Here is a 46549-nt window from a genome sequence, read left to right as displayed (position 1 = left end):
GCATGCCCTCACTCCGGCATTGCTCCGTGGGCCGCCGCGAAGGGCCATCCATGGCCCAGCGCGGCTATCCCGGCATCCATGCCGGGATGCCCACTGCGCAATGCCTGCGTTCGGCCAGCGTGGTTTAACGGGGCGTCCAGATCAAGATCAAAAGCAAAGCAAGAGCGGTGCATGTCCAGTATCCATGTGGTTGCACCACCGCTATCGCGAGCAAGCTCGCTCCCACATTGGATCTTCAGCAGACAGAAAACCCATACACACCGCAAAACCTGTGGGAGCGAGCTTGCTCGCGATGACGCCGGCACATCCAACATCACCGCAAACTGACACACCACCTTCGCGAGCAAGCCCGCTCCCACAGGAGAAACGCGATCACCCTGAACCAGGTCGGCTATAAGGCCGCCTCGCGGTGGACGTTGATCTCGGGCGCCCCGTTAACCACGATGGCTGAACGAAGGTATTGCGCAGTGGGCACCTCGGCATGGATGCCGAGGTAGCCGCGCTGGGCCATGGATGGCCCTTCGCGGCGGCCCACGGAGCAATGCCTTCGTTCAGGCATGCCGAGCCTAAGCGAGGCACCGAGTGGTGGGGTAGAAGCGTTTTGGTTACTTTTGCGCTTCTTGTACGGTCCGTACACGCTTCTCAAAAGTGACCCGCTGTAAGAGCGGAACCATAAGCCGCCGTGACCGCAGCAAAGGATATGCCCCCAATCCAGCCCAAAAGAAAACGGCGCTTTCCCTCCTCGGAAAAGCGCCGTTTCTTTAAGTGAAGAGCATCACCGCATCAGCGGGGCTCTTCATTGGCAATGGGCTTACTTCTTCAAACCCAGCTTCCTGAGCTCTTCATCCCGCAACTCGCGCCGCAGGATCTTGCCCACGTTGGTGGTCGGCAAGGCATCACGGAACTCCACGGCCCTGGGCACCTTGTAGCCGGTGACGTTGGCACGCATGTGTTCCATCACCTGTTCCTTGGTCAACGTGACACCCGGTCGTGCGACGATGAAGATCTTGATCGCCTCGCCAGACTTCTCGTCCGGAATACCGATGGCCGCGCATTGCAGCACGCCCGGCAGGGTTGCCAGCACGTCTTCCAGTTCGTTGGGGTACACGTTGAAACCGGAAATCAGGATCATGTCTTTCTTGCGATCGACGATGCGCATGTAGCCGTCCGGCTGGATCAGCGCAATGTCACCGGTCTTGAGCCAACCTTCGCTGTCGAGGATCTCGTCGGTGGCGTCCTGGCGCTGCCAGTAGCCCTTCATGACCTGCGGACCTTTCACACACAATTCGCCAATTTCGCCCAATGGCTGTTCGACACCCGCGTCATTGATCACCTTGCACAGCGTCGACGGCACCGGAATACCGATGGTACCGACCTGGATGTTCTGGATCGGGTTGACGGTAGCCACCGGGCTGGTTTCGGTCATGCCGTAGCCTTCGCAGATCGGGCAGCCGGTCACCGCTTTCCAGCGCTCGGCTGCTGCCAGTTGCAGGGCCATGCCGCCAGACAGGGTGACTTTCAGGGCCGAGAAATCCAGCTTGCGGAAGGCTTCGTTGTTGCACAGGGCCACGAACAACGTATTAAGGCCAACGAAACCGCTGAACTTCCACTTCGAGAGCTCCTTGACCATCGCCGGCAGGTCACGCGGGTTGCTGATCAGGATGTTGTGGTTGCCGATCAGCATCATCGCCATGCAATGAAAGGTGAAGGCATAGATGTGGTACAGCGGCAGCGGCGTGATCAGAATCTCGCAACCTTCATTGAGGTTGGAGCCCATCAGCGCCTTGCACTGCAACATGTTTGCCACCAGGTTGCGGTGGGTGAGCATCGCGCCCTTGGCAACGCCGGTGGTACCGCCGGTGTATTGCAGCACGGCGACATCGTCGCTGGCGGGGTTGGCTTCGCTCACGGGTTGGCCGTGGCCTTTGTTCAGCACGTCGTTGAACTTGACGGCCTTGGGCATGTGATAGGCCGGGACCATCTTCTTGACGTACTTGATCACGCTGTTGATCAACAGGCGCTTGAGCGGCGGCAGCAGGTCGGCGACTTCGGTGACGATGACGTGCTTGACGCTCGTCTTGGGTACCACGGTCTCGGCCAGGTGCGCCATGTTCGCCAGGCACACCAACGCCTTGGCCCCGGAGTCGTTGAACTGGTGTTCCATTTCCCGCGCGGTGTACAGCGGGTTGGTGTTGACCACGATCAGCCCGGCGCGGATCGCACCGAACACGGCCACCGGGTACTGGAGAACGTTGGGCAACTGCACAGCGATTCGATCGCCGGGCTGTAAATCGGTATGCTGTTGCAGGTACGCGGCAAAGGCACCGGACAACTCGTAGAGTTCACCGTAGGTGATCGTCTTGCCGAGGTTGCTGAATGCCGGCTTGTTGGCAAAGCGTTGGCAGGACTGCTTCAACACCGCCTGAATATTCGGATACTCGTCTGGATTGATGTCGGCAGCAATCCCAGCTGGGTACTTATCCTTCCAAAAGTCTTCAATCATGGAAGCCCACTCCTCAGCAACGCGAATTCTCACCGCATTTGATGCGATTATTATTGGTGTTTATTGGTGAATCTGGCTTGAATCAAGGCCGAGAAGTCACAAAAGCGCGCCGAGAGTAGCAGCTTTGCCAGGGGCCGACTAGAGCCAAAAATAGCCCCCACAGTCACAAACATGACTCATGAGCATTTTATGGTCATTTTTAGAGTAAAAAACCTACGCCCTATTAAATCTCTCTGAATCAAACAACTGTGGGAGCACAGCTTGCTCGCGATGGAGGTATGTCAGCCAATACAAATGAGGCTGTTCCACCGCTATCGCGAGCAAGCTGTGCTCCCACAGGTTTTCGTCAGGACAGATACCCCGGCGGACCTCAGGCGATATCCCGCAGCTCCCGCCGCAGGATCTTGCCCACCGGGGTCATTGGCAACGACTCCCGCAGCACGATGTGCTTGGGAATCTTGTAGCCGGTGAAGTTCTCCTTGCAGTAGGCCTTGAGTTCTTCAAGGCTGACGCCGGTTTCGCGCGCCACCACGAACAGCTTCACAGCCTCCCCCGAACGTTCGTCCGGCACGCCGATCACCGCGCAGTTGGCCACCTTGGGATGGGCCATCACCACGTCTTCGATCTCGTTGGGGTACACATTGAAGCCCGAGACGATGATCATGTCCTTCTTGCGGTCGACGATGCGCACGAAACCGTCCGGGTCGATCACCGCGATATCGCCGGACTTGAACCAGCCCTCGTGGTCCAGCACTTCGGCCGTGGCCTCAGGCTTGTTCCAGTAGCCTTTCATGATCTGCGGGCCCTTGATGCACAGCTCGCCACGCTCGCCCAGGGGCTGCTCGACGCCATCGTCGTTGATCACTTTCATCAGCGTGCCCGGCACCGGCATCCCCACCGTACCCAACCGAGACTTGCCGCCGTAAGGATTGGCACTGGCCACTGGCGAGGTTTCGGTCAGGCCATAACCTTCGGTGATACCGCACCCGGTGATCTGCTCCCAACGTTCGGCAGTAGCCTTGATCAGCGCCGTGCCACCCGAGTTGGTGACCTTGAGGTTGGAAAAATCCAGGGTCTTGAAATCCGGATGGTCCATCAGTGCCACAAACAACGTGTTGAGCCCCAGCAGCAGCGAGAAACGCCAGTTCTTCAGTTCCTTGATGAAACCACCGATGTCCCGCGGATTGGTGATCAGCACGTTGTGGTTGCCGGTCACCATCATGCACATGCAGTTCGCCGTGAATGCATAGATATGGTAAAGCGGCAGCGGTGCGATCATGACCTCCTGGCCCTCGCGCAACAGTGGATGGCCGTCATCGCCGAGCTGCCCCAGGCAGGCCCGGGCCTGTTGCATGTTGGCCACCAGGTTGCCGTGGGTCAGCATCGCGCCCTTCGCCAACCCGGTGGTGCCGCCGGTGTATTGCAATACCGCAATATCGTCGAGGCTGACTTTCAGCGGCTTGATGCCCTGGCCGCGTCCCAGGCGCAAGGCGCTCTTGAAGGAAATGGCCTGGGGCAGCGAATAGGCCGGGACCATTTTCTTGACCTTGCTCACCATCGTGTTGACCAGCCAGCCCTTGGCGGTGGGCATCAGGTCGCCCATCTTCGCTTCGATCAGGTACTGCAGGTCCGTATCGGGCAACACCTCCTGGACTTTCTGTCCGAACATATTCAGGTACACCAGCGCCCGGGCACCGGAGTCCTTGAACTGATGACGCATTTCCCGCGCGGTGTACAACGGGTTGGTGTTGACCACGACCAGCCCGGCGCGCAAGGCACCGAACACGGCGATCGGATACTGCAGGATGTTAGGCATCTGCACCGCGATTCGATCACCCGGCGCCAGGTCGGTATGGGCTTGCAGATAGCCGGCGAACGCCGCGCTGTAGCGCTCCAGCTCGGCATAGGTGAGGGTCACCCCCATGTTGCTGAACGCCGGACGGTCGGCAAATTTCTTACAGGAACGTTCGAACACCTCGATCACCGACTTGTAGGCCCCAAGGTCAACATCCAGGGGCACGCCGGCCGGGCGTTTGTCATTCCAGAAATCAGGCTGCATTGTTTTTGTCCTCTTTACCTGAGCATGTCCGGGCCGCCTCTGTATCGCTCGCAGAGGCGGAGCTCCTGGGACACTAGCAGCTATGGCCAATCAGGCAAATATGGCAACCTGCGTCATAGATTGTGTGAATCTTCCTGCCTAGGTGTGGCCTGATCAGGCGAGACGCAAAGGATGCGCTATACAATGCAGCGACGCTGCACAAAAGGAATCGCCATGATCCACCAAACGTTCTGGCTGACCGCGACTGACCATAGCCGCCTGTTCGTCAACCAGTGGCTGCCCGAAACCGCCCCTTTGGCGATGATCATGCTGGCTCACGGCATGGCTGAACACAGCGGCCGCTACGCCCGCCTGGCCCAGGTATTGTGCGACGAAGGCTACGGTGTCTGCGCCGTGGACCTGCGCGGCCATGGCAAGACCGGCGAGGAAGCGATTCTCGGCCATTTTGCCGACGAGGACGGCTGGGCCAAGGTCGTGGGTGACCTGGCCAGCCTCAACCACCACATCGTCCAGCAATATCCCGAGACCCCCATCCTGCTGCTGGGCCACAGCATGGGCAGCTACATCGCCCAGGGTTACCTGTTGCATCACAGCGCCAGCCTGCACGGGGCGATTCTCAGCGGCTCGAACTTCCAGCCGGTGACGCTCTACCGCAGCGCTCGCCTGATCGCCCGCTTCGAACGCTGGCGCCAGGGTGCCACGGGGCGCAGCGCGTTGATCGAGTGGCTGTCGTTCGGCAGTTTCAACAAGACATTCAAACCCACGCGTACCCCCTTCGACTGGCTCAGCCGCGACCCGGCCGAAGTCGACAAGTACGTCCACGACCCGCTGTGCGGCTTTCGCTGCACCAATCAACTGTGGGTCGATCTGCTCGGTGGCTTGCAGCAAATCAGCAAAGCGTCCAATCTCGCCCAGATCGATCCGGGCCTGCCCCTGCTGGTGATCGGTGGCGAATGTGATCCGGTGAGCGAAGGCAAGCGTCTGAAGGATCTGGCCGACGCCTTGCGTGACGCCGGCATCCGACACCTGCAATTGACGATTTACCCGCAGGCCCGGCACGAACTGTTCAATGAAGCCAACCGCGATGAAGTGACCGCCGACGTGCTGGCCTGGATTGCCCAGGCCCTGAGCCACAAGCGGCCACCACGCAGCGAGTAGGCTTGCAGCGTTTTTCCTTTACTCCTTCACAGGATTTGAAACAGATGACCCAGGTTACCAACACCCCTTACGAAGCCCTCGAAATCGGCCAGACCGCCAGCTACAGCAAGACCGTCGAAGAGCGTGACATCCAGCTGTTCGCCGCGATGTCGGGCGATCACAACCCGGTGCACCTGGACGCCGAGTTCGCCGCCGCGAGCATGTTCAAGGAGCGCATCGCCCATGGCATGTTCAGCGGTGCGCTGATCAGCGCGGCGGTAGCCTGCGAGTTGCCTGGGCCGGGCACTATCTACATCGGCCAGCAGATGAGCTTCCAGAAACCGGTGAAAATCGGCGACACCCTGACCGTGCGCCTGGAGATCCTGGAAAAACTGCCGAAATTCCGTGTGCGCATCGCCACGCGTGTGTTCAACCAGCGCGACGAGCTGGTGGTGGACGGCGAGGCCGAAATCCTCGCACCGCGCAAGCAGCAGACTGTGACCTTGCCGACGTTGCCGGCGATTACTGTCGGTTGATTCACAGGCGCCTACGGTGAGTGACTTGTGGCGAGCCATAAATGTGGGAGCAAAGCTTGCTCGCGATGCAGGCGCCTCGGTTCCCTGAGAGACCGAGTTATCTTCATCGCGGGCAAGCCTTGCTCCCACATTTATGGCTGGTCTTCGCGCACCTGCACGCTCGCCGTCATCCCGGCGCTCAGGTTCACCCCCTCCGGCACCTTGTCCAACTTGATCCGCACCGGTATCCGCTGGGCCAGGCGCACCCAGTTGAAGGTCGGCTCGACCTCCGCCAGCAACTGTGCATCGGGGTTGGTGTTGCGGTCGGTAATGCCACGGCTGATGCTCTCGACATGGCCCTCCAGCGCATGGCCGGCGCTCATCAGCCAGATCTTGACCGGATCGCCTACGCGAATCCTCGGCAACTTGGTTTCTTCGAAATAGGCCTGCACATAAAACGTCGAGTCGTCGATCAGCGCCATCACCGGCTGCCCGGCATTCACGTAGTTGCCTTCGGCCAGGCGCAGGTTGGTGATATGGCCATTGCGTGGGGCCAGGACCTGGCTGCGCGCCAGGTTCAGTTCGGCGACCTTGGCCTCGGCCTGGGCTTCGCGCAGTTCACCTCGGGCGATACCGGCGTTGATCTGGGCGTTTTCCCGCAGTTCGGCGCTGATGGCCTGGGGCCCGAGGGCGGCGCGGCGGCTGGCTTCGTGTTCGCGCAGGCTCAGTTGCTGCTGGCGCGTCTGCACCACCGCCCGAGCCTTCTCCACCGCCGCCTCGAAACGCTCACGGTCGATACTCAGCAACACATCGCCGGCCTTGACCTGCTGGTTATCCACCGCCTTGAGCTCGCGTACCCACCCTGACACGTCGGGTGCAATCACCACCACGTCGGCGCGGATCCGCGCATCGCGGGTCCAAGGTGTGAGCATGTAGTACTGCCACAAGTGAAACCCGGCGAAGATCGCCACGGCCACCATGCACAGCGTGACGGCGACACGTACGGATGTACGCATGTTCAACTCCTATAGCGGCCCGAGGACCACGGTAATAACGGTCAGGACACAGACATACAGGGCGCAGTCGAACAAGGCTTCATGCCAGATCCAGCGCCCGGCCGGCACCAGGCTGAGCAACAGGCGCAACGCGCCGGTCACCAGCAACGCCAGCACCACATAAATCAGGAACGGGCTGAGCAACACCCCGCCAATCGACCACTCACGCAAGCCCATGGCTGTGCTCCCGTCGTTCAGGTTCGTGCTGGTGGCACCAGGCGCGCCAGCTGTTTTGCAATTGCACCACCGCGCCCTGGGCCAGCTTCAATGCGTCACCGGGCGGCTGGCTCGACAACACCTTCAGGAACTCGGCGCTTGCCGGGGCCAGCGCATCGGCCTGGTCACCGCTCGGGCCGTGTTCGAGCACCTGCTCCAGCGCTTCGAAATAACGGCGCTGCGCCCGGGTCTCAGGCACTTGGGCGACGGCCAGGCTCAGGCGCAAATGCAGCAGTTCATCGCCAATGTCCAGGCCAAGCAAACCATCATCCCAGCGGCTGCGCGCCTGCACCGGCAATTCAGGGTAATGCCGCGCCAGTTGCAACAGCCGGTCGGCCATGCGCCCGCCGAACCAGCTCTCGGCGCCACGCAGGCTGCGATGGGTCAGGCGCACCAGATCGTGGAGGGTCGCGGCCAGCAGGCGGCGGCTGTGCCAGGCCGGGTTGCGCAAAATCAGCAGATTGAAGGCCAGCACCGCCGCGCCCACGCCCATCATCATGGCCTGGGCGTTGTTGAAGAATGCCGCGACGTCGTACTTCATGGCATTGAGCGGTGAAATCAACACCACGAAATGCAGGCAGAACGACGTCGCCGTGGCGAAGATCTGCGGCTTGGCCATGCCCAGCGCGCCGAAAAACAAGGGCACGCCCATGGCCATGCAGAGCATCGCAAAACTGCTCCATTGCGGGAGTAAGAGCTCGCCGATCACGAACGCCGTCGGCACGGCCAAAAAAATGCCCCGTAGAAAACTCATGCCGATCTGCGCGCCGTTTTCGCGACTGGCAAACAGGCTGCACACCACGCACGTCAGCACCAGCGCGCCCGAAGCGGCGGGCCAGGCTGTCGCCAGCCAGAAACAGGCCACCGCCAGGAACGCCAGGGCACTGCGAGCACCAAAGACCATGGCCAGGGACAGATCACGATGAGGCGCCAGGGTTCGCGGTGGATCCGCCGCCTCCCTGCCCTCTTGCACCGCCGTCAAGGCAGCGCAGGCGGCCAGGGCGGTATCGAGCAACAAGGCAAATCGCGCCAGGCAGTAACTTTGCGCCGAGCTGATCTGCGGGTCGTGAGACGCATCCCACACCCGGGGGCGTAAGGCCTGCAAGGTCGCACTGTCGGCATCGAGGGCCTGCCGTACCTCGTTCATCCACGGTTGGAGGGCCTCGGCCTCCTCGGGGTCGAGCTGTTTCCACTGCCGCCGCACCGAGCGCGAAAGGCGCAGCAACATCAGCAATTTCTGGCTCAAGCCGCTGATGGCTCGGGCTCGCTGTCGGCCACGGCTGCCTTCGAACCAGGCATGTTCGCGCTGGGCATCCACCGCGACGATCCGGCCCAGGATTTCCAGCAGCCCTTTTCGCGCCTGGACATCGCCAGCCAGGGTCGCACGGGCGGCCTGCATGCCGCTCTGCCAGGCAGCGAGGGCCTGATCGGCCAGTTGCCGCTCGACCCGCAACGGCCAGAGCAAGGCACTGGCCGCCGTGGCGCAGACAATGCCCAGGCTGATCTCGGTGCAGCGCGCCACCGCCTGGTCGAACACATCCAGCGGATGGGAAATGGCCGGCAAGGCAATGATCGCCACCGTGTAACCGGCCAGCACGAACGAATACGACCAGGCACTGCGCAGCAGCGTCGAACAGGCTGTGCACAACCCCAGCCAGAGCGCCAAGGCCAGCAGGAACAACCAGGGTGCCTGGGCAAACAGGCCCATGAACACCACCGACATGACGGTGCCCACCAGCGTGCCGACCAATCGCGCCAACCCCTTCTGCACCACCATCCCGGACAGTGGCTGGGCGACGATGATCGCGGTCATCAGCGCCCATGACGGCTGCTCCAGCCCCCAGCGCAGCGCCAGCCACAACGCCAACCCGGCACCAAGCACCGTCTTGATGGCGAACTGCAAAGCGAGGCGGTCGGGGGCAAACAAGGCCTGGAAGGTAATGGGCACGCGAAAAACTCTTTGGGGGGATGCCAGTAACAATAGATGCAATGCAAGGGGTCGGCGGTGCAATTATTAGCTAGCTATCTATTCGAGTCCAGAGCTGATTATGGATGAATTCAACAACACACTTTTTCTGTTTGATGCTGAGTGAGTTGAAATGGCATCAACCTGCATCACCACAACAGTGTTCATCTTGAATCTGAGTCGTCGCCACAAAAAAACGCCAGGCAAGCTGGCGTTTTCTTGGATCAGGACGCGTTGTTAACTGGCGCGCGCCTGGTTACGCAGAGCCTTGACCTGGTCATGGTTGCGTTGCACACCGTGGTACTGACGCTCAACCAGGTCACGAATACCGACCAGGTTGTGCTTGGTGATTTTCTCGAGCGCTTCCTTGTAGGCCTTGAGCGCATGGTCTTCGCCACGCTCGGCTTCGTTGAGCACCGCTTCTTCATCCTTGCCGGTGAACATGGATTTCACGTCCACCCAACGACGGTGCAGGTCACCAGCGACGCTGGTGGAGGTTTCCGGATCGCCGCCCAGGGAGCGAACCGCCGCTTGCAGTTCGGCCGCAGCGGTCGCGCAATCCGCAGCACGTTGAACGAACAGCGCCTTGAGTTGTGGGTGCTTGATGTCTTCAGCGCAGGTCTTGAAGCCTTCCTGGCCATCTTTGCTGGTCTCGATCAGGTCGTTCAAGACGGAGATGGATTCTTTGTTGATGTCAGTCATTTTTCAGTTCCTTTGCTTGGTGAATAAAAAACCTGCAAGGGATGTTGCATCGGCCATGCCAGTCAAATAACTCGGTTAATTTTCTTTAAAATCAATTAGTTAATAAAAAACAAGAAAACTATATCCGCGTTATTTGCATGATCTGTCATTTGGCCTGCATGCAGAATGCCTGTATTTTCGAAGCAGATTTGAATCAGACGATTGCCATGAACCCGGAAAAGCTCGAATTGCTCATCACACGTCAAATGCCGTTCGGCAAATACAAGGGTCGAATCCTGGCTGACCTGCCAGGTCAATACCTGAACTGGTTCGCCCGCGAGGGTTTTCCTCACGGTGAACTGGGTGGTTTGCTGGCACTGATGCAGGAAATCGATCACAACGGGCTGTCGGACCTGCTCGACCCATTGCGCGCCAAACACGGCAAACCCAAGCCTCGCCCCTGACCAGTTGAGCCCCTGTCATGCCAGAAAACACGCTACGCGCCCATGATGAAGCTTTCTGGCAGACGTTTGTCGGCCGCTACGAAGTCGATCCCGCCGGGCCCCTCAACCTGGAAAACGGTTACTTCGCACGTATGTCCCGCACCGTGGTGGAGGAGTACCAGCGCAACATCGAGTTCATCAACCGCGGCAACTCGGTGTATGTGCGCCAGCATTTCGACCGTGAACACGGCGAAGCCATTCGTCGACGGGTGGCCCGGCTGATCCACGCATCCCCCCAGAGCGTGGCATTGGCCAGTAGCGCGGTGGATGCCTTGCAGACGCTGATTCGCAACTACAACGGCCTCAAGCCCGGCGATCAAGTGCTGATCTGTGATCTGGAATATGCCTCGGTCAAGAGTGCAATGCGCTGGCTGGCTCGTCAGCGTGGCGTGGAGGTGATCGAAATCGTCCACCAGCACCCTGCCAGTTTCGAAAGCCTGGTGGGCACTTATCGCGAAGCGTTCATTCGCTACCCTCGCCTCAAGTTGATGGCGCTGACCTACGTCAACCACCTCACCGGACTGGTGATGCCGGTCCAGGCCATTGCCGAGAGTGCCCGCGAGTTCGCCGTCGATATCATCCTCGACGGTGCCCATGCCCTGGGCCAGATCGATTTCGACCTGAAGAAGCTCGGGATCGAATTCGCCGGGTTCAACCTGCAGAAGTGGATCGGCGGGCCCCTCTCCCAGGGCTTCCTGTACATCGCCCCGCAGCGCTTGGCCGACATCGACCCGGACATGGACGAAGACAGCTACCCCGCCACCGACGTCCGCTCGCGCACGCCCCACAGCACGCCCAACATCCCTGCCTTGCTCACCCTGCCGCTGGTCTTCGAAGAACACCAGGCCCTGGGTGGCGCTTCGGCCAAAGGCGCGCGCCTCTGTTATCTGCGTGACCTGTGGGTGAGCGCCGTGCGCGATGTGCCGGGCATCGAAGTCATGACCCCGGATGACCGGCGTCTCTATTGCGGGATCACCGCGATGCGCTTCACCGCCCAGGCCGATCAACAGGCGATGGCCCATCGATTGCTCCATGAGCATGGGATCTTCACGGTGGTGCGCCACACCAGCGTCGGGCCGTGCATTCGCATTACCCCGGGGCTGATTACCTTGGCGAGTGATATCGAGCGGTTGACCAAAGCACTGCTTGAACTGAGCCGTACCTAGATCCCTTGCTCCCGCTGGGCTCTGTAGGAGCTGGCGAAGCCTGCGATCTTTTGATCTTGCTCTTTCGCTCTCGACTCAATTGTCAGTGGAAAGATCGCAGCCTCGTTGCACTCGTCAGCTCCTACACCGCTCCTACACGCAGCCCAACGGGAGCAAGCTCCCTCGCCACAGGAATTTTGTACTGCCACAAAATCCGGGCAAAAAAAAACGGCGCGCCGACCAAGCGCACCGTAAAACCGTAGAACACCCAACGAGGTTCGGTAAAACAATCAGTCCAGCAGCGCCAAGGCCTCGGCGGTGCATTCCTGAATGCGGGCCCAGTCGCCGTTCTTGATCCACTCAGGATCAAGCATCCAGCTTCCGCCCACGCACATCACGTTTTTCAACGCCATGTAGCTCTTGATGTTGGCCGGGCTCACGCCGCCGGTCGGGCAGAATTTCACTTCGCCGAACGGGCCACCCAAGGCCTTGATAGCCGCGACGCCGCCGCTGACTTCGGCCGGGAACAGTTTGAAGCGGCGATAGCCCAGGCTGTAGCCTTCCATGATGCCCGAGGCGTTGCTGATGCCAGGCAGTAATGGAATAGAGCTGTAGACGCTGGCCTCGAGCAGATCACGGGTGATGCCCGGAGTGACGATGAACTGCGAACCGGCAGCCTCGGCGGCGTCCAGCATGTGGCGGTCGAGCACCGTGCCGGCGCCGGTCACCAGTTCCGGACGCTGCTCACGCAGCACCTGGATGGCCTTGAGGCCGTATTGGGAACGCAGCGTCACTTCCAGCGCCGTCAGGCCACCGGCAGCCAGGGCATCGGCCAGCGGCAGGATGTCCTGTTCACGGGCGATGGTGATCACCGGCAGGATCCGCGCCTTGGCGCAGAGGCTGTCGATCAGGGCAACTTTGTCCGCCATGGAAACGGTCGGGGATGGGTTTGTCATAGCGGCTGATCCTTGGTTCATGGGCACCAGTAAATCTCTAACGTAGGTTGCAAAAACGCGCGGATCGGCATTTCGGCGACATCGTCGCCCGCCACCGCAGCGTTCAAGGTGGTCAATTTCGACTGACCGGAAATCGACAGCACTTTGTGTTGCGCCGAAGCCAGCAAGGCGCGGCTCATGGTCAAGCGCTGGTGCGGCACGGTCGGCGCCAGCATCGGCCAGCAGCGACGTGTGCCATTGGCGTCCAGGGCCTGGGCCAGGTTCGGACTGCCAGGGAACAGCGAGGCGGTGTGCCCGTCATCGCCCATGCCCAACACCAGCACATCGATCGGCGGCAGCTCGGCCAACAGACGATCGGCCTGTTCGGCAGCCGCTTCCAGGTTGGTGCTGGCGCTGTAGAGGCTCAGGAACTGGGCCTTGGCCGCCGCGCCTTGCAGCAAGTAACGCTTGAGCAGGCCGGCATTGCTGTCGGCGTGTTCAACCGGTACCCAGCGTTCATCGGCCAGGCTGACCACCACGTTGGACCAGTCCAGCGCCTGCTTGGCCAGGTGCTGGAAAAACGCCACCGGGCTGCGGCCACCGGAGACCACCAGGGTCGCCGCACCGCGTGCCTCGATTGCTTTGCGCAACTGCTCGGCCACGTTCAGCGCCAGGCCTTCGGCCAGCACCACCGGGTTCTTGAACTCATGGGCGCTAACGCCCTGCGGCAGTTTCAATTCAGATATCGCCATACCATGACCTCCCATCCCGCGTGATCAGTGCAATGGAGCTCATCGGCCCCCAGGACCCAGCCGCATACGGCTTGGGCGCATCGCCGGATTTCTTCCAGCCGGCAATCAACTGGTCACACCACGTCCACGCGGCTTCAATTTCATCTTTACGGACAAACAGGTTCTGATTGCCGTTCATGACTTCCAGCAACAACCGCTCGTAGGCATCGGGAATACGTGCGCTGCGATAGGTGTCGGAGAAGTTGAGTTGCAACGGACCGCTGCGCAATTGCATGCCCTTGTCCAGGCCCTGCTCCTTGGTCATCACTCGCAAGGAAATCCCTTCGTCCGGTTGCAGGCGGATGATCAGCTTGTTGCTGATCTGCAAGCGCTGCTCGGGCGCGAAGATGTAGTGGGACGGTTCCTTGAAGTGGATGACGATCTGCGACAGCTTTTGCGGCATGCGCTTGCCGGTACGCAGGTAAAACGGCACCCCGGCCCAACGCCAGTTGCGGATGTCGGCGCGCAGGGCGACGAACGTCTCGGTGTCGCTCTGGGTATTGGAGTTGGGTTCTTCGAGGTAGCCAGGCACTGCCTTGCCCTCGCTGTGGCCGGCGATGTATTGGCCGCGCACTACCTGGGTGGTCAGGCCTTCCGGGCTGATCGGCGCCAGGGCCTTGAGCACCTTGACCTTCTCGTCACGGATGCTGTCGGCGGACAAGTCGGCCGGCGGGTCCATGGCGATCAGGCACAGCAGCTGCAACAGGTGGTTCTGGATCATGTCCCGCAGTTGCCCAGCCTTGTCGAAATAGCCCCAGCGGCCTTCGATACCGACCTTCTCGGCCACGGTGATTTCCACGTGGGAAATGTAGTTCTGGTTCCACTGGGTTTCGAACAGGCTGTTGGCGAAGCGCAGCGCGATCAGGTTCTGGACCGTCTCTTTGCCCAGGTAATGGTCGATGCGATAGGTACGGTTTTCCGGGAAGAACTGCGCCACGGCATCGTTGACCTTGCGCGACGATTCCAGGTCCGAGCCGATGGGTTTCTCCAGCACGACACGGGTGTTTTCGCTCAAGCCAACCTTCGCCAGGTTTTCGCAGATCGCCCCATACACCGCCGCTGGGGTGGCGAAATAGGCAATGACCTGCTGGGTCGAACCGGCTGCTTCGGCCAAGGCGACGTAATCGTCGGCCTTGAGGAAATCCACGTGCAGGTAGGTCAATCGTGCCAGGAAGCGCTCGAGTACGCCTTCGTCCAGATCTTTTTCATCGACGTAGCGCCGCAGTTCGGCGGCGATGAATGCCAGGTGCTGCTGCTCGCCGCCGGGTTCACGGGCCAGCGCAATGATTCGCGTGTCCTCGTGCAACAACTGGGCGCCATCGAGCTGATACAGGGCAGGAAAGAGCTTGCGCAAGGCCAGATCGCCCAACGCGCCAAACAAGGCAAAGGTGCACGGTTCAACCGTAATCGAAGGCATGATGTTTGTTCTTTTATCAAGTTAAACTACAAATACCTTTTTTCAAGGTATCACTCAAGGAAAAATGTAGTAATAACCACAACATTTTTCGAAAATACCGATTCCGAGTGGTGGTCCGTCGGAGCCATCAGTAGGATAGGCCACCGCAAAGGGTCGTATCAAAGACCCGTCTTCCTAGGAATCTTGTATGGACCGCGTGCGAAATTTACTGGAACAGATCCAGAGTCGCCTTGAAGACCTGAACAAGGCCGAACGCAAGGTGGCCGAGATCATCCTGCTCAACCCGCAGCAGGCGACCCGCTTCAGCATCGCCGCCCTCGCCCAGGCGGCTTCGGTCAGTGAACCGACCGTCAACCGTTTCTGCCGCTCGTTCGGCGTCAGCGGTTACCCGGAACTCAAGCTGCAACTGGCCCAAAGCCTGGCCAGCGGCGCTGCTTATGTGAGCCGTGCAGTGGAGGCCGACGACAACCCGGAAGCCTACACCCGGAAAATCTTTGGCAGTGCCATTGCCTCATTGGACAGCGCCTGCCAGGCCCTTGATCCCAATTTGATCAGTCGCGCCGTGGACCTGCTGATCCAGGCCCGGCAGATCCACTTCTTCGGCCTCGGCGCCTCCGCCCCGGTGGCGTTGGATGCCCAGCACAAATTTTTCCGCTTCAACCTGGCGGTGACCGCGCACGCCGACGTACTGATGCAGCGCATGATCGCGTCCGTGGCCCATACCGGTGAACTGTTCGTGATCATTTCCTATACCGGTCGTACCCGTGAGCTGGTGGAAGTGGCGCGCATCGCCCGGGAAAACGGCGCGTCGGTGCTGGGCCTGACCGCCGAAGGCTCGCCACTGGCCAAGGCCAGCACCCTGAGCCTGAACATCCCCCTGCCAGAAGACACTGATATCTATATGCCGATGACCTCACGGATCATCCAGCTCACCGTACTGGACGTGCTCGCCACCGGCATGACCCTGCGTCGGGGCGTGGACTTCCAGCCGCATCTGCGCAAGATCAAGGAAAGCTTGAACGCCAGCCGGTATCCGGTGGGGGATGAGTTCAACTGATTCGGTCCAGAGCCTTCGGTGTCTGATAGTCAGCCATCGCGAGCAAGCTCGCTCCCACACTGGATCCTTGGTGTTCACAAAACCCTGTGGGAGCGAGCTTGCTCGCGATGGGGCCAGCCGCCACACCGAAGATCCTGAGCTAAGCCCCCACCCGCGCCTGCAAACTCAGGTGCGCCCGCTCCCCCGGCGCCAGGCACAGGCTGTCGGTGCCGCCACTGGCCGCTTCGACGCAGACGAATTCGCTGACTTCATCCCAACTCACCCCCAGCAACGGTCGCGCGCCGGGATGCCAGACCACGGTGTCGGCGCTGTCGCCGGTGTCGATGCACAATTCGCGCTGCCAGGCGTGGTCCTTGAGCTGCAATTCCCCCTCATGCTGGAACACCCGCTGGCAGCCGCCCTCGACCCGCAACTCGCCTTCCTGCTGGCAAACCGCACGGCTCAACTGGTCGTAGCCCTGTGCGCCCTCCAGTCCAGACAGCGCTACCTCACCGACGTCACCAATACGCCAATAGGCGTGCAAGGCCTGGCTCAACTGGCATGGCAGGCTGTCCTGGTGCTCGGTGCTCAAGCGCAGCTCCATACGTTCACCCAGGTCCGCATGCAGGTCCACTTGCCAGTCGCACAGTTGCAGTTGCCAATGCAAATGCACACCGTCTTCATCGCTGTGGCTGTCGAGCAGTTTCCAGTCGATCAACCGCGCCCAGCCATGGGATGGCCAGGCGTTTTCGCTGGGATGACGACCATACCAAGGCCAGCACACCGGTACCCCGCCGCGTATCGCACCGACTTGCGGCCACTTGGCCGCACACCACAACCAGGGTTTCTGGCCTTTGGGCTGAAAATGCAGCAACTGTGCGCCCTGGCGACTGAACACCGCCTGGCACAACGGGTGGTCGATCACCAACACATCGCGCTGCCGATAGCGCTCCCACGCGAACACCGGGCGTTCGCGCAAGGATCTGAAAAAGCGTTGTAGCGGATGCTCATGCATGGGCCGCGGTCCTGGAAATCATTGAGTTGCTCATCTGTTTGCAACGCTTGTTGCGGCAAGGCGATTTATCTGTGGGAGCAAAGCTTGCTCGCGATGCAAGCGCCTCGCTTCCCTGGGAGACCGCGTTGTTTTCATCGCGGGCAAGCCTTGCTCCCACAGGTTCTGTGCCAGCCACCTTGCAAAAAAAAGCGGACAGCCTTGGCCGTCCGCAAATATGCGCACATAGAGAGGAGCTTATCGCAACAGCGTTAGAACACCGACTGAATTTTCAGGCCGGCCACCAGCGCGTTGTCGACTTCATCCACACCACCTGGGTGAGTGATGTATTGCAGGTTGGGACGCACGGTCAGCCAGTTGGTTACGTGGATGCCGTAGTTGAGTTCGTAGTTGTACTCAGTGTCACGCAACGGCGCGAACAGCGGATCGTTGTAGTCGCTGACACCGTTGGCAGCGTTGGTCAGCTCGGCGTTTTTCTTCACGTCATCGTTGACATGGATACGGGAGAAACCAATCCCGATGTCATCTTTAGGACGCGCATCGAACGGCCCCTTGTACACGAACATCAGCGACTGGTAGTTGTCGACGAAGTTGGTGTCCTTGTCGTGGAAGGTCGCGTTCGCCGCGATGTTCAGGCCGCGAGAAGCGTCGCCGTTGTGGGTAGTCAGCTGTTGCTGCGCCACGAACCAGTAGCCGTGCTTGCTGTTGTGACTGCGATAGGCGTTGCCGGTGGTCGCGGCGTCATCGCCATTGTCGTCTTCACGGACGTCATTGGCATCGGCCGTGCTCTTGTAGTAACCGACACGGTATTCGCCCGGCAGGTTGTTGATCTTCGGCGACCAGACCGCCTCGATCGGAATGACCGTACCCTTGGTGCCACTGCCGCTGAGCTTGAAGCCGTTACCGTGTTCCAGTTGCGAGGGGTTCTGGTTGTACGCACCGATCTGCGCGTAGAACTCAGGCGTGATGTTGTACTTCACGCGAATCGCCGCCTGCATGACCGGCCAGTTGTACCAGATGCCGGTTGCCCAGTTACCCGCTTGGGACCCGCAGAATGCCAGGTTCTGGAACTCGCAAGGGAAGGTGTTGAAGTCTTCGCCTTCGCCGAAGTAACCAGCCTTGACGTCCAGCTTGCCATCGAGGAACTGGTGCTTGATCCACAATTGGGTCAGACGGACCATGTGGCCACGGCCGTAGACTTCCTGGGAAGAACTCAAGGTGCCGGCACGCGGGTCGCCGACACGATCATTGGAAATGTTTTCACCGTTACGGTTGGTGAGCTGGATCTTGGCCTGGGTGTTATCCCAGCCCCACAGCTTTTCCAGGTCCAGCGCCACGCCCAGACCAAACTGGTCGGCATAACGCGCTGTCTTGTCGTTGTTGTAGCCGCCATGCAAGTTGGCGCCCACTTCACCGACGTAGTCAGCCTTGATATCGATACCTTGCTCGATCAGCTTGGTCCGCTCGCCACCCCAGTCACCCGTCATCCACTGCGAATCGGCGCTGAATGCGTCGGCAGCGTGTGCGCTACCGGCCAGCATCATCGCCGCAACGGCTGACAACTGGCAGATAAGCTGGGCGTTATTTTTCTTCTTCATCCCTACATCCTCGTCTTTATTGTTATTAACTGTTTTTATCTAACGCGGTTTACAACGATTGCGGCGGATGGTCCCCCACTCACCGCATACTCCTTCCTGTGGGAGAGAGCTTGTGTGGGAGCTGAGCTTGCTCGCGATGAAAGCGCCTCGGTCTTTCGAATGACCGCGTTATCGTTCATCGCGAGCACGCTTTGCTCCCACAAGCCCCCTCCCCCCATTTGTTCTTCACCGGCCTTTGAACTGCGCTACGTTCGGCGACCGAGCATCGGCTTGCGGCTGGCCAGCCACGCCCAGGCGTTCACCGGACTGCGCGTCGAACAGCAGCACCTTCGACGGATCGAATTGCAGCGTCAGGGTTTCCCCCGGCTGCGGTGCCACGTCCGGCGCCAGGCGGCAGCAGACCTTGGTCTCGTTGAGATTGACGAACACCAGGGTATCCGGCCCGGTGGGCTCGGTGACCTGGACTTCGGCGCGAATGGTCGGCAAGCCGTTGGGCTCGCTGCCGGCCAGCATGATCTGCTCCGGGCGCATGCCCAGGATCACTTCGCGGTCTTCCAGGCCTGCGTCCTGCATGCCCATCGGCAGCTCGCAACGGGCCTGGCCGCTGTCGAGCAGCGCCAGCAGGCGACCGTCCTTGCGTTGCAGGCGCAGCGGGATGAAGTTCATCGGTGGCGAACCAATGAAGCTCGCCACGAACAGGTTGGCCGGGTTGGTGTAGATGTCTTTTGGCGTGCCGAACTGCTGGATGATCCCGTCCTTCATCACCGCCACTTTGTCGCCCAGGGTCATGGCTTCGATCTGGTCGTGGGTCACGTAGACCGTGGTGGTCTTCAGGCGCTGGTGCATCAGTTTCATTTCGGTACGCATCTCGACCCGCAGCTTGGCGTCGAGGTTGGACAGCGGTTCGTCGAACAGGTAGATCTTCGGCCGCCGCGCCAGCGCCCGGCCCATGGCCACGCGCTGTTGCTGGCCGCCGGAAAGCTGGCCGGGCTTGCGATTGAGCAGGTGTTCGATCTGCAGCAGCTTGGCCACGCGGGTGACTTCTTCGTCGATGGCGGCCTGGTTCATCTTGCGGATTTTCAGACCGAACTCGATGTTCTCGCGCACGCTCATGGTCGGGTACAGCGCGTAGGACTGGAACACCATGGCGATGTCACGGTCTTTCGGGCTCATGCCGCTGACATCCTGGTCGCCGATCATGATCGCGCCGCCAGTGATGGTCTCAAGGCCGGCGATGCAGTTCATCAGCGTCGACTTGCCGCAACCCGAAGGGCCGACGAGGATCAGGAACTCACCGTCCTTGATCGACAACTCGATGTTCTTCAGGGTGTCCGGCAGGCCGGCACCATAGGTCTTGTTTACGTTGCGAAGTTCAAGCGTTGCCATGATTACCCCTTGACTGCGCCGGCCGTCAGACCGCGCACGAAATACTTGCCTGCGACCACATAGACCAGCAGGGTCGGCAGCCCGGCGATCATCGCCGCCGCCATGTCCACGTTGTATTCCTTGGCCCCGGTACTGGTGTTGACCAAGTTGTTCAGCGCCACCGTGATGGGCTGCGAATCACCGCTGGAGAACACCACGCCGAACAGGAAGTCGTTCCAGATCTGGGTGAACTGCCAGATCAGGCAGACCATGATGATCGGGGTGGACATCGGCAGGATGATCCGCCGGAAAATGGTGAAAAACCCCGCACCGTCCAGTCGCGCCGCCTTCACCAGTGCATCGGGAATGCTGACGTAGTAGTTGCGGAAGAACAGCGTGGTGAATGCCAGGCCGTAGACCACATGCACGAACACCAGGCCCGTGGTGGTACTGGCCAGGCCCATCTTGCCGAGGGTGAACGAGGCCGGCAGCAGGACGGTCTGGAACGGCAGGAAGCACCCGAACAGCAACAGGCCGAAGAACAACTGCGAACCGCGAAAACGCCACATCGACAACACGTAGCCGTTCAAGGCACCGATGGCGGTAGAGATCAGCACCGCCGGAACGGTGATCTTGATCGAGTTCCAGAAATAGCCGTCGACCGTGGCCCAGGCCTTGACCCAGCCGATGCCGCTGACCACGGTCGGCCAGCTCAGCAGGTTGCCGGTGCTGATGTCTTCCGGCGTCTTGAAGCTGGTCAACAGCATGACCACCAACGGCACCAGGTAAAGCAATACAGCGAGGATCAGCACCGCATAGATGGCGATGCGACTCAGGCTGAGGGAAGGTTTGGCAGCGAGACTAGTCATGACGCTTGGTCCTCAGCTCGGAGTACAGGTAAGGCACGATGATTGCGAGAATCGCACCGAGCATCAGGATTGCACTGGCCGAGCCCATGCCCATCTGACCGCGACTGAACGTGAAGGAATACATGAACATGGCTGGCAGGTCGGAGGAGTAACCCGGGCCGCCGGCCGTCATCGCGGCCACCAGGTCGAAGCTCTTGATCGCGATGTGAGCCAGGATCATCACGGCGCTGAAGAACACCGGGCGCAGGCTCGGCAGCACCACTTTCCAGTAGATGCGCGGCATGCTCGCGCCATCGATCTGCGCGGCACGGATGATCGATTGATCGACACCGCGCAGGCCGGCCAGGAACATCGCCATGATGAAGCCCGAGGCCTGCCACACCGCCGCGATCACCAGGCAGTACACCACGCGATCCGGGTCGATCAGCCAATCCAGGCGGAAGCCTTCCCAACCCCAGTCACGCAACAATTTGTCCAGGCCCATGCCCGGGTTGAGCAGCCATTTCCAGGCCGTACCGGTGACGATCATCGAGAGCGCCATCGGGTACAGGTAAATGGTGCGGATGAAACCTTCGCGACGAATGCGCTGGTCAAGGAACACCGCCAGCAACACACCGATCACCAGGGTGACACCGATGAACAGGCCGCCGAACAGCGCCAGGTTCTTGCTCGCCACCCACCAGCGATCGTTATCCATCAGCCGGGCGTATTGCGCCAGGCCTGCCCATTTGTAGTTCGGCAGGAACGTCGAAGTGGTGAACGACAGGACGAACGTCCACAAGATATAGCCATAGAAGCCCACCAGGACGATGAACATGCTCGGCGCCAGCACCAGTTTTGGGAGCCAGCGCTGCAATGCATCGAACGGCGAGGCCTTGCTGAACACAGCAACAGAACTCATGGGAAGATCCAGAACAAGGTTACAAGGGCATCCCTTTGTGGGAGCGAGCTTGTGTGGGAGCTGAGCTTGCTCGCGATGAAGGCACCTCGGTCTTTCTAATGACCGCGTTATCGTTCATCGCGAGCAAGCTTTGCTCCCACAGGCTCGCTCCCACAAGGGAAGCGGCGCTAATTACTTCGCTGACTGAACCGCTGCGCCGAGTTTCTTGGCGGCATCGGCAGGGTCGGCTTTCGGGTCGTTGATGTAGTTGGTCACCACATCGAAGAACGCACCCTGTACGGCCAGCGTGGTCGCCATGTTGTGCGCCATGCTTGGTTGCAGGCCGCCGGACTTGGCGTCCGTCAGGAAGTCCTTGGCAGCGGTCTGGGCACAGGAATCGAAACCGTACTTGGCCATGTCGCCGAGCATGTCGTTACGAACCGGGATCGAGCCTTTGTTGATGCTGAAGACTTTCTGGAAGTTCTCGCCCAACACGACCTTGGCGATGTCCTGCTGGCCAGCCGCAGTGCCCTTGTCTTTCTGCTTGAACACCGCCAGGGAGTCGATGTTGTAGGTGAAGGCCTTGTCGGTGCCCGGGAAGGCCACGCACTCGTAGTCCTTGCCGGCGACTTTCTTCGCCGCGGTCCATTCGCTCTTGGCCCAGTCACCCATGATCTGCATGCCGGCCTTGCCGTTGATGACCTTGGCCGCTTCCAGGTTCCAGTCCTGGCCCTTGCCGTCGGCGTCCATGTAGGTCGCGACTTTCTTCAGTTCGGTCAGCGCCTTGACCATTTCAGGGCCTGTCAGCGCCTTGTTGTCCAGGTCGACCAGGGCTTTCTTGTAGCCATCAGCGCCCATGACCGAGAGCACCACGGCTTCGAATACGGTGCTGTCCTGCCAAGGCTGGCCACCGTGGGCGAGCGGAATAAAGCCCGCGGCCTTGAGTTTGTCGCCGGCCGCGTAGAATTCTTCGAGGGTGGTCGGGTTCTTGGTGATGCCGGCTTTCTTGAAGACTTCCGGGTTGATCCACAGCCAGTTGACGCGGTGGATGTTCACCGGCACGGCGACGTAGTCACCGTCGTACTTCACGGTATCGGAGACTTTCTTGTCGAGCAGGCTGTCCCACTTCTCGGCCTTGGCGACGTCTTTCAGGACGTCGCTGTCGAGCAGCCCGGTGGACGCCCATTCCTGGATGTCCGGGCCCTTGATCTGGGCGACGCCCGGTGGGTTGCCGGCCACGGCACGGCTCTTGAGCACGGTCATGGCAGTGGAACCGCCACCACCGGCGACAGCGCCGTCCTTCCAGGTAAAGCCGTCTTTTTCTACCTGGGCCTTGAGCACATCGACCGCGGCTTTTTCGCCACCCGACGTCCACCAGTGGACGACTTCCACGGAACCTTTGGATTCAGCGGCAAGGGTAGTGACAGGGAATGCTGCGACGGGAAGCAAGGAAGCAAGAGAAATGACAGTAGCGAGGCGAGAAATCGCATTCATCTAGAATTACCTTTCTTGTTGTTATGCATGCAAGTCTGGTGCTTGCGCTGCATGGATTCTAATCAGAGGGAATCCCTTCGCAGGTAACGAAGGGACGTGCAAATGTCACGACATGGTTACACAGGCGCAGGACTGGATAACCGCGCCAGGGCTGACGCCATGCTGGGTGCCAGGGGCAGGCGCGGAATCAGGACCGCCTGCCAGGCGTGATACAGGTCCGGCTTGCCCGGCCAGATATCGGCGCTGGGGCAATTTTGCGGATCGAGTTCGTGATGCCAGCTGCCGTTGCAGCGGTCGATGAAATGTTTGTCACAGAACTCCCAGAATCGCCGGTACCAGGCTTCGTACTTCGCCTCGTCGGTGCGCTTGAGCAAGGCGCTGGCAGCGGCCGCCGCTTCAGCGTGAACCCAATGCAGGCGATGACGAACCACGGCGCGGTTATCCCAACCCAGGGTGTAGACAATGCCCGGCGCACCATCGACGCCCCACGCATGACGGCAGTTCTGGTCGAAGAGTTTCTGTGCGTCCTGGGCCAACCAACCCGGGGTCAACATGCCGATCTGCACGCGTGCCGCTTCAAGGTGCAGCAGCAGTCGCGCCCATTCGAAACCGTGGCCAGGGGTGGTGCCGTAGGGACGGAAACCATCGGCAGGGTTGTCCTGGTTGTATTCGCGCAACGGCTGCCAGTGGCGATCGAAATGCTCCACCACCAGGTAGTCGTTGGCGGCGGCATGGCCGTGGATCACCCGTTCGACGATGTGCAGCGCGCGGGCCAGCCAGCGTGGGTCGTCGGTGACATCGGCCAGGGCGAGGAAGGCTTCGGTGGCGTGCATGTTGCTGTTGGCGCCGCGATAGGCCTCTTCCTCACTCCAGTCGCGGTTGAAGGATTCGCGCAGCGCGCCCTCTTCTTCGCTCCAGAAATGCTCATCGATGATCCGCACCGCTTCGTCCAGCAACGCCTGGGCGCCGGGACGCTGGGCCACCACTGCGGAACTGGCCGCCAGGGCAACGAATGCATGCAGGTAGGCCGCCTTGCCCGCGCCGTCTTCATCAGGCCGCGTCGTGGCAAACCAGCCACCGTGCTCGGCGTCGCGCAAGGGGCCGCTCAGCGCCTGGACACCGTGGTCCACCAGCTCGGCAAACCCCGGCAAGCCCTGGATGTGGGCCATGGCGAAGCTGTGGGTCATGCGCGCAGTGTTCATGGTCTCGGCCCGGGCATCGGCCGGCAGGTGGCCGCGCTCGTCCAGGTTGCCAAAGCCGTCCGCCAGCTTCGACGCCTTGGCGAACGCCAGCAGCCGCAAGCCTTCGTCGGCAAGCCATTGCTGGTGGGCAGGGGCGTTCAGCCAACTGCTGAAGGCCGGTAGGAAGGTGTCCATTGGTGGTACCTTTTTTGTTGTTTTGACGCAGGGAGTCTAAACAAGGGATGGCGAGGGGCAGGTAACGAAAGGGGCGAGTTATGTCACCGTGTTGTGACATTTACCTGGGAGATGGGGTGAGGCTACAGGCGCCATCGTCGGAACGCCGCCCGGAGCAAGCTCGCTCCCACAGTGGATCTTCGGCGTTCACAAAACCCCTGTGGGAGCGAGCTTGCTCGCGATGAACGATAACGCGGTCTGATCAATCCACACTGCGAGGCAACTGCAACGTCACCCGCAATCCACCCTCACGCAGATTTTGCAGGCTCACTTCGCCACCATGGCTGTGGGCGATGTTGCGGGCGATGCCCAGGCCCAGGCCATAACCCTGCTGTTGCCCGGCGAGGCGGAAGTGCGGTTCGAAGACTTGCTCCAGGCGCTGTTCCGGCACGCCGGGGCCTTCGTCGTCGACGTGCAGGATGAACGCGGTTTCATCGTCGTCGATGTGCAGGTGGGCGTTCTGGCCATACTTCAAGGCGTTGTCGATCAGATTGCCGATACAGCGCTTGAGAGCCAACGGCTTGCCAGGATACGGCGCCAGCGCCCGGCCATCCTGGGTCACCCGACCGTTGCCGTTGGGCGCCAGGTAGGGTTCGACCAGGCAATCGAGCACATGGTTGAGGTCCACCGGCTCGATGTTTTCGTGGATGTCGGTGTCCTTGACGCATTGCAGCGCGCCTTTGACCAACAGCTCCAGCTCATCCAGGTCACGACCGAACTTGGCCTGCAGGTTCTCGTCCTCCAGCAACTCGACCCGCAATCGCAAGCGGGTGATCGGTGTGCGCAAGTCGTGGGAAATCGCGCTGAACAACTGGCTGCGTTCCGTCAGGTAACGGCTGATGCGTTCGCGCATGGCATTGAACGCCCGCCCCACCTCCACCACTTCGCTGCCGCCGCCCTCGGCCACCGGTTCCACCTCGGCGCCCAGGGACATGTCCCGCGCGGCCCGGGCCAAACGCTTGAGCGGTCGGCTCTGCCAGTGCACCAGCAAACCGATGAACAGCAACAACAAGCTGCTGGTGAGCACGATGAAACCGACCTGTTGCTTGGGCAGGTCCTGCTCTTCAAGGCTGGTGTAGGGTTCGGGCAGCAGCGAGGCGATGTACAGCCATTCCCCCGGCGCCATCTGGATCTGCGTGACCAGCACCGGCGGGTTCACCGGTTCCAGGGTCAAGGCGTAGTGAGCCCACGAACGGGGCAGTTCATCGAGCTTGAGCCCAGCGTTGAAAATTCGCAGGTCGTCGGGGCTGACAAAATTTACCGAGATGTCGGCGTTACTGCCCAACGACCGGCGCAGCACATCGTCCACCGCCTTGAGCACCGCCAGTTTACGCGGCGTGATCGGCAGCACATCCATGCCCAGGGGCTTGTCGTTGAGGGTCACGACAAACCGCGTACCGCCCATGCTGCGCAACTGGTCCAGCACCAATGGCCGGTACGCCACCGGCAGCGAACGCAAATAACTGACGCTGGCGGTCATCGAGTGGGCCAGGCTACGGGCACTGGTGACCAGGCCTTCAAGCTGGGTGGCGCGCAGTTGCGAGACCCAGATCAGGCTGGACAAGGTCTGGGCGAACAGCACCACCAGCAAGGTCAGCAGCAGCATCCGTCCCAGCAACGAGCGCGGTACCGGTACCCGTCGGGCGACTTTTTTGATCCAGTCAATGACCATTGCTGGCAACCACACTGGCCGCCAGTTGATAACCGCTGCCACGCACTGTGCGAATCAGCCGTGGCGGCTTGTCGGTGTCACGCAGGCGCTGGCGCAGGCGACTGACTGCCATGTCGACGATCCGGTCCAGGGGCATCAGCTCGCGACCGCGGGTCGCATTGCCGATGGTGTCGCGGTCGAGGATTTCCTGGGGATGATCGAGAAACAACTTGAGCAGGGCGAAATCGGCACCGGAGAGAATCACTTCTTCACCGTCGGTGTGAAACAGCCGATGGCTGACCATGTCCAGCCGCCATTCATCGAAGGCCAGCACTTCACCCCCGGCGCGCTCCTGGCCGAATTGCGCCCGACGCAGCAGCGCCTTGATGCGCGCCTGCAATTCCCGTGGGCTGAAAGGCTTGCCCAGGTAATCATCGGCGCCCAGTTCAAGACCAATGACCCGGTCGGCCTCGTCGGAACTGGCGGTGAGCATGATGATCGGCACATGGGCCTGGCGCGGGTGCTGGCGAACCCAGCGGCACAGGCTGAAGCCGTCCTCATCAGGCAGCATCACATCAAGGATCACCAGGTCGCTCGGTGCATCGTTCAGCGCCTGGCGAAACCCGGCGCCGTCGGGCGTGGTCCGCACCTGGAAACCCGCACGGCTGAGGTAGGTGTCCAGCAGTTCGCGAATCTCCTGGTCGTCGTCGACCAACAAAATCGATTTGTTCACTGAACTCACGAGCCTCGTCCTTGTTGTTTGGATGGGGGCGATTATGCCTGATGGATGAGGACTACAAACACACCACAAAACCTTTGTGGGAGCGAGCTTGCTCGCGATAGCGATGTATCAGCCAGCATCAATGGCGACTGACACTCCACTATCGCGAGCAAGCTCGCTCCCACAGGGGATCACATTTCAAACTGGAATCGACTGCTCCAACGCCACACCCGCACCCATCAGGCCGGGGTACGGCGCAGTCACCAGCCAGACCGGTATGTCCTTGAAGTAATCGCTCATGCAGCCCTTGTCGGCGAAGCAACGGGCGAAACCACTTTCGAGGAAGAAATCGGCAAACCGCGGGACCACGCCACCGACGATGTAGACACCGCCGCGCCCGCCCAGCGTCAATACATTGTTGCCGGCCACGCGCCCCAGCCAGCGGCAGAACTGCTCGAGCACTTCCAGGGCAATGGGGTCGCCAGCCAGGCCGGCGGCGGTGATGGATTCGGGGGTGTCGAGCACCGGCACATGGCCGTCCACCGCGCAAATGGCCCGGTACACCCGAGGCAACCCGCTGCCACTCAGCGCGGTTTCGGCGCTGACGTGGCCGATCTCGTTGTAGATGTGCTGCCACAGCTGGGTTTCCCGCGGGCTGCTCATGGGCAGGTCGACATGGCCGCCCTCTCCCGGCAACGCCGCGAAACGGCCTTCGCCCAAGTCCAGCAACGTACCAACACCCAGCCCGGTACCCGGGCCGATCACCACTGCCGGGCGCAACGGCTCCGGGGTGCCTTCGCATACGACCCGGTACTCATCGGGACGCAAGCAAGTCATGCCCAGGGCCATGGCCGAGAAGTCGTTGACCAGCAACAGCTTCTCCACTTGCAAGGTCTGGCAGAACGCCAGGTTGCTCAGGCGCCAGTGATTGTTGGTAAAGCGAAACTCATCGCCGCTCACGGGACCGGCCACCGACAGGCACACCGAACCGATGGCGCCCGGCTTCAGGCCCAGGCCACTCAGGTACACCTGAATGGCATCTTCCGGGCAGGCATAATCCGCCGTTGCCAGCACCTGGATGTTTTCCAGGGTGTGGTTTTTCCACAGCGCAAAGCGTGCGTTGGTCCCACCGATGTCACCGACCAAAGCCAGTTTCAATTAAGCGTCTCCAGGGCAGAAGTGAAGGCGCTGGCGCCCTGCTCCGCCGAGCTGAAGGCCATGCGCATGAAACCGAACAGCTCGCGACCGGTGCCGATGTTGTTGCCCAACAGGCCCTTGGCCGGCGTGCGCGCGGCGAATTCCTCGGCGTCCACCTTCAATTCCAAGGTGCCTTTGACGCCATCGACACGAATGATATCGCCCTCCTGCACCCGGGCCAACGCACCACCGACATAAGCTTCGGGACTGACATGAATGGCCGCCGGGATTTTCCCCGACGCGCCGGACATGCGCCCGTCGGTCACCAGTGCCACTTTGAAGCCACGGTCCTGCAATACGCCGAGGAACGGCGTCATCTTGTGCAGCTCGGGCATGCCGTTGGAGCGCGGCCCCTGGAAGCGCATCACCGCGACGAAGTCTTTCTCCAGCAGGCCGGCCTTGAACGCATCGGCCAGGTCCTGTTGATCCTGGAAGACCATGGCCGGCGCTTCGACGACCTGGTTTTCCAGGGCCACAGCCGAAACCTTCATCACGCCACGGCCCAGGTTGCCTTCCATCACCCGCAGGCCGCCCTCAGGCGAGAACGCACGGGCCACCGGGCGCAGGATGTTTTCGTCGAGGCTTTCGATCGGGCCGTCGCGCCATACCAGCTCGCCGTCCTCGAGGAACGGTTCCTGGGTGTAGCGGCTCAGGCCGTGACCGAGCACGGTGTTGACGTTTTCGTGGAGCAAACCGGCTTCCAGCAATTCACGGATCAGGAACGACATGCCGCCCGCCGCCTGGAAGTGGTTGATGTCGGCCTTGCCGTTCGGGTAGACGTGGCTCAGGGTCGGCACTACCTCGGAGAGGTCGGCCATGTCCTGCCAGGTCAGTTGGATGCCCGCCGCCATGGCGATGGCCGGCATGTGCAGGGTGTGGTTGGTGGAGCCACCGGTGGCGTGCAGCGCAACGATGGAGTTGACCAGCGAGCGTTCGTCGACGATTTCGCCGATGGGCATGAAGTTGCCGCTTTGCTTGGTCATCCGCGTGACCTGGAACGCCGCTTCACGAGTCAGTGCATCGCGCAACGGCGTGTTCGGGTTGACGAACGAGGCGCCCGGCAAGTGCAGGCCCATCACTTCCATCAACAATTGGTTGGTGTTGGCGGTGCCGTAGAAGGTACAGGTGCCCGGGCTGTGGTAGGACTTCATCTCCGATTCCAACAGCTCTTCGCGGGTGGCCTTGCCTTCGGCATAGCGCTGGCGAACGTCGGCTTTTTCCTTGTTGGAAATGCCCGAGACCATTGGCCCGCCTGGCACGAAGATCGTCGGCAAATGACCGAAGCGCAGCGCGCCCATCATCAGGCCCGGGACGATCTTGTCGCAGATGCCGAGCATCAGTGCGCCGTCAAACATGTTGTGGGACAGCGCCACCGCCGTGGAGAGCGCGATCACTTCACGGCTCGGCAGGCTCAGTTCCATCCCCGCCTCGCCCTGGGTCACGCCGTCGCACATCGCTGGCGTGCCACCGGCGAACTGGCCGACCGAGCCGATCTCGCGCAGGGCTTTCTTGATCTGTTCCGGGAAGGTTTCGTAGGGCTGGTGGGCCGAGAGCATGTCGTTATAGGACGACACGATGGCGATGTTGGCGGCGTTCATCATCCGCAGGTGATGCTTGTCTTCGGTGCCGCAACCAGCCACGCCGTGAGCGAAGTTGGCGCACTGCAGCTTGCCGCGCATCGGCCCGTCGCTGGCTGCACCGTGGATCAATGCAAGGTAAGCCTGACGCGTGGCGCGGCTGCGGGCGATAAGCCGTTCGGTGACCTCAAGAACGCGGGGATGCATGTGTAGAACTCCAGGCTAACGGGTGTGGCGACCTGATTGTCTATGCTGATCAAAAGCCCGCTGCACGCTGTGTAAAAAGCGAGGCGACAGACAGTTTCTTGACCATTCGGACCAGTTGACTCAGGTCACTCGTTGTAGATAAAACAAAATATTGCCACTAAAAAGGCTTGTTTTCTATTTTTATGCGAATAATCTTGTAATTCCAACAACAAATCGACGGCGGCGCAGTTAATGACTCTTCGAATCGCAATTAATGGTTTTGGCCGCATCGGCCGCAACGTCCTCCGTGCACTGTATACCCAAGGCTATCGTCGCGACCTGCAGATCGTCGCCATCAACGACCTGGGTGACAGTGCAATCAATGCTCATCTGCTCAAGTTCGACACCGTCCACGGCACGTTCGATGCCGACGTGCAGCACGATCACGAAAGCCTGACGGTCAATGGCGACCGCATCTCGGTCAGCGCCATCCGCAACCCGGCCGAACTGCCTTGGGCGGCTGAAAAAATCGACGTCGTGTTCGAATGCACCGGCCTGTTCACCGATCGCTCCAAGGCCGCCGCGCATATCAGCGCCGGCGCCCGCAAGGTGATCATCTCGGCCCCGGCCAAGGGCGCCGATGCCACCGTCGTGTACGGCGTGAACCACGATATCCTGCGCCAGTCCCACCAGATCATCTCCAACGCTTCGTGCACCACCAACTGCCTGGCCCCAGTGGCCCAGGTGCTGCACCGCGAGTTGGGCATCGAAAGCGGCCTGATGACCACCATCCATGCCTACACCAACGACCAGAACCTGACCGACGTCTACCACAGCGACCCGTACCGCGCCCGTTCGGCGACCCAGAACATGATCCCGAGCAAGACCGGTGCCGCCGAAGCGGTGGGCCTGGTGCTGCCGGAACTGGCGGGCAAGCTGACCGGCATGGCGGTGCGTGTACCGGTGATCAACGTGTCCCTGGTCGACCTGACCGTGCAACTCAAGCGCGAAGCATCGGCCGAAGAAGTCAACGAACTGCTGCGCCACGCCAGCCAGCATTCGAAGATCCTCGGCTACAACACCCTGCCGCTGGTCTCCAGTGACTTCAACCACAACCCGCTGTCGTCGATCTTCGACGCCAACCACACCAAGGCCAGCGGCAAGCTGCTCAAGGTACTGGCCTGGTATGACAACGAATGGGGCTTCTCCAACCGTATGCTGGATAACTGCCTGGCGTTGTGTAACGCCGAATAACTGACTGCTGGCCAATGTGGAGCGAGCCTGTAAGAGCAAACCTTGGGAGCAGGCCAGTGGGAGCAAAGCTTGCTCGCGATGACACCGTCACATGCAGCAACTGTGCAGGCTTTGAGAACGCTATCGCGAGCAAGCTTTGCTCCCACAGGTTTGCCCCAAGGTTTGCTCCTAACATGGGCTCGGCGTGATGAAATGAAGGCTTGACCTGTCAATTAGATGATAAGCATTATCATCTACTCGAACCAGATCGGGCCCTACCGTGAGTCAATCACGCTTTCATCACGTCTTCCTCGCCCAGCGCACACCGCTGCTGCGCACTCTCGAGCGCATGGTCAGCAACCCCAGTACCGCCGAAGACCTGCTCCAGGAAACCTACCTGCGCGTCACCCGCGCCTTGGGCGAACGCACGGTCGAGCACCTCGAACCCTTTGTTTTCCAGACTGCCCGCAACCTGGCGCTGGACCATCTGCGTGCCCGGCGCATCCAGTCGCGGACCTTGCTCGATGACGTACCGCCGGAGGTCGTCCACAACGTCGTCGCCCCCCAGAGCAGTGCCGAGGACGCCGCCCATGCCCAGCAACTGCTCGAACGCCTGAACGTCAGCCTCCAGGCCCTGGGTTCGCGACAGCAGCAGATCTTCATTCTCAGCCGCCTGCATGGCCACAGTTACCAGCAAATCGCCGAACGCCTGGGCGTGTCCCTGAGCACCGTGCAAAAGGAACTGAAACTGATCATGGCGATCTGTGTGGGTGTGGCTGAACGTAGCCACGGCGAGCAGTGACCCGCTCCACGCTTCAGGCCATAAGCTGCGCACACGCTTGCCACTTGCTGCGTACAGCTTGTAGCTTGAGCCCGTGCCGCTAATACCGAGAACCCACTGTGATGGACAATCACCGCTCTGCCGAGCCCACTGCGACGCCGGAAACCGCCCATGCCATGGAGCAGGCGCTGGACTGGCTGATCCTGCTGGACAACCCCAGCGAGGAACAGACTCGGCAGTTCCACGCCTGGCTGGCGGCCGATCCGCGCCACGGCGAGGCGTTCGCCCGAGCCCAGGCGATCTGGAACGGCCCGCAGGTGATGGAAAGTGCCCGCCAACTTGAAGCCGCGCCCAAGGTTACCGCGCTGTCGCGTCTGCGCGCCCACTGGAAACCCCTGGCCACTGCCGCCGTGCTGTTTCTCGGCCTGTTCAACTTCAGCGACCTGCCCCTGCGCTTGCAGGCCGACCACCTGACCGTAGTCGGTGAGCGCCAGCGCTTGCAGTTGGAGGACGGCTCCAAGGTCCTGCTCAACACCGATTCGGCCTTCTCCAGCACGTTCAACGAGCAGCGGCATGTGGCGCGCCTGTACAAGGGCGAGGCGTTTTTCGAGGTCCCGGGCAACCGTAGCCTGCCGCTGGAAATCGATGCCGGCCCGGTCATGGCCAGCGTCAGCGACACCACGTTCGCCGTGCGTTACCTCGACGGCGTGGCCCAGGTCCAGGTGCAGCGCGGCGACGTGGACCTGCGGGCCACCCGCAACGACGCCCATGTGCGGCTATCAGCTGGCGAAAGCATCCGCATCGGCCCCAACGGCTTCGACCGCCCGGCCCGGCTCGAGGCCAACACTGACCTGGCCTGGGTCCAGGGTCGGCTGGTGTTCGAAAACCGGCCACTGAGCCAGGTACTGGCCGAGCTGCGACGCTATTACCCCGGCTGGATCATCAACAGTAACGAACAATTGGCCAACGTCGCGGTGACCGGCAATTACCGCCTCGACCAGCCGCTGGACGTGGTCCGTTCGCTGGCCCACATCACCTCGGCGCGGCTCCAGGAGTTCCCGGCGCTGGTGATCCTGAACTAAATGAGAATTATTTTTACTCGATAGGCTCCGCTGATTCGTCTCGTTATAGCCAATGCAATTGATTCGCATCCAGCGATGTGGATCTGCACCTATAACAGATGCGACACGGAGCGCTATCGATGTCCTCTCGCCTTACTTGCCGGTTTCTTGCCCCCTCTTGCACGCTGTCACTGCTCACCGCCGCCCTGCTGATGGCCGGCACCGCGCCGCTCGCCCTGGCCGCCACCACCGTGCAACCCGCTGCACGCAACATGGGCGACTACACCTTTGCCATCGCCCGGCAGCCACTGGTCTCGGCGCTGAATGCATTCTCTGCGGCCACCGGCTGGCAGGTCGGGATGCCCGCGGAACTGGCCGCAGGCCTCGCCTCGCCAGGGGTGAACGGCTCGCTGCCACCTGAAAAAGCCCTGGAGCGCCTGTTGGTGGGGACCAACCTGAGCTACCGCAAGCTGGGCGACAACAGCATCGTCCTGGAAAAACGCAGTGCCGGCAGCGCGCTGGAGTTGCAACAGGTGACCATCAGCGCCACCCGCCAGGAACAGGACATCACCAGCGTACCGAGCACGGTCACCGTCCACGACCGCCAGGAACTGGACCGCAACAACATCAATACCCTCAAGGACCTGGTGCGCTATGAGCCGGGTGTATCGGTGGGCGGCGCGGGCCAGCGCGGCGGTATCAGCGGCTACAACATCCGCGGCATCGACGGCAACCGGATCCTGACCCAGGTCGACGGCGTGGAAATTCCCGGCGGCTTCTTCAATGGCCCCTACGCCAAGACCCAGCGCAACTACGTCGACCCGGAAATCATCAAGCGCGTGGAAATCCTGCGCGGTCCGGCCTCGGTGCTGTACGGCAGCAATGCCATTGGCGGTGCCGTCAGCTACTTCACCCTGGATCCGGACGACATCATCAAGCCAGGCGAGGACGTTGGCGCCCGCCTGAAGACCGGCTACAGCTCCGCCGACGAGAGCTGGCTCAAGTCCGCCACCGTCGCTGGCCGTAGCGGGCAGTTCGACGGCCTGTTGCACTACAGCCAGCGCGACGGTCATGAAACCGAATCCTACGGCAGCCACAACGGCACCGGCCTGGACCGCACCGCCGCCAACCCCCAAGACGTGCGCGCCAACAACGTGCTGGCCAAGCTCGGCTGGAACTACAGCGATGACTCACGCCTTGGCCTGATCTACGAGAAATACAAGGACGACCGCGACAGCGACCTGAAAAGCGCCTATGGCGGCCCCTATTCCAACGGCCGCCCCACGATCCCCATCTCCATGCTGCCCGGCGGCATGTACCAGTGGCGCACCGGCAACGACACCATCACCCGCGAGCGTTTCGGCCTGGAGCACAGTTTCGCCCTCGACAGCCTGCTGGCCGATCACATGAAGTGGAGCCTGAATCACCAGGTCGCCAAGACCGACCAGAGCACCGCCGAATTCTACTTCCCGATCACCCGCCAGGTCCTGCGCACCCGGGAGACCCTCTATGAAGAGAAACAGTGGGTCTTCGACGCGCAACTGGACAAGGCCTTCAGCGTCGCCGACACCGATCACGCGCTGACTTACGGCACCACCCTCAAGCAGCAGAAAGTCACCGGCTCGCGCAGCGGCAATGGCGTGTGCCTGGCGGTTGGCGTCGGTTGCTCCGCGGTAGGCGCCATCAGCACCCGGGACGTGCTGGCAAAAGCCAGTGATTTCCCGGACCCGACCATCAACACCTACAGCCTGTTCGCCCAGGACCAGATCAGTTGGGACAAATGGACCTTCACGCCAGGCCTGCGCTACGACTACACCCGGCTCAAGCCGCACCTGACCGAGGAATTCCTCAACACCGTAGACCCTACCGGCGGCGGTGCAGTCAGCGGCAAGAACAAGACCTGGCATCGCGTCTCACCGAAGTTCGGCGTGACCTACGCCCTGAGCGATGAGTACACCGGGTACGGCCAGTACGCCGAAGGTTTCCGCACCCCGACCGCCAAGGCTCTCTATGGCCGCTTCGAGAACACCGACCCTGGCTATAGCGTAGAACCCAACCCCGATCTGGAACCGGAAAAAAGCAAGAGCTACGAGACCGGCCTGCGCGGCCGTTTCGATTCCGGCTCGTTCGACGTGGCGGTGTTCTACAACAAGTACCGCGACTTCATCAACGAAGATGCCATCACCCCCGGCGCCGACCAGCTGACCTTCCAGAGCAACAACATCAAGCACGCCACCATCAAGGGCGCCGAGGCCAGGGGACGCCTGGAGCTGGAGGTGCTGGGCGCGCCAAAGGGCCTCTACACCCAAGGTTCGGTGGCCTACCTCTATGGTCGCAACAACGACACCGGCGAGCCGCTCAACAGCATCAACCCGCTGACCGGTGTGTTCGGCCTGGGCTACGACCAGGATCGCTACGGCACCTTGCTCAGTTGGACCCTGGTCAAGAAAAAGGACCGCGTCGACGACAGCAACTTCAACTCGCCCGATGGCGTGAGCGGCCAGTTCAAGACGCCGGGCTTCGGCATCCTCGACCTGAGCGGTTTCTACAAGGTGACCGACGACCTCACCGTCAGCGGCGGCCTCTACAACCTCACCGACAAGAAGTACTGGCTGTGGGATGACGTGCGCGGCTACGACAGCGTTGGCGAGGCGGCGGTGCTGAGCCCTGCCAACCTCGATCGCCTGACGGCGCCGGGGCGTAACTTCGCGGTGAACCTGATCTGGGATATCTGACTCGGTTGCCCAGGCCAAACAAATACCCGTAGTGAGGAGAGTCATGTGGGAGCAAGGCTTGCCCGCGATGCAGGCGATGCGGTCTTTCAGAGATCGAGGCGCCTGTTTCGCGAGCAAGCTTTGCTCCCACAGCCCCTCGCCACAATGTACCAACTCGAAGGAATTGTTCATGACCACACAACGCCCCGCTTCACGCTCCCAACGCCTGAACCAGATCACCCACGAGCCCCACAGCCGGCTCGACGCGCTGGTCAAGGCCCACGCCCCGTTCGAAACCCCGGCCAGCTTCGCCCGTTTCGTTGTCGCCCAGTACCTGTTCCAGTCGGAACTGGTGGCGCTGTACAGCGACGCCGAACTGGCCGCCCTGATCCCCGACCTCCCGGCCCGGTGCCGGGCAGAAGCGGCCAAGGCGGACCTGGCCGACCTGGACACCGAAGTCCCTGCGCCAGTGGCCGGTGCGGTGAAAAGCCCGACCCAGGCCGAAGCCCTGGGCTGGCTGTTCGTCTGCGAAGGCTCCAAGCTCGGCGCCGCGTTCTTGATCAAGCGTGCCGTGGGCCTGGGGTTGAGCGAGACCTTCGGCGCCCGGCACCTGGCAGAACCTGCCGGTGGGCGCGCCCAAGGCTGGAAATCCTTCACCCGCACCCTCGACGGCCTGGCCTTCACCGAACAGCAGGAAGCCGAGGCGGACAAAGGCGCGCTGGATGCGTTCAACCGGTTTACGGTGCTGCTGGAACAGGCCTATGCGGCCGAGTTGGCCTGACTCACACCACTCCCACAGGAGATTTAGGGTGGATGCCGATATTCAGTCACCCAGAAACCAGCGTGGGAGCGAGCTTGCTCGCGATAGCGTCAGCACAGCCGACATCAATGCCAACTGACCCACCGCCATCGCGAGCAAGCTCGCTCCCACTGGAATTGTGCATGACTGAAAAACGCTGATGAACCGCCCCTCGAAAATCACCCAACTGCTCTTCGCCCTGCTCGCCTACACCAGCCTGGGCATCGGCCTGATCGCCATCGTCGTGCCTGGCTTGCCGACGACCGAGTTCATCCTGTTGGCCGCCTGGGCCGCGACTCGCAGTTCGCCGCGCCTGAGCGCCTGGCTGGAGAACCATCGCCTGTTCGGGCCGATGCTGCACAACTGGCGCAACGGCAAGGTCATTCCGCGCCGGGCCAAGGTCGGTGCCACCACCAGCATGCTGCTCTGCGCAGGCTTGATGCTGATGCTGCTCGACCACGCCTGGCCGGCTTACCTCGCGCTCGCCGGCATGGGCCTGGGCAACCTGTGGATCTGGTCACGCCCGGAACAGGTGCAGGGCTCTTGCTCCCGCTGGGCCGCAAAACGGCCCCCAGCGGATTTTTGATCTATGATCGCCCTCTCGTACTGGAGGGCTTTCGATGTCAGATCTGCTCACGTCCATGCAAACCGCTCTCGGCTTGCCCACGACCCCGATCACCTTCACTGGCGATGGCGCGCTGCCCTCGGCCTTCGCCGTCACGGAGCTGGCCAGCGCCAGCATCGCCGTTGCCGGCCAGGCGACCACCGAACTCATCCAGCAACAAACCGCTCGCCTGCCGCCTGTCGAGGTCGACCGGCGCCTGGCGTCGTTCTGGTTCTCCACTTCCCTGCGCCCCATCGGCTGGAGCGTGCCGCCGATGTGGGACCCGGTGGCCGGCGACTACGCCAGCGCCGACGGCTGGATTCGCCTGCACACCAACGCACCGCATCATCGCCTTGCGGCGGAAAAAGTCCTCGGCACCTGCACCGACCGCGCTGACATGGCGGCCAGGGTGGCCCGATGGAACAAGGCCGAGCTGGAACAGGCGGTGGTGGACGCCGGCGGTTGCGCCGCCGAGATGCGTTCGTGGCAAGCGTGGCAGGTCCATCCCCAAGGCCAGGTGGTGAACGCCGAGCCGCTGGTGCACCTGAGTGAAACGCCTGGAGAGCAGCGCAAACCCTGGCTCGGCTCCGTGACCCAGCCACTGGCGGGCCTCAAGGTGCTGGACCTGACCCGCGTGCTGGCCGGCCCCGTCGCCAGCCGCTTCCTCGCCGGCCTGGGGGCCGACGTGCTGCGCATCGACCCGCCGACCTGGAACGAACCCGGCGTGGTGCCGGAAGTCACCCTGGGCAAACGCTGCGCCCGCCTCGACTTGCATCGGGCCGAAGATCGCGCGGCATTCGAGGCACTGCTCAAGGACACCGACATCCTCCTGCACGGCTACCGTGCCGACGCCCTGGAACGCCTGGGCTACGGCGCCGAGCAGCGCCGGCAGATAGCCCCGGGCCTGATCGACGTCAGCCTCAATGCCTACGGCTGGAGCGGCCCGTGGCAGAACCGGCGCGGCTTCGACAGCCTGGTGCAGATGAGCAGCGGCATCGCCGAAGCCGGCATGGGCTGGAAACACACCGACAAACCGACACCGCTGCCGGTGCAAGCGCTGGATCACGGCACCGGCTATCTGCTGGCGGCCAGCGTCCTGGTGCTGTTGTCCCGAAGCCTGGCAAACGGTCACGGCGGCTCGGCACGCATGTCACTGGCACGCACGGCGAAACTGTTGATCGAACGTGGCGCAGGGGACTCGACCCCATTGCGAGCCGAGGCCGTGGATGATCAGGGCCTGGTGGTCGAACAGACGCCGTGGGGACCGGCCCATCGCCTGCAGGTGCCCTTGAAAATCACCGGGACGCCGCTGCAATGGAGCTTGCCAGCGGCGGAACTGGGCGCGCATCGGGCACGGTGGTGACGCTCACTATCGGTTAAAAAATGCCCTTTGTGGGAGCTTGCTCCCGCTGGGCTCTGTAGGAGCTGGCGAAGCCTGCGATCTTTTGATCTTGATCTTTCGCTGGAGATTCAAGTGTCAGGGGAAAGATCGCAGCCTCGTTGCACTCGACAGCTCCTACAGCCGCGCCCCAGCGGGAGCAAGCTCCCTCGCCACAAGAGTCCGCCTCGACAACGTGGTAGCCTCACAACGCCAAAAACCCACTGTACAACCCATACGCCGCGACGCCCGCCCCTGACATCACGCAAGCAAAAATCCCCTTTTCCACATGGGTGAACAAGGGCTGTCCCTGTTCCCGCTTGGCCTGGGCAAACAGGATCACCCCGGGGGCATACAACAGCGCCGACAACAGCAGGTATTTCACGCCTCCGGCATACAGCAGCCACACCGCGTAGCACAGCGCGACGCCACCGATGCACAGGTCTTTCATCCGCCGCGCCGAGCCCTGTTCATAGGTTTCCCCCCGGGCGCAAAGCAGCACCGCATAGGCTGCCGACCACAGGTACGGCACCAGGATCATCGACGAGGCGAGGTAGATCAGGCTGGTGTAGGTGCCTGCGGAAAACAGAGTGATCAGCAAAAACAGCTGGATCATGCCATTGGTCAGCCACAGCGCGTTGACCGGCGCATGATTGGTATTTTCCTTGGTCAGGAACGCCGGCATGGTCTTGTCCCGGGCGGTGGCGTAGAGGATTTCAGCGCACAACAGCGCCCAGGACAGCAAGGCTCCCAACAGTGAAACCGCCAGCCCCAGGCTGATCAGCAACGCGCCCCAAGGCCCGACAATGTGCTCCAGGACGCCGGCCAGGGACGGGTTCTGCAACTGCGCCAGTTCCGGCTGGCTCATGACCCCCAGGGACAACACATTCACCAGCACCAGCAGCGCCAATACCCCGAGGAACCCGATCACCGTCGCACGCCCTACGTCCGCACGTCGTTCTGCCCGTGCCGAATAGACGCTGGCGCCTTCGATGCCGATGAACACGAACACCGTCACCAGCATCATGTGCCGCACCTGGTCCATCACACTGCCCAGGTCCGGACTCATCGCGCCCCAGATATCGCGGGTGAAAACCTCGGCCTTGAAGGCCACGGCGGCCATGACCACGAACATCAACAGCGGCACGACCTTGGCCACGGTGGTCACCAGGTTGATGAACGCCGCTTCCTTGATCCCGCGCAACACCAGGAAATGCACCGCCCACAGCAACAACGACGCACAGCCGATGGCCACCGGCGTATTGCCTTGGCCGAACGCCGGGAAGAAGTAGCCCAAGGTACTGAACAGCAGCACGAAGTAACCGACATTGCCCATCCAGGCGCTGATCCAGTAGCCCCAGGCAGACGAGAAGCCGATGTAGTCGCCGAACCCGGCCTTGGCATAGGCGTACACGCCCGAGTCCAATTCCGGCTTGCGATTGGCCAGGGTCTGGAACACGAAGGCCAGGGTCAGCATGCCGACGGCGGTAATCGACCAGCCGATCAGCACCGCACCGACATCGGCCCGAGCCGCCATGTTTTGCGGCAGGGAAAAGATCCCGCCGCCGATCATTGACCCCACCACCAGTGCGATCAGTGCGCCCAGTGGCAACTTTTCAATCGGCTGCGGCATTTTTTCTCACTATTAAATTAAGTAAATAAAGCGACATAACGTTTTTGAATAACGTCATCTCCACAAAGTCCAAAGGCTTATGACTCGGCCATTCTCCAAGGCCCTAATTAAAAAGACCATGACACCCCATTATTATTGTCACGAACGCAGCCTACAAAATAGTTGCGACTCAGTGGCAATCAACTAGCGTGAATATTCCTGCGGCAAGAAAACCTTCACAAACCCTTTGCCAAAGGCCCTGAAACGGGCCTTTCGAGCAACTTCAAGACGCCAACGGGCGGTGTTAACTCCTTCATTAACAATGGAATGTTGTCATGCACTGATCCAGATCAGATATTCAATTTTCGAATCGACTTAGTCTGTTGACTCTCTTCTCCTGCACTGGAGTCTCGCAAATGTCTGATACGCCCGGAAAACTTCGATTGGGTGCGCTGGTTGCAATGGTGGTCGGCTCAATGATCGGCGGGGGAATCTTTTCCTTGCCACAAAACATGGCGGCCAGTGCCGATGTCGGTGCCGTGCTGATCGGCTGGGCCATCACCGCCGTCGGCATGCTGACCCTGGCCTTCGTGTTCCAGACCCTGGCCAACCGCAAACCCGACCTGGATGGCGGGGTGTATGCCTACGCCAAGGCCGGGTTCGGCGACTACATGGGGTTCTCATCCGCGTGGGGTTACTGGATCAGCGCCTGGCTGGGCAACGTCGGCTACTTCGTGTTGTTGTTCAGCACCTTGGGCTACTTCTTCCCGGTGTTTGGTGAAGGTAATACCGTCGCAGCGGTGATCGGCTCATCGGTGCTGCTGTGGGCCGTGCACTTCCTGGTATTGCGAGGCATCAAGGAAGCAGCATTCATCAACCTGGTGACGACCATCGCCAAGGTCGTACCGCTGGTATTGTTTGTGCTGATCGCCGTATTCGCGTTCAAGCTCGATATTTTCACCGCTGATATCTGGGGCCTGAAAAATCCGGACCTGGGCAGCGTGATGACCCAAGTGCGGCACATGATGCTGGTCACCGTGTGGGTGTTCATCGGCATCGAGGGCGCAAGTATTTTTTCCGCCCGCGCCGAGAAGCGCACCGACGTGGGCAAGGCCACCGTCATCGGCTTCATCACCGTGCTGCTGTTCCTGGTGCTGGTGAACGTGCTGTCCCTGGGCATCATGACCCAGCCTGAACTGGCGAAGTTGCAGAACCCGTCCATGGCCGCCGTGCTGGAGCATGTCGTGGGGCACTGGGGCGCGGTGCTGATCAGCGTCGGCCTGATCATCTCGCTGCTCGGCGCCCTGCTGTCCTGGGTATTGCTGTGCGCCGAGATCATGTTCGCCGCCGCCAAAGACCACACCATGCCCGAGTTCCTGCGCCGGGAGAATGCCAACCACGTACCGGCCAACGCCCTGTGGCTGACCAACGCGATGGTCCAGGTGTTTCTGGTCATCACCCTGTTCTCGGCCAGCACCTACCTGTCACTGATCTACCTCGCCACCTCGATGATCCTGGTGCCGTACCTGTGGTCGGCGGCCTACGCCGTGCTGCTGGCGGTGCGCGGCGAGACCTACGAAGGCTTCGCGGCCGAGCGGCGCAAGGACCTGGCCATCGGCGCCATCGCCCTGATCTATGCGGTGTGGCTGCTGTATGCCGGCGGGATCAAGTACCTGCTGCTCTCCGCCCTGCTCTATGCCCCCGGCGCGATCCTGTTCGCCAAGGCCAAGCGCGAGCTGGGCAAACCGATTTTCACCGCTGTCGAGAAGCTGATTTTCGCCGCAGTGATCGCAGGCGCCCTGGTGGCGGCCTACGGGCTCTACGACGGCTTCCTGACCTTGTAGTTGGCTGATTGTTCTAACTGGAGGATTTGTAATGACCACGGAAAAAGTGAAATACGGCGTGCACTCCGAAGCCGGCAAATTACGTAAAGTCATGGTGTGTTCCCCAGGCCTGGCCCACCAGCGGCTGACCCCGAACAACTGCGACGAGCTGCTGTTCGACGATGTGATCTGGGTCAACCAGGCCAAGCGCGACCATTTCGATTTCGTCACCAAGATGCGCGAGCGCGACATCGACGTGCTGGAAATGCACAACCTGCTGACCGACATCGTCGCCATCCCCGAAGCCCTGGACTGGATCCTGCAACGCAAGATCACCGCCAACTCGGTGGGCCTGGGCCTGGTGAATGAAGTCGGTTCGTGGCTGCGCAGCCTGGAGCCGCGCCATATCGCCGAATTCCTGATCGGCGGCGTCTCGGCCGATGACCTGCCGGACAGCTTCGGTGGCAAGACCATCCAGATGTTCCGCGACTTCCTCGGGCATTCCAGTTTTATCCTGCCGCCGCTGCCCAACACCCAGTTCACCCGCGACACCACCTGTTGGATCTATGGCGGCGTGACCCTGAACCCGATGTATTGGCCGGCGCGCCGCCAGGAAACCCTGCTGGCCAGCGCCATCTACAAATTCCACCCCGAGTTCACCCAGGCTGACTTCCAGGTCTGGTACGGCGACCCGGACCAGGATCACGGCAGCGCCACCCTCGAAGGCGGTGACGTGATGCCCATTGGCAACGGCGTGGTGCTGATCGGCATGGGCGAACGCTCGTCCCGCCAGGCCATCGGCCAACTGGCGCTGAACCTGTTCAAGAACAAGGCCGTGGAGCGGGTGATCGTCGCCGGCTTGCCGAAATCCCGCGCGGCCATGCACCTGGACACCGTGTTCAGCTTCTGCGACCGCGACCTGGTCACGATTTTCCCGGAAGTGGTGAGCCAGATCGTCGCCTTCTCCCTGCGCCCTGACGAGAGCAAACCCGGCGGCATCGACGTGCGCCGCGAGGACAGCAGCTTCCTCGACACCGTGGCCGCGGCCCTCAAGCTGCCGGCACTGCGGGTGGTGGAAACCGGCGGCAACAGCTTCGCCGCCGAACGCGAACAATGGGACGACGGTAACAACGTGGTGGCCGTGGAGCCGGGCGTGGTGATCGGCTACGACCGCAACACCTACACCAACACCCTGCTGCGCAAGGCCGGTGTGGAAGTCATCACCATCAGTGCCAGCGAACTGGGCCGGGGCCGTGGCGGTGGTCACTGCATGACCTGCCCGATCATCCGTGACCCGATCGATTACTAACCTTTGAGCCTGGGCCGGCACCGCTCTGCATCCCACGGCAGAGACCGGCCCCGGGGATAACCTACACCTGAGGAGATCCACATCATGGCGTTCAACATGCGCAACCGCAGCCTGCTGAGTCTGATGCACCACACCAACCGCGAGCTGCACTTTTTGCTGGACCTGTCCCGCGACCTCAAGCGTGCCAAGTACACCGGCACCGAACAGCAGCACCTCAAGGGCAAGAACATCGCGCTGATCTTCGAGAAGACCTCGACCCGCACCCGCTGCGCCTTCGAAGTCGCGGCCCATGACCAGGGCGCCCACGTCACCTACATCGACCCGGTGTCGTCGCAGATCGGGCACAAGGAAAGCATGAAAGACACCGCCCGGGTCCTGGGGCGGATGTTCGACGCCATCGAATACCGAGGCTTCGAACAGGAGATCGTCGAGGAACTGGCCAAGTTCGCCGGGGTGCCGGTGTTCAACGGCCTGACCGCCGAATTCCACCCCACCCAAATGATCGCCGACACCCTGACCATGCGCGAACACAGCGACAAGCCGCTGCATGACATCAGCTATGCCTACCTGGGCGATGCCCGCTACAACATGGGCAATTCGCTGTTGATGATCGGCGCCAAACTGGGCATGGACGTGCGCATCGGCGCGCCGAAAGCCTTGTGGCCGCATCAGGACTTCATCGACCAGTGCCAGGCCTTCGCCGCCGAAAGTGGCGCACGCCTCACCATCACCGAAGACCCTAAGGAAGCCGTCAAGGGCGTGGACTTCATCCACACCGACATCTGGGTGTCCATGGGCGAGCCAGTGGAAGCCTGGGATGAGCGCATCGAGCAATTGCTGCCCTACCAGGTCAATGCGCAAATGATGAAAGCCTCGGGCAACCCGCGGGTGAAGTTCATGCACTGCCTGCCGGCGTTCCATAACAGCGAAACCAAGGTCGGCAAGGACATCGCCGCCCGTTATCCGAACCTGGCCAATGGCGTGGAAGTGACCGAGGACGTGTTCGAATCGCCGGCCAACATCGCCTTCGAGCAAGCGGAAAACCGCATGCACACCATCAAGGCGATCCTGGTGTCGGCGTTGGCGGATATCTAGGACCTCGGAGCAGAACTGTGGGAGCAAGGCTTGCCCGCGATGCAGGCACCTCGGTGTAGCTGATGGATCGAGGCGATGCCATCGCGGGCAAGCCTTGCTCCCACAGGTCAGCTCTCACAGGTCTTGCTCCCACAGCCTTGCTTCCACAAGGGAACAGCATTGTTCGTTCCATTTTTGAAAGGACAGCACCATGCGTATCGTCGTTGCCCTGGGCGGTAACGCCCTCCTGCGTCGGGGTGAACCCATGACCGCAGACAATCAACGCATCAACATCCGCACCGCGACCGAACAGATCGCGAAAATCCACCCTGGCAACCAACTGGTCATCGCCCACGGCAACGGCCCGCAGGTCGGCCTGCTGTCGTTGCAGGCGGCGGCCTACACCTCGGTCGCGCCGTATCCGCTGGACGTGCTCGGCGCCGAAACCGAAGGCATGATCGGCTACATCATCGAACAGGAACTGGGCAATCTGCTGGACTTCGAAGTCCCCTTCGCCACGCTGCTGACCCAGGTTGAAGTGGACGGCAACGACCCGGCCTTCCAAAAACCCACCAAGCCCATCGGCCCGGTCTACAGCCAGGAAGAGGCGCAAAAACTGGCTGCCGAAAAAGGCTGGGCCATCGCCCCCGACGGCGACAAGTTCCGTCGCGTGGTCGCAAGCCCCAGGCCCAAGCGCATCTTTGAAATCCGCCCGATCAAATGGCTGCTGGAAAAGGGCAGCATCGTGATCTGTGCCGGCGGTGGCGGCATCCCGACGATGTACGACGCCGACGGCAAGCTGCAAGGCGTGGAAGCAGTAATCGACAAGGACCTGTGCTCGGCGCTGCTGGCCGAACAGCTGGAAAGCGATCTGCTGGTGATCGCCACCGACGTCAACGCCGCGTTCATCGACTTCGGCAAGCCGACTCAGAAAGCCATTGCCCAGGCCCACCCCGACGACATGGAAAAGCTCGGCTTCGCCGCCGGCTCCATGGGGCCGAAGGTGCAGGCGGCCTGCGAATTCGCGCGCAACACTGGCAAGGTCGCGGTGATCGGGTCGCTGTCGGACATCGATGCTATCGTCCAGGGCACTGCCGGTACGCGCATCAGCACAGCGACACCTGGCATCACTTATCGATAACAGGAAACTTGCGGGGCGGATCCAGGGTCTGCCCTACTCCCCATGCCTTCGAAGGAGAGTTGCTTATGGCCATGTTCGAACCCGGACACCTGCACATGGAGCGCCATGCGCTGAACAAGGACGATTTCAGCTACAACCTGTGCATCGACTACAAGGTCGACCAGGACGGCAAGGAAGGCACGGGCATGTCGTTCCGGGTGCATGGCAGCGTCGAAGACAAGTCACTGGACGAGACATTCTTCCTGGCCAAGGACCAGGCCTTCGATTTCGCCCGCCACGCCACGCGCATCGCCCAGAAGTATGGCTTGCCCAAGACCGCCAGCATCGGCTCGATGCACAAGTACTACGACGAAATGTTCGAAGACGTGCGCAAGCAACTGGACGTCAAGCCGGGCGACCCGATGAAGCCAGAACACCTGGCGTAACTGACTGGGAAACACTGCCAGTTCCTGACATACAGCGAACCTGTGGCGAGGGAGCTTGCTCCCGCTCGGTTGCGCAGCGACCGCAACATTTTTGGGCCGCTGCGCAGCCCAGCGGGAGCAAGCTCCCTCGCCACAATGAAGCAGGGCTTCAGCCCTTGGGAGGCTGGGTCCTACTGGGGAATATCAGTGTTCTGAATATCGGGTTACACACAAAGCCTGCCCGGCTGGCAACTCGCCACGGCTGACCTATTCTGAAAGTAGTACCCCCGGGTATTCGTTCAGAGGTCACCGCCATGAACATTAAAACAAGAAGACGCCTCGCCATTTTTGTCACCTGCGCCGCGACGCTCGCGCTATACGGCACTGCGGCCTACCGGGTCGAGCAGGCCAGGCAACTGCCCCGTGAATACGCCAGTTGCAACTTCGAACGGTGCATCCCCCACAGCGCAACCCTGAACGCCCTGCGCTGAGGCGTGGTCAGTCGTCCTGTTGATCGGTCTTGAGCCGGTCCCGGAACGCCTTGGGCGAGATGCCCACGCGCCGGCGGAACAGCCGGGTGAAGTTGGTCGGGTCGGAAAACCCGAGCATTTCGGAAATCTCGTAGATGGTCATGCCGGTGTAGGTCAGCAGGCGCTTGGCTTCCAGCAACTGGCGCTCATGCATGATCTGCA

41 protein-coding genes (1 of these 41 running past the window's edge) are annotated in these 46549 nt (G+C 61.4%); 18 read left to right on the top strand and 23 right to left on the bottom strand.

Features of this window, described 5'->3' with window-relative positions:
* Nucleotides 1-391: 391 nt before the first annotated feature.
* The 3 genes from AB4Z20_RS14900 to fadD2 form a co-directional block, all read right to left on the bottom strand.
* Nucleotides 392-559 (bottom strand): hypothetical protein, encoded by a 168-nt coding sequence (locus AB4Z20_RS14900; protein ID WP_320390572.1) that lies wholly within the window; start codon nucleotides 557-559, stop codon nucleotides 392-394.
* Nucleotides 560-811: 252 nt separating this feature from the next.
* A complete protein-coding gene (fadD1, locus tag AB4Z20_RS14895) occupies nucleotides 812-2503 on the bottom strand; it encodes a long-chain-fatty-acid--CoA ligase FadD1 (protein WP_253472093.1) in 1692 nt (563 codons plus the stop codon).
* A gap of 370 nt (nucleotides 2504-2873) precedes the next feature.
* Entirely contained in the window at nucleotides 2874-4562 is a 1689-nt protein-coding gene (fadD2, locus tag AB4Z20_RS14890; RefSeq protein WP_253472091.1) for a long-chain-fatty-acid--CoA ligase FadD2, read from the bottom strand.
* A gap of 213 nt (nucleotides 4563-4775) precedes the next feature.
* Between fadD2 and AB4Z20_RS14885 the strand changes: the two genes are divergently transcribed.
* Both AB4Z20_RS14885 and AB4Z20_RS14880 read left to right on the top strand, forming a co-directional pair.
* Nucleotides 4776-5720, top strand: coding sequence for an alpha/beta hydrolase (locus AB4Z20_RS14885; protein WP_253472089.1), 945 nt, complete (start codon nucleotides 4776-4778; stop codon nucleotides 5718-5720).
* 44 nt (nucleotides 5721-5764) lie between these two features.
* A complete protein-coding gene (locus AB4Z20_RS14880) occupies nucleotides 5765-6235 on the top strand; it encodes a MaoC family dehydratase (RefSeq protein WP_014336929.1) in 471 nt (156 codons plus the stop codon).
* A gap of 131 nt (nucleotides 6236-6366) precedes the next feature.
* On the opposite strand, the gene AB4Z20_RS14875 is transcribed toward AB4Z20_RS14880, so the two are convergent.
* The 4 genes from AB4Z20_RS14875 to AB4Z20_RS14860 all read right to left on the bottom strand — a co-directional run bounded on the left by AB4Z20_RS14875 (nucleotide 6367) and on the right by AB4Z20_RS14860 (nucleotide 10153).
* Nucleotides 6367-7230, bottom strand: a complete 864-nt coding sequence (locus AB4Z20_RS14875) for an efflux RND transporter periplasmic adaptor subunit (RefSeq protein WP_253472087.1) — start codon at nucleotides 7228-7230, stop codon at nucleotides 6367-6369.
* 9 nt (nucleotides 7231-7239) lie between these two features.
* Nucleotides 7240-7446 (bottom strand): DUF1656 domain-containing protein, encoded by a 207-nt coding sequence (locus AB4Z20_RS14870; protein ID WP_003198565.1) that lies wholly within the window; start codon nucleotides 7444-7446, stop codon nucleotides 7240-7242.
* Nucleotides 7433-9433, bottom strand: a complete 2001-nt coding sequence (locus tag AB4Z20_RS14865) for an FUSC family protein (protein ID WP_442090159.1) — start codon at nucleotides 9431-9433, stop codon at nucleotides 7433-7435. Before AB4Z20_RS14865 ends, AB4Z20_RS14870 begins: the two co-directional genes overlap by 14 nt.
* A 255-nt stretch (nucleotides 9434-9688) precedes the next feature.
* Nucleotides 9689-10153: a ferritin-like domain-containing protein gene (locus tag AB4Z20_RS14860; RefSeq protein WP_003198561.1), complete on the bottom strand. Its 465-nt coding sequence runs from the start codon at nucleotides 10151-10153 to the stop codon at nucleotides 9689-9691.
* Between the two features lie 206 nt (nucleotides 10154-10359).
* Here AB4Z20_RS14860 and AB4Z20_RS14855 point away from each other — a divergent pair, with 206 nt between their 5' ends.
* Both AB4Z20_RS14855 and AB4Z20_RS14850 read left to right on the top strand, forming a co-directional pair.
* Nucleotides 10360-10596, top strand: coding sequence for a DUF3820 family protein (locus AB4Z20_RS14855; protein WP_014336924.1), 237 nt, complete (start codon nucleotides 10360-10362; stop codon nucleotides 10594-10596).
* A gap of 17 nt (nucleotides 10597-10613) precedes the next feature.
* Nucleotides 10614-11801: an aminotransferase class V-fold PLP-dependent enzyme gene (locus AB4Z20_RS14850; RefSeq protein WP_258690499.1), complete on the top strand. Its 1188-nt coding sequence runs from the start codon at nucleotides 10614-10616 to the stop codon at nucleotides 11799-11801.
* 269 nt (nucleotides 11802-12070) lie between these two features.
* Here the strand turns inward: AB4Z20_RS14850 and AB4Z20_RS14845 are convergent, their stop codons facing one another.
* The 3 genes from AB4Z20_RS14845 to zwf are packed head-to-tail and all read right to left on the bottom strand — an operon-like array spanning nucleotide 12071 to nucleotide 14923.
* A complete protein-coding gene (locus AB4Z20_RS14845) occupies nucleotides 12071-12736 on the bottom strand; it encodes a bifunctional 4-hydroxy-2-oxoglutarate aldolase/2-dehydro-3-deoxy-phosphogluconate aldolase (protein WP_018611012.1) in 666 nt (221 codons plus the stop codon).
* Between the two features lie 17 nt (nucleotides 12737-12753).
* A complete protein-coding gene (gene pgl, locus AB4Z20_RS14840; protein WP_253472079.1) occupies nucleotides 12754-13467 on the bottom strand; it encodes a 6-phosphogluconolactonase in 714 nt (237 codons plus the stop codon).
* Nucleotides 13454-14923, bottom strand: coding sequence for a glucose-6-phosphate dehydrogenase (zwf, locus tag AB4Z20_RS14835; protein ID WP_214511646.1), 1470 nt, complete (start codon nucleotides 14921-14923; stop codon nucleotides 13454-13456). Before zwf ends, pgl begins: the two co-directional genes overlap by 14 nt.
* A 196-nt stretch (nucleotides 14924-15119) precedes the next feature.
* Here zwf and AB4Z20_RS14830 point away from each other — a divergent pair, with 196 nt between their 5' ends.
* Nucleotides 15120-15980, top strand: a complete 861-nt coding sequence (locus tag AB4Z20_RS14830) for a MurR/RpiR family transcriptional regulator (RefSeq protein WP_170842276.1) — start codon at nucleotides 15120-15122, stop codon at nucleotides 15978-15980.
* Between the two features lie 139 nt (nucleotides 15981-16119).
* On the opposite strand, the gene AB4Z20_RS14825 is transcribed toward AB4Z20_RS14830, so the two are convergent.
* The 11 genes from AB4Z20_RS14825 to edd form a co-directional block, all read right to left on the bottom strand.
* Nucleotides 16120-16974 (bottom strand): D-hexose-6-phosphate mutarotase, encoded by an 855-nt coding sequence (locus tag AB4Z20_RS14825; protein WP_214511645.1) that lies wholly within the window; start codon nucleotides 16972-16974, stop codon nucleotides 16120-16122.
* Nucleotides 16975-17222: 248 nt separating this feature from the next.
* Complete coding sequence (locus tag AB4Z20_RS14820) at nucleotides 17223-18569, bottom strand: carbohydrate porin (RefSeq protein WP_258690497.1); 1347 nt, start codon at nucleotides 18567-18569, stop codon at nucleotides 17223-17225.
* Between the two features lie 225 nt (nucleotides 18570-18794).
* Nucleotides 18795-19955, bottom strand: coding sequence for an ABC transporter ATP-binding protein (locus AB4Z20_RS14815; RefSeq protein ID WP_442090158.1), 1161 nt, complete (start codon nucleotides 19953-19955; stop codon nucleotides 18795-18797).
* 2 nt (nucleotides 19956-19957) lie between these two features.
* Nucleotides 19958-20803 (bottom strand): carbohydrate ABC transporter permease, encoded by an 846-nt coding sequence (locus AB4Z20_RS14810; RefSeq protein ID WP_014336917.1) that lies wholly within the window; start codon nucleotides 20801-20803, stop codon nucleotides 19958-19960.
* Nucleotides 20796-21704 carry a carbohydrate ABC transporter permease gene (locus tag AB4Z20_RS14805; RefSeq protein WP_253472077.1) on the bottom strand — a complete coding sequence of 303 codons (909 nt, stop codon included), beginning with the start codon at nucleotides 21702-21704 and terminating at the stop codon, nucleotides 20796-20798. The genes AB4Z20_RS14810 and AB4Z20_RS14805 overlap by 8 nt, the downstream gene beginning before the upstream one ends.
* Nucleotides 21705-21875: 171 nt before the next feature.
* Entirely contained in the window at nucleotides 21876-23177 is a 1302-nt protein-coding gene (locus AB4Z20_RS14800; RefSeq protein WP_214511642.1) for an ABC transporter substrate-binding protein, read from the bottom strand.
* Between the two features lie 116 nt (nucleotides 23178-23293).
* Nucleotides 23294-24553, bottom strand: coding sequence for a D-mannose isomerase (locus AB4Z20_RS14795; RefSeq protein ID WP_320390008.1), 1260 nt, complete (start codon nucleotides 24551-24553; stop codon nucleotides 23294-23296).
* A gap of 241 nt (nucleotides 24554-24794) precedes the next feature.
* Nucleotides 24795-26264, bottom strand: a complete 1470-nt coding sequence (locus AB4Z20_RS14790; protein ID WP_253472073.1) for an ATP-binding protein — start codon at nucleotides 26262-26264, stop codon at nucleotides 24795-24797.
* Complete coding sequence (locus AB4Z20_RS14785) at nucleotides 26254-26985, bottom strand: response regulator (protein WP_014336913.1); 732 nt, start codon at nucleotides 26983-26985, stop codon at nucleotides 26254-26256. The genes AB4Z20_RS14790 and AB4Z20_RS14785 overlap by 11 nt, the downstream gene beginning before the upstream one ends.
* A 177-nt stretch (nucleotides 26986-27162) precedes the next feature.
* Entirely contained in the window at nucleotides 27163-28122 is a 960-nt protein-coding gene (locus tag AB4Z20_RS14780; RefSeq protein WP_442090157.1) for a glucokinase, read from the bottom strand.
* Nucleotides 28119-29945 (bottom strand): phosphogluconate dehydratase, encoded by a 1827-nt coding sequence (edd, locus tag AB4Z20_RS14775; RefSeq protein WP_214511638.1) that lies wholly within the window; start codon nucleotides 29943-29945, stop codon nucleotides 28119-28121. The genes AB4Z20_RS14780 and edd overlap by 4 nt, the downstream gene beginning before the upstream one ends.
* A gap of 231 nt (nucleotides 29946-30176) precedes the next feature.
* Here edd and gap point away from each other — a divergent pair, with 231 nt between their 5' ends.
* From gap to AB4Z20_RS14740, 7 genes are all read left to right on the top strand, one after another.
* The gene (gene gap / locus AB4Z20_RS14770) at nucleotides 30177-31178 is read left to right on the top strand and encodes a type I glyceraldehyde-3-phosphate dehydrogenase (protein WP_003198523.1); all 1002 of its coding nucleotides are present in this window, start codon (nucleotides 30177-30179) and stop codon (nucleotides 31176-31178) included.
* A 259-nt stretch (nucleotides 31179-31437) separates the two neighbouring features.
* On the top strand, nucleotides 31438-31959 hold the full coding sequence (locus AB4Z20_RS14765; RefSeq protein ID WP_253472062.1) for an RNA polymerase sigma factor: 522 nt from the start codon (nucleotides 31438-31440) through the stop codon (nucleotides 31957-31959).
* A 98-nt stretch (nucleotides 31960-32057) separates the two neighbouring features.
* A complete protein-coding gene (locus tag AB4Z20_RS14760) occupies nucleotides 32058-33020 on the top strand; it encodes a FecR family protein (RefSeq protein ID WP_320390006.1) in 963 nt (320 codons plus the stop codon).
* A 119-nt stretch (nucleotides 33021-33139) separates the two neighbouring features.
* Complete coding sequence (locus AB4Z20_RS14755; RefSeq protein ID WP_320390005.1) at nucleotides 33140-35734, top strand: TonB-dependent receptor; 2595 nt, start codon at nucleotides 33140-33142, stop codon at nucleotides 35732-35734.
* A gap of 169 nt (nucleotides 35735-35903) precedes the next feature.
* Complete coding sequence (locus AB4Z20_RS14750) at nucleotides 35904-36494, top strand: biliverdin-producing heme oxygenase (RefSeq protein ID WP_442090156.1); 591 nt, start codon at nucleotides 35904-35906, stop codon at nucleotides 36492-36494.
* Nucleotides 36495-36672: 178 nt separating this feature from the next.
* Nucleotides 36673-37098 carry a YbaN family protein gene (locus AB4Z20_RS14745; RefSeq protein ID WP_442090155.1) on the top strand — a complete coding sequence of 142 codons (426 nt, stop codon included), beginning with the start codon at nucleotides 36673-36675 and terminating at the stop codon, nucleotides 37096-37098.
* A 34-nt stretch (nucleotides 37099-37132) separates the two neighbouring features.
* Nucleotides 37133-38479 carry a CoA transferase gene (locus AB4Z20_RS14740; RefSeq protein WP_442090154.1) on the top strand — a complete coding sequence of 449 codons (1347 nt, stop codon included), beginning with the start codon at nucleotides 37133-37135 and terminating at the stop codon, nucleotides 38477-38479.
* 220 nt (nucleotides 38480-38699) lie between these two features.
* Here AB4Z20_RS14740 and arcD (AB4Z20_RS14735) read toward each other — a convergent pair whose 3' ends face one another.
* Nucleotides 38700-40127 carry an arginine-ornithine antiporter gene (gene arcD / locus AB4Z20_RS14735; protein ID WP_442090153.1) on the bottom strand — a complete coding sequence of 476 codons (1428 nt, stop codon included), beginning with the start codon at nucleotides 40125-40127 and terminating at the stop codon, nucleotides 38700-38702.
* Nucleotides 40128-40522: 395 nt separating this feature from the next.
* Here arcD (AB4Z20_RS14735) and arcD (AB4Z20_RS14730) point away from each other — a divergent pair, with 395 nt between their 5' ends.
* The 6 genes from arcD (AB4Z20_RS14730) (at nucleotide 40523) to AB4Z20_RS14705 (ending at nucleotide 46348) form a co-directional block, all read left to right on the top strand.
* The gene (gene arcD / locus AB4Z20_RS14730) at nucleotides 40523-41950 is read left to right on the top strand and encodes an arginine-ornithine antiporter (RefSeq protein ID WP_442090152.1); all 1428 of its coding nucleotides are present in this window, start codon (nucleotides 40523-40525) and stop codon (nucleotides 41948-41950) included.
* Nucleotides 41951-41981: 31 nt separating this feature from the next.
* On the top strand, nucleotides 41982-43238 hold the full coding sequence (arcA, locus tag AB4Z20_RS14725; RefSeq protein WP_214511630.1) for an arginine deiminase: 1257 nt from the start codon (nucleotides 41982-41984) through the stop codon (nucleotides 43236-43238).
* Nucleotides 43239-43322: 84 nt separating this feature from the next.
* Entirely contained in the window at nucleotides 43323-44333 is a 1011-nt protein-coding gene (locus AB4Z20_RS14720) for an ornithine carbamoyltransferase (RefSeq protein WP_258690487.1), read from the top strand.
* A 190-nt stretch (nucleotides 44334-44523) separates the two neighbouring features.
* Nucleotides 44524-45453, top strand: coding sequence for a carbamate kinase (gene arcC / locus AB4Z20_RS14715; protein WP_253472046.1), 930 nt, complete (start codon nucleotides 44524-44526; stop codon nucleotides 45451-45453).
* Between the two features lie 65 nt (nucleotides 45454-45518).
* Nucleotides 45519-45878, top strand: a complete 360-nt coding sequence (locus tag AB4Z20_RS14710) for a DUF5064 family protein (protein ID WP_253472044.1) — start codon at nucleotides 45519-45521, stop codon at nucleotides 45876-45878.
* Between the two features lie 293 nt (nucleotides 45879-46171).
* Nucleotides 46172-46348 carry a hypothetical protein gene (locus tag AB4Z20_RS14705; protein ID WP_162843733.1) on the top strand — a complete coding sequence of 59 codons (177 nt, stop codon included), beginning with the start codon at nucleotides 46172-46174 and terminating at the stop codon, nucleotides 46346-46348.
* Between the two features lie 7 nt (nucleotides 46349-46355).
* Here AB4Z20_RS14705 and AB4Z20_RS14700 read toward each other — a convergent pair whose 3' ends face one another.
* Nucleotides 46356-46549, bottom strand: the final stretch of a protein-coding gene (locus AB4Z20_RS14700) for a helix-turn-helix domain-containing protein (protein ID WP_253472042.1). Its footprint extends 700 nt past the window's final position; the window shows 194 of its 894 coding nt (coding positions 701-894); its start codon lies off the right edge, out of view; it ends in the stop codon at nucleotides 46356-46358.

This window comes from Pseudomonas sp. KB_12, from assembly GCF_052114545.1.
Lineage (GTDB): Bacteria > Pseudomonadota > Gammaproteobacteria > Pseudomonadales > Pseudomonadaceae > Aquipseudomonas > Aquipseudomonas brassicacearum.
Note: the sequence above shows the minus strand (reverse complement) of the source record. Positions and strands in the feature narration are given on the sequence as shown.

Bases quoted from the DNA above. Each gene is read 5' to 3' on its own strand.
- AB4Z20_RS14900 (WP_320390572.1), bottom strand. From the start codon at position 559: ATGCCTGAACGAAGGCATTGCTCCGTGGGCCGCCGCGAAGGGCCATCC.
- fadD1 (WP_253472093.1), bottom strand. From the start codon at position 2,503: ATGATTGAAGACTTTTGGAAGGATAAGTACCCAGCTGGGATTGCTGCC.
- fadD2 (WP_253472091.1), bottom strand. From the start codon at position 4,562: ATGCAGCCTGATTTCTGGAATGACAAACGCCCGGCCGGCGTGCCCCTG.
- AB4Z20_RS14885 (WP_253472089.1), top strand. From the start codon at position 4,776: ATGATCCACCAAACGTTCTGGCTGACCGCGACTGACCATAGCCGCCTG.
- AB4Z20_RS14880 (WP_014336929.1), top strand. From the start codon at position 5,765: ATGACCCAGGTTACCAACACCCCTTACGAAGCCCTCGAAATCGGCCAG.
- AB4Z20_RS14875 (WP_253472087.1), bottom strand. From the start codon at position 7,230: ATGCGTACATCCGTACGTGTCGCCGTCACGCTGTGCATGGTGGCCGTG.
- AB4Z20_RS14870 (WP_003198565.1), bottom strand. From the start codon at position 7,446: ATGGGCTTGCGTGAGTGGTCGATTGGCGGGGTGTTGCTCAGCCCGTTC.
- AB4Z20_RS14860 (WP_003198561.1), bottom strand. From the start codon at position 10,153: ATGACTGACATCAACAAAGAATCCATCTCCGTCTTGAACGACCTGATC.
- AB4Z20_RS14855 (WP_014336924.1), top strand. From the start codon at position 10,360: ATGAACCCGGAAAAGCTCGAATTGCTCATCACACGTCAAATGCCGTTC.
- AB4Z20_RS14850 (WP_258690499.1), top strand. From the start codon at position 10,614: ATGCCAGAAAACACGCTACGCGCCCATGATGAAGCTTTCTGGCAGACG.
- AB4Z20_RS14845 (WP_018611012.1), bottom strand. From the start codon at position 12,736: ATGACAAACCCATCCCCGACCGTTTCCATGGCGGACAAAGTTGCCCTG.
- pgl (WP_253472079.1), bottom strand. From the start codon at position 13,467: ATGGCGATATCTGAATTGAAACTGCCGCAGGGCGTTAGCGCCCATGAG.
- zwf (WP_214511646.1), bottom strand. From the start codon at position 14,923: ATGCCTTCGATTACGGTTGAACCGTGCACCTTTGCCTTGTTTGGCGCG.
- AB4Z20_RS14825 (WP_214511645.1), bottom strand. From the start codon at position 16,974: ATGCATGAGCATCCGCTACAACGCTTTTTCAGATCCTTGCGCGAACGC.
- AB4Z20_RS14820 (WP_258690497.1), bottom strand. From the start codon at position 18,569: ATGAAGAAGAAAAATAACGCCCAGCTTATCTGCCAGTTGTCAGCCGTT.
- AB4Z20_RS14815 (WP_442090158.1), bottom strand. From the start codon at position 19,955: ATGGCAACGCTTGAACTTCGCAACGTAAACAAGACCTATGGTGCCGGC.
- AB4Z20_RS14810 (WP_014336917.1), bottom strand. From the start codon at position 20,803: ATGACTAGTCTCGCTGCCAAACCTTCCCTCAGCCTGAGTCGCATCGCC.
- AB4Z20_RS14805 (WP_253472077.1), bottom strand. From the start codon at position 21,704: ATGAGTTCTGTTGCTGTGTTCAGCAAGGCCTCGCCGTTCGATGCATTG.
- AB4Z20_RS14800 (WP_214511642.1), bottom strand. From the start codon at position 23,177: ATGAATGCGATTTCTCGCCTCGCTACTGTCATTTCTCTTGCTTCCTTG.
- AB4Z20_RS14795 (WP_320390008.1), bottom strand. From the start codon at position 24,553: ATGGACACCTTCCTACCGGCCTTCAGCAGTTGGCTGAACGCCCCTGCC.
- AB4Z20_RS14790 (WP_253472073.1), bottom strand. From the start codon at position 26,264: ATGGTCATTGACTGGATCAAAAAAGTCGCCCGACGGGTACCGGTACCG.
- edd (WP_214511638.1), bottom strand. From the start codon at position 29,945: ATGCATCCCCGCGTTCTTGAGGTCACCGAACGGCTTATCGCCCGCAGC.
- gap (WP_003198523.1), top strand. From the start codon at position 30,177: ATGACTCTTCGAATCGCAATTAATGGTTTTGGCCGCATCGGCCGCAAC.
- AB4Z20_RS14755 (WP_320390005.1), top strand. From the start codon at position 33,140: ATGTCCTCTCGCCTTACTTGCCGGTTTCTTGCCCCCTCTTGCACGCTG.
- AB4Z20_RS14750 (WP_442090156.1), top strand. From the start codon at position 35,904: ATGACCACACAACGCCCCGCTTCACGCTCCCAACGCCTGAACCAGATC.
- AB4Z20_RS14745 (WP_442090155.1), top strand. From the start codon at position 36,673: ATGAACCGCCCCTCGAAAATCACCCAACTGCTCTTCGCCCTGCTCGCC.
- AB4Z20_RS14740 (WP_442090154.1), top strand. From the start codon at position 37,133: ATGTCAGATCTGCTCACGTCCATGCAAACCGCTCTCGGCTTGCCCACG.
- arcD (WP_442090153.1), bottom strand. From the start codon at position 40,127: ATGCCGCAGCCGATTGAAAAGTTGCCACTGGGCGCACTGATCGCACTG.
- arcD (WP_442090152.1), top strand. From the start codon at position 40,523: ATGTCTGATACGCCCGGAAAACTTCGATTGGGTGCGCTGGTTGCAATG.
- arcA (WP_214511630.1), top strand. From the start codon at position 41,982: ATGACCACGGAAAAAGTGAAATACGGCGTGCACTCCGAAGCCGGCAAA.
- AB4Z20_RS14720 (WP_258690487.1), top strand. From the start codon at position 43,323: ATGGCGTTCAACATGCGCAACCGCAGCCTGCTGAGTCTGATGCACCAC.
- arcC (WP_253472046.1), top strand. From the start codon at position 44,524: ATGCGTATCGTCGTTGCCCTGGGCGGTAACGCCCTCCTGCGTCGGGGT.
- AB4Z20_RS14710 (WP_253472044.1), top strand. From the start codon at position 45,519: ATGGCCATGTTCGAACCCGGACACCTGCACATGGAGCGCCATGCGCTG.
- AB4Z20_RS14705 (WP_162843733.1), top strand. From the start codon at position 46,172: ATGAACATTAAAACAAGAAGACGCCTCGCCATTTTTGTCACCTGCGCC.